This window comes from Sedimentitalea arenosa (genome assembly GCF_016428585.1).
Lineage (GTDB): Bacteria > Pseudomonadota > Alphaproteobacteria > Rhodobacterales > Rhodobacteraceae > Sedimentitalea > Sedimentitalea arenosa.
Genome location: NZ_JAELVR010000010.1, coordinates 167810 through 219871, shown reverse-complemented (window position 1 = coordinate 219871; position 52062 = coordinate 167810). Strand labels below are relative to the sequence as shown.

The 52062-nt window shown below is 64.5% G+C and carries 53 protein-coding genes and 1 pseudogene (1 of these 54 running past the window's edge); 27 read left to right on the top strand and 27 right to left on the bottom strand.

Features of this window, described 5'->3' with window-relative positions:
• The 7 genes and pseudogenes from JF290_RS15415 to JF290_RS15385 all read right to left on the bottom strand — a co-directional run.
• Positions 1 to 253: pseudogene (locus tag JF290_RS15415) on the bottom strand (transposase); the annotation flags it as partial.
• Between the two features lie 281 nt (positions 254 to 534).
• Positions 535 to 1287, bottom strand: a complete 753-nt coding sequence (locus tag JF290_RS15410) for an ABC transporter ATP-binding protein (protein ID WP_199025780.1) — start codon at positions 1285 to 1287, stop codon at positions 535 to 537.
• Entirely contained in the window at positions 1284 to 2147 is an 864-nt protein-coding gene (locus tag JF290_RS15405) for an ABC transporter ATP-binding protein (protein ID WP_199025779.1), read from the bottom strand. The genes JF290_RS15410 and JF290_RS15405 overlap by 4 nt, the downstream gene beginning before the upstream one ends.
• Complete coding sequence (locus JF290_RS15400) at positions 2144 to 3058, bottom strand: ABC transporter permease (protein WP_199025778.1); 915 nt, start codon at positions 3056 to 3058, stop codon at positions 2144 to 2146. The genes JF290_RS15405 and JF290_RS15400 overlap by 4 nt, the downstream gene beginning before the upstream one ends.
• Positions 3055 to 4113: an ABC transporter permease gene (locus JF290_RS15395; protein ID WP_199025777.1), complete on the bottom strand. Its 1059-nt coding sequence runs from the start codon at positions 4111 to 4113 to the stop codon at positions 3055 to 3057. The genes JF290_RS15400 and JF290_RS15395 overlap by 4 nt, the downstream gene beginning before the upstream one ends.
• On the bottom strand, positions 4114 to 5715 hold the full coding sequence (locus tag JF290_RS15390) for an ABC transporter substrate-binding protein (RefSeq protein WP_199025776.1): 1602 nt from the start codon (positions 5713 to 5715) through the stop codon (positions 4114 to 4116). It abuts the gene before it with no gap.
• A 26-nt stretch (positions 5716 to 5741) separates the two neighbouring features.
• Entirely contained in the window at positions 5742 to 6791 is a 1050-nt protein-coding gene (locus JF290_RS15385; protein ID WP_199025775.1) for a dipeptidase, read from the bottom strand.
• A 221-nt stretch (positions 6792 to 7012) separates the two neighbouring features.
• Between JF290_RS15385 and JF290_RS15380 the strand changes: the two genes are divergently transcribed.
• The 5 genes from JF290_RS15380 to JF290_RS15360 all read left to right on the top strand — a co-directional run bounded on the left by JF290_RS15380 (position 7013) and on the right by JF290_RS15360 (position 10788).
• Positions 7013 to 7444, top strand: a complete 432-nt coding sequence (locus JF290_RS15380) for a hypothetical protein (RefSeq protein ID WP_199025774.1) — start codon at positions 7013 to 7015, stop codon at positions 7442 to 7444.
• 6 nt (positions 7445 to 7450) lie between these two features.
• Positions 7451 to 8173: an ABC transporter ATP-binding protein gene (locus JF290_RS15375; RefSeq protein WP_199025773.1), complete on the top strand. Its 723-nt coding sequence runs from the start codon at positions 7451 to 7453 to the stop codon at positions 8171 to 8173.
• On the top strand, positions 8170 to 8964 hold the full coding sequence (locus JF290_RS15370; protein ID WP_199025772.1) for an ABC transporter permease: 795 nt from the start codon (positions 8170 to 8172) through the stop codon (positions 8962 to 8964). The genes JF290_RS15375 and JF290_RS15370 overlap by 4 nt, the downstream gene beginning before the upstream one ends.
• On the top strand, positions 8961 to 9593 hold the full coding sequence (locus tag JF290_RS15365) for a ribonuclease HII (RefSeq protein WP_199025771.1): 633 nt from the start codon (positions 8961 to 8963) through the stop codon (positions 9591 to 9593). The genes JF290_RS15370 and JF290_RS15365 overlap by 4 nt, the downstream gene beginning before the upstream one ends.
• Positions 9594 to 9684: 91 nt before the next feature.
• On the top strand, positions 9685 to 10788 hold the full coding sequence (locus JF290_RS15360; RefSeq protein ID WP_199025770.1) for a site-specific DNA-methyltransferase: 1104 nt from the start codon (positions 9685 to 9687) through the stop codon (positions 10786 to 10788).
• Between the two features lie 240 nt (positions 10789 to 11028).
• Here the strand turns inward: JF290_RS15360 and JF290_RS15355 are convergent, their stop codons facing one another.
• Complete coding sequence (locus JF290_RS15355) at positions 11029 to 12186, bottom strand: alkane 1-monooxygenase (RefSeq protein ID WP_199025769.1); 1158 nt, start codon at positions 12184 to 12186, stop codon at positions 11029 to 11031.
• Entirely contained in the window at positions 12183 to 13259 is a 1077-nt protein-coding gene (gene mutY, locus JF290_RS15350) for an A/G-specific adenine glycosylase (RefSeq protein ID WP_199025768.1), read from the bottom strand. The genes JF290_RS15355 and mutY overlap by 4 nt, the downstream gene beginning before the upstream one ends.
• Before the next feature lie 82 nt (positions 13260 to 13341).
• Here mutY and JF290_RS15345 point away from each other — a divergent pair, with 82 nt between their 5' ends.
• The 3 genes from JF290_RS15345 to JF290_RS15335 are packed head-to-tail and all read left to right on the top strand — an operon-like array spanning position 13342 to position 15608.
• The gene (locus tag JF290_RS15345) at positions 13342 to 13848 is read left to right on the top strand and encodes a DUF721 domain-containing protein (RefSeq protein WP_199025767.1); all 507 of its coding nucleotides are present in this window, start codon (positions 13342 to 13344) and stop codon (positions 13846 to 13848) included.
• A 15-nt stretch (positions 13849 to 13863) separates the two neighbouring features.
• The gene (locus tag JF290_RS15340; protein ID WP_199025766.1) at positions 13864 to 14493 is read left to right on the top strand and encodes a DsbA family protein; all 630 of its coding nucleotides are present in this window, start codon (positions 13864 to 13866) and stop codon (positions 14491 to 14493) included.
• Positions 14493 to 15608 (top strand): CaiB/BaiF CoA transferase family protein, encoded by a 1116-nt coding sequence (locus JF290_RS15335; protein ID WP_199025765.1) that lies wholly within the window; start codon positions 14493 to 14495, stop codon positions 15606 to 15608. The genes JF290_RS15340 and JF290_RS15335 overlap by 1 nt, the downstream gene beginning before the upstream one ends.
• A gap of 65 nt (positions 15609 to 15673) precedes the next feature.
• On the opposite strand, the gene lpxK is transcribed toward JF290_RS15335, so the two are convergent.
• The 5 genes from lpxK to JF290_RS15310 all read right to left on the bottom strand — a co-directional run bounded on the left by lpxK (position 15674) and on the right by JF290_RS15310 (position 21798).
• Positions 15674 to 16672, bottom strand: a complete 999-nt coding sequence (lpxK, locus tag JF290_RS15330; protein ID WP_199025764.1) for a tetraacyldisaccharide 4'-kinase — start codon at positions 16670 to 16672, stop codon at positions 15674 to 15676.
• Positions 16659 to 17900, bottom strand: a complete 1242-nt coding sequence (locus tag JF290_RS15325; protein WP_199025763.1) for a 3-deoxy-D-manno-octulosonic acid transferase — start codon at positions 17898 to 17900, stop codon at positions 16659 to 16661. The genes lpxK and JF290_RS15325 overlap by 14 nt, the downstream gene beginning before the upstream one ends.
• A gap of 159 nt (positions 17901 to 18059) precedes the next feature.
• On the bottom strand, positions 18060 to 18839 hold the full coding sequence (locus tag JF290_RS15320; RefSeq protein ID WP_199025762.1) for a 3'(2'),5'-bisphosphate nucleotidase CysQ: 780 nt from the start codon (positions 18837 to 18839) through the stop codon (positions 18060 to 18062).
• Positions 18826 to 20172, bottom strand: a complete 1347-nt coding sequence (locus JF290_RS15315; RefSeq protein ID WP_199025761.1) for a TldD/PmbA family protein — start codon at positions 20170 to 20172, stop codon at positions 18826 to 18828. Before JF290_RS15315 ends, JF290_RS15320 begins: the two co-directional genes overlap by 14 nt.
• Positions 20173 to 20271: 99 nt before the next feature.
• Positions 20272 to 21798 carry a DUF2125 domain-containing protein gene (locus JF290_RS15310; protein WP_199025760.1) on the bottom strand — a complete coding sequence of 509 codons (1527 nt, stop codon included), beginning with the start codon at positions 21796 to 21798 and terminating at the stop codon, positions 20272 to 20274.
• A gap of 123 nt (positions 21799 to 21921) precedes the next feature.
• Between JF290_RS15310 and JF290_RS15305 the strand changes: the two genes are divergently transcribed.
• Positions 21922 to 22671: an SDR family oxidoreductase gene (locus JF290_RS15305; protein WP_199025759.1), complete on the top strand. Its 750-nt coding sequence runs from the start codon at positions 21922 to 21924 to the stop codon at positions 22669 to 22671.
• Positions 22668 to 23279: an enoyl-CoA hydratase/isomerase family protein gene (locus JF290_RS15300; protein ID WP_199025758.1), complete on the top strand. Its 612-nt coding sequence runs from the start codon at positions 22668 to 22670 to the stop codon at positions 23277 to 23279. The genes JF290_RS15305 and JF290_RS15300 overlap by 4 nt, the downstream gene beginning before the upstream one ends.
• Before the next feature lie 57 nt (positions 23280 to 23336).
• Here JF290_RS15300 and JF290_RS15295 read toward each other — a convergent pair whose 3' ends face one another.
• Complete coding sequence (locus JF290_RS15295; RefSeq protein WP_199025757.1) at positions 23337 to 23639, bottom strand: HNH endonuclease family protein; 303 nt, start codon at positions 23637 to 23639, stop codon at positions 23337 to 23339.
• A 48-nt stretch (positions 23640 to 23687) separates the two neighbouring features.
• Here JF290_RS15295 and JF290_RS15290 point away from each other — a divergent pair, with 48 nt between their 5' ends.
• Positions 23688 to 24950, top strand: a complete 1263-nt coding sequence (locus tag JF290_RS15290) for a TIGR03862 family flavoprotein (RefSeq protein ID WP_199025756.1) — start codon at positions 23688 to 23690, stop codon at positions 24948 to 24950.
• Here the strand turns inward: JF290_RS15290 and JF290_RS15285 are convergent.
• The 5 genes from JF290_RS15285 to JF290_RS15265 all read right to left on the bottom strand — a co-directional run bounded on the left by JF290_RS15285 (position 24887) and on the right by JF290_RS15265 (position 30236).
• Positions 24887 to 25480, bottom strand: a complete 594-nt coding sequence (locus tag JF290_RS15285; protein WP_199025793.1) for a glutathione S-transferase family protein — start codon at positions 25478 to 25480, stop codon at positions 24887 to 24889. The genes JF290_RS15290 and JF290_RS15285 overlap by 64 nt on opposite strands.
• A gap of 66 nt (positions 25481 to 25546) precedes the next feature.
• Positions 25547 to 26575, bottom strand: a complete 1029-nt coding sequence (gene holA, locus JF290_RS15280) for a DNA polymerase III subunit delta (RefSeq protein WP_199025755.1) — start codon at positions 26573 to 26575, stop codon at positions 25547 to 25549.
• Positions 26572 to 27057 (bottom strand): LPS assembly lipoprotein LptE, encoded by a 486-nt coding sequence (lptE, locus tag JF290_RS15275; protein ID WP_199025754.1) that lies wholly within the window; start codon positions 27055 to 27057, stop codon positions 26572 to 26574. The genes holA and lptE overlap by 4 nt, the downstream gene beginning before the upstream one ends.
• A complete protein-coding gene (leuS, locus tag JF290_RS15270; RefSeq protein ID WP_199025753.1) occupies positions 27044 to 29659 on the bottom strand; it encodes a leucine--tRNA ligase in 2616 nt (871 codons plus the stop codon). The genes lptE and leuS overlap by 14 nt, the downstream gene beginning before the upstream one ends.
• A gap of 70 nt (positions 29660 to 29729) precedes the next feature.
• Entirely contained in the window at positions 29730 to 30236 is a 507-nt protein-coding gene (locus JF290_RS15265) for a DUF3576 domain-containing protein (RefSeq protein WP_199025752.1), read from the bottom strand.
• 261 nt (positions 30237 to 30497) lie between these two features.
• Here JF290_RS15265 and JF290_RS15260 point away from each other — a divergent pair, with 261 nt between their 5' ends.
• Both JF290_RS15260 and JF290_RS15255 read left to right on the top strand, forming a co-directional pair.
• Complete coding sequence (locus JF290_RS15260) at positions 30498 to 31661, top strand: porin (protein ID WP_199025751.1); 1164 nt, start codon at positions 30498 to 30500, stop codon at positions 31659 to 31661.
• 103 nt (positions 31662 to 31764) lie between these two features.
• Complete coding sequence (locus JF290_RS15255; RefSeq protein WP_199025792.1) at positions 31765 to 32418, top strand: YggS family pyridoxal phosphate-dependent enzyme; 654 nt, start codon at positions 31765 to 31767, stop codon at positions 32416 to 32418.
• A gap of 19 nt (positions 32419 to 32437) precedes the next feature.
• Here JF290_RS15255 and JF290_RS15250 read toward each other — a convergent pair whose 3' ends face one another.
• Positions 32438 to 32950, bottom strand: coding sequence for a L,D-transpeptidase family protein (locus tag JF290_RS15250; RefSeq protein ID WP_199025750.1), 513 nt, complete (start codon positions 32948 to 32950; stop codon positions 32438 to 32440).
• Positions 32947 to 34038, bottom strand: a complete 1092-nt coding sequence (gene ribA, locus JF290_RS15245) for a GTP cyclohydrolase II (RefSeq protein WP_199025749.1) — start codon at positions 34036 to 34038, stop codon at positions 32947 to 32949. The genes JF290_RS15250 and ribA overlap by 4 nt, the downstream gene beginning before the upstream one ends.
• A 160-nt stretch (positions 34039 to 34198) precedes the next feature.
• On the opposite strand from ribA, the gene JF290_RS15240 reads away from it, so the two are divergent.
• The 5 genes from JF290_RS15240 (at position 34199) to JF290_RS15220 (ending at position 37782) form a co-directional block, all read left to right on the top strand.
• Entirely contained in the window at positions 34199 to 34885 is a 687-nt protein-coding gene (locus JF290_RS15240) for a response regulator transcription factor (protein ID WP_199025748.1), read from the top strand.
• 241 nt (positions 34886 to 35126) lie between these two features.
• A complete protein-coding gene (locus tag JF290_RS15235) occupies positions 35127 to 35915 on the top strand; it encodes an exodeoxyribonuclease III (protein WP_199025747.1) in 789 nt (262 codons plus the stop codon).
• Between the two features lie 101 nt (positions 35916 to 36016).
• Complete coding sequence (trxA, locus tag JF290_RS15230; RefSeq protein ID WP_199025746.1) at positions 36017 to 36931, top strand: thioredoxin; 915 nt, start codon at positions 36017 to 36019, stop codon at positions 36929 to 36931.
• 27 nt (positions 36932 to 36958) lie between these two features.
• Positions 36959 to 37600, top strand: a complete 642-nt coding sequence (locus JF290_RS15225) for an LON peptidase substrate-binding domain-containing protein (protein ID WP_199025745.1) — start codon at positions 36959 to 36961, stop codon at positions 37598 to 37600.
• Positions 37597 to 37782 (top strand): Trm112 family protein, encoded by a 186-nt coding sequence (locus JF290_RS15220; RefSeq protein WP_328701268.1) that lies wholly within the window; start codon positions 37597 to 37599, stop codon positions 37780 to 37782. The genes JF290_RS15225 and JF290_RS15220 overlap by 4 nt, the downstream gene beginning before the upstream one ends.
• Positions 37783 to 37784: 2 nt before the next feature.
• On the opposite strand, the gene JF290_RS15215 is transcribed toward JF290_RS15220, so the two are convergent.
• Positions 37785 to 39011 carry an FAD-dependent monooxygenase gene (locus JF290_RS15215; RefSeq protein ID WP_199025744.1) on the bottom strand — a complete coding sequence of 409 codons (1227 nt, stop codon included), beginning with the start codon at positions 39009 to 39011 and terminating at the stop codon, positions 37785 to 37787.
• Between the two features lie 84 nt (positions 39012 to 39095).
• Between JF290_RS15215 and JF290_RS15210 the strand changes: the two genes are divergently transcribed.
• From JF290_RS15210 to JF290_RS15195, 4 genes are all read left to right on the top strand, one after another.
• The gene (locus JF290_RS15210) at positions 39096 to 40424 is read left to right on the top strand and encodes an amidase (RefSeq protein ID WP_199025743.1); all 1329 of its coding nucleotides are present in this window, start codon (positions 39096 to 39098) and stop codon (positions 40422 to 40424) included.
• A 107-nt stretch (positions 40425 to 40531) separates the two neighbouring features.
• Positions 40532 to 41713 (top strand): aminotransferase class I/II-fold pyridoxal phosphate-dependent enzyme, encoded by a 1182-nt coding sequence (locus tag JF290_RS15205; protein ID WP_199025742.1) that lies wholly within the window; start codon positions 40532 to 40534, stop codon positions 41711 to 41713.
• A gap of 12 nt (positions 41714 to 41725) precedes the next feature.
• Positions 41726 to 44584 (top strand): DNA translocase FtsK, encoded by a 2859-nt coding sequence (locus JF290_RS15200; protein ID WP_199025741.1) that lies wholly within the window; start codon positions 41726 to 41728, stop codon positions 44582 to 44584.
• A 41-nt stretch (positions 44585 to 44625) separates the two neighbouring features.
• Positions 44626 to 45225 carry a LolA family protein gene (locus JF290_RS15195; protein ID WP_199025740.1) on the top strand — a complete coding sequence of 200 codons (600 nt, stop codon included), beginning with the start codon at positions 44626 to 44628 and terminating at the stop codon, positions 45223 to 45225.
• A gap of 6 nt (positions 45226 to 45231) precedes the next feature.
• On the opposite strand, the gene JF290_RS15190 is transcribed toward JF290_RS15195, so the two are convergent.
• Complete coding sequence (locus JF290_RS15190) at positions 45232 to 45816, bottom strand: transglycosylase SLT domain-containing protein (RefSeq protein ID WP_199025739.1); 585 nt, start codon at positions 45814 to 45816, stop codon at positions 45232 to 45234.
• A 213-nt stretch (positions 45817 to 46029) separates the two neighbouring features.
• Here JF290_RS15190 and hspQ point away from each other — a divergent pair, with 213 nt between their 5' ends.
• Positions 46030 to 46356: a heat shock protein HspQ gene (gene hspQ / locus JF290_RS15185; protein WP_199025738.1), complete on the top strand. Its 327-nt coding sequence runs from the start codon at positions 46030 to 46032 to the stop codon at positions 46354 to 46356.
• Positions 46357 to 46390: 34 nt separating this feature from the next.
• Here hspQ and JF290_RS15180 read toward each other — a convergent pair whose 3' ends face one another.
• The 3 genes from JF290_RS15180 to JF290_RS15170 all read right to left on the bottom strand — a co-directional run bounded on the left by JF290_RS15180 (position 46391) and on the right by JF290_RS15170 (position 49253).
• On the bottom strand, positions 46391 to 47968 hold the full coding sequence (locus tag JF290_RS15180; RefSeq protein ID WP_199025737.1) for a gamma-glutamyltransferase family protein: 1578 nt from the start codon (positions 47966 to 47968) through the stop codon (positions 46391 to 46393).
• 458 nt (positions 47969 to 48426) lie between these two features.
• Positions 48427 to 48873 (bottom strand): ATP-binding protein, encoded by a 447-nt coding sequence (locus JF290_RS15175; protein ID WP_328701267.1) that lies wholly within the window; start codon positions 48871 to 48873, stop codon positions 48427 to 48429.
• Between the two features lie 41 nt (positions 48874 to 48914).
• On the bottom strand, positions 48915 to 49253 hold the full coding sequence (locus JF290_RS15170; RefSeq protein WP_199025736.1) for an STAS domain-containing protein: 339 nt from the start codon (positions 49251 to 49253) through the stop codon (positions 48915 to 48917).
• A gap of 94 nt (positions 49254 to 49347) precedes the next feature.
• Here JF290_RS15170 and JF290_RS15165 point away from each other — a divergent pair, with 94 nt between their 5' ends.
• The 4 genes from JF290_RS15165 to JF290_RS15150 all read left to right on the top strand — a co-directional run.
• Positions 49348 to 50520, top strand: coding sequence for a thiolase family protein (locus JF290_RS15165; protein WP_199025735.1), 1173 nt, complete (start codon positions 49348 to 49350; stop codon positions 50518 to 50520).
• Positions 50521 to 50617: 97 nt separating this feature from the next.
• On the top strand, positions 50618 to 51190 hold the full coding sequence (locus JF290_RS15160; RefSeq protein ID WP_199025734.1) for a helix-turn-helix domain-containing protein: 573 nt from the start codon (positions 50618 to 50620) through the stop codon (positions 51188 to 51190).
• Between the two features lie 4 nt (positions 51191 to 51194).
• Entirely contained in the window at positions 51195 to 51818 is a 624-nt protein-coding gene (locus tag JF290_RS15155) for a LysE family translocator (RefSeq protein ID WP_199025733.1), read from the top strand.
• Positions 51818 to 52062, top strand: partial view of a GFA family protein gene (locus JF290_RS15150; protein ID WP_199025732.1) — the 5' portion only. It continues 133 nt past the right edge of the window; the window shows 245 of its 378 coding nt (coding positions 1-245); its start codon is at positions 51818 to 51820; its stop codon lies beyond the right edge, outside the window. The genes JF290_RS15155 and JF290_RS15150 overlap by 1 nt, the downstream gene beginning before the upstream one ends.

Below are 52062 nucleotides of genomic sequence, written 5' to 3'. Positions count from 1 at the left end.
AGTACGCCGTTGCTTTTTTTAGGATGTCACGCTCCTCAATGACACGGGCCAGCACCCACTTCAGCCGACGGTTCTCGGCCTCGTGATCGACGCCCGTCTTAGGAACTGGGTCCGCGAAAAGCTCCATCCATTCATACAGAGAATGCGTGCTCACGCCCAAGCGCCGGGAAACCTCCCCCACCGGATACCCGCGCAAAGTGATCTGACGCACCGCATCGCGCTTGAACTAGTCGCTGTAGTTGCTTGTTCCAATGGTCGCCTCCTCGGCTCAAAGCAAGGGGGCAACGCGTCTATGAAAATAGGGCCAACTCATCATCCTCCACCCGATCCACCAAATGCCGGGACTGAACACCTAGTTTTAGAGTCGAATGAGTTATCTGACGAATCGGACTGAATTACCATCGATACATGCTCGGCGGGTTCCAAGTTTGCACAGCCAAAATCGTGGTCCAAATCCATGGCGTTGAAAATGGCAGGACGTTCCCTCGTGGAGGCCCAGAACCCGCGCGCGATACCAGGCGAACTATCAAGCGATCAGCGGACCGAGTTGATCGAGCTGTCCAGAAGGTGTTTCGTGTAGGCTTCCTTTGCCTCCAGCCGGCGCATCTGTTCGACCCCCAGCGTCTCGACAAAGCGTCCGTCGCGCATGACGGCGATGCGGCCGCAGAGATGGCCCACGACGCCCAGGTCGTGCGAGACCATCAGGTAGGTCAGCTTGTGTTCGGCCCGAAGGTCGACCAGCAGGTTCAGGATCTCGGCCTGCACCGACACGTCGAGCGCCGAGGTCGGCTCGTCCAGAAGCAGGATCGACGGCTCTGGCGCCAACGCACGGGCGATCGCGACGCGCTGGCGCTGGCCGCCCGACATCTGGTGCGGATAGCGGAACCGGAAGCCGGGACCAAGCCCGACGTCATTCAGCAGCTTGACGATCCGCTCGTCGACATTGTCGCCGCCATGCAGCTTCATCGCTTCGGACAACACCTGATCGACGGTATGGCGCGGATGCAGTGAGGCATAGGGGTCCTGAAACACCATCTGCACCTTGCGGTAGAATGCCTTGCTTCTGGTCTTGCCCAGTGGTTCGCCCGCGACGGTCATCTGCCCCGACCAGGTCGGAATCAGCCCGGCAATGGCGCGCAGAATGGTGGACTTGCCCGAGCCGCTTTCTCCGACCAGACCAAAACTCTCGCCGGGGTCGACCTCGAAACTGACATCGCGCACTGCGTAGGAGCGATCTCCCTTTGTGCCGAACCAGACATTCAGGCCTTCTATCGAGATATCGCTCATACCCGTGCACTCACCGATGGAGCGTCCGTCCATGTCGGATCGCGCTGCAGCACGTCAAGCCGCTCCCGCGGGTTCTCGAGATCGGGAACAGAGTTCAGCAAACCGACCGTGTAGGGGTGGCTGGCGTTCTTCAGCTCGCTGGCGTTGCAGGTTTCGACGATGCGCCCGGCATACATGATGACGATCCGGTCGCAGAACTTCGCCACCAGGTTGAGGTCGTGGCTGATGAAGATCAGTCCCATCCCGCGATCGCGCACCAGCTTGTTCATGATCTCCAGAACCTGCAGTTGGACCGATACGTCCAGTGCAGATGTGGGTTCGTCGGCGATCAGGATTTCAGGATTGGGCAGCACCATCATCGCGATCATGATGCGCTGGCCCATGCCGCCCGACACCTCGTGCGGATACAGTCCGTAAACTCGTTCCGGATCGCGGATCGCAACCTCGTCGAGCATCGCGATAGCACGTTCGCGGGCTTCGGATTTGGAGACCTTCTCATGCGCGCGCAGTGCTTCGACCATCTGCTGGCCCACGGTCATCACCGGGTTCAGGGAGAACTTCGGATCCTGCATGATCATCGACACGCGCCCGCCGCGCAGCCGTCGCATCCGGTCTTCCGGGGCGTGCAGGATGTCTTCGCCGTGCATCTCCATCTTGTCGGCTTCGATCTGCCCGGGGGGACGGATCAGCCGCAGGATGGCGCGCCCGGTCATCGATTTGCCCGAGCCGGACTCTCCCACGATCCCCAGCCGCTCGCGCCCCAGCGTGAACGAGATGCCGCGCACCGCGTCGACGATGCCGGTGCGCGTGTGGAACTTGACCCACAGGTTCTCGACGTCCAGCAGGGGTTCATCCGTCACGAATTGCTCTCCTTGGGGTCCAGAACGTCGCGCAGGCCGTCACCCAGGAGGTTGAAGGCCAGCGAGATCGCGAAGATGGCGATGCCCGGAATCGTGGCAACCCACCAGTAATCGAGGATGTACTTGCGCCCTTCCGAGATCATCGCGCCCCATTCCGGGCTGGGCGGCTGCGCTCCGAGGCCCAGAAAGCCCAACCCCGCCGCTGTCAGGATGATGCCGGCCATGTCCAGCGTCACCCGGATCACCAGCGATGAAATGCAGAGCGGCCAGATATGCCGCGTCACGATCCGCACGGGCCCGGCACCCTGTAGGCGGATCGCGTGAATGAAGTCCGAATTGCGGATGGTCAAGGTCTCGGCGCGGGCGATCCGCGCATAAGGCGGCCAGGCGGTGAGCGATATGGCCAGCACCGCGTTCTCGATCCCGGCCCCCAGCGCCGCCACGAAGGCAAGCGCCAGGATCAGGCGCGGGAAGGCCAGGAAGATGTCGGTTATCCGCATCAGGATCACGTCGATCCAGCCCCCCGCATAGCCGGCGACCGTTCCCATGATCAGCCCGACCACGGGCGCCACCATCACGACAAGCAGGACGATGTAGATAGAGATGCGCGCGCCGTAGAGGATGCGCGAATAGATGTCCCGACCCAGGCTGTCAGTGCCGAAGAAATGTCCCTGTTCTCCCGGTGCGAGCAGGCGGTTGCCGAGATCCTGCGCGAAGGGATCATGCGTCGCCAGGATGGGCGCGAAGATCGCGGCGAGGATCAGGAACAGAAGAACCCCCAGCCCGAGCATCGCCAGCGTGTTCGAGCGGAAGGTCAGCCAGCCCTTGTACCAGGACGACAGCCGCGCTTGCCGGCGCGAAGCCGGTTCGTCGGTCAGCAGCCAGTCGCGCCATCCCGCCGTCCCGTTCATTTCGCCCTCGGGTCGAAGAAACGGTACAGAATGTCCGAGAAGATGTTGATGCCCACGAAGATCACTCCGATCACGATGGTGCCGCCAAGAACCGAGTTCATGTCGTTGGCCAGAAGCGAGGTCGTGATGTAGCTGCCGATGCCGGGCCAGGCAAAGATGATCTCGGTCAGGACCGACCCCTCCAGCAGGTTGGCGTAGGCCAGCGCGATCACGGTGACCAGTTGAATACGAATGTTTCGGAAGGCATGGCCCCAGACCACCTGCCATTCCGACAGGCCCTTGACGCGGGCAGTCGTGACATATTCCGAGCCCAGTTGTTCAAGCATGAAGGACCGTGTCATGCGGCTAATATAGGCCATGGAGTAATATCCCAGCAGCGACGCGGGCAGGATGATATGAGAAAAGGCGTTGCGGAAGACAGCCCATTCGCCGCGCAGCGCACTGTCGACCAGCAGCATTCCGGTGATAGGCTCGACGATGCCCTGATAGAAGATGCCGACGCGCCCCGGTCCCGACACCCAGCCGAGAATGCCGTAGAACACGAGCAGCCCGACGAGGCCGAGCCAGAAGATCGGCATGGAATAGCCGATCAGGCCGACGAAGCGGGCGACCTGGTCGATCCAGCTGCCGCGCCGCACGGCGGCAATGACGCCCAGCGGGACGCCGAGGATGACGCCGATCAGGGTGCCGAGCGTTGCCAGTTCCAGGGTGGCCGGGAACACGCGGCCGATATCGGTGGCCACTTCCTGCCCGGTACGGATCGACTTGCCGAAATCGCCCAGAAGCACGTCACCGACATAGATGCCAAACTGCACCATGAGTGGCTTGTCGAGCCCGAGCTCGCGGAAGGTCTCGTCATATTGCGCCTGCGTCGCGCGTTCGCCGATCACTGCAAGAACCGGGTCGATCGGCATCACGCGACCGATCATGAAGGTCACGAAGAGCAGGCCGAGGATCGTCGCCGCCACTGTCGCAAGTGTCGCGAGCAACCTCTTGAACCAAGGAGGGAGGGACAGCGTCTGCCGCCCCTCCCCGTGTGTCTGGCTCTGTGCCATTTACTTGGTGATGACCCAGTAGGACACCGCCGTGGTCGCGCCACCGGCCACGAAGTTTTCGACATTCGAGCGCATTCCGTTCTGCTCGATCTGCTGGAACATGACGCCGAAGGGGCTGGTCTGCTGATGCTCGGCCTGGATGTCGCGATACATCTGGGCGCGGGCCTCGGTGTCGTTCTCGACCACCGCAGCGAGGGTTTTCTCGCTCATCTCCGGAATGTCCCAGGCGTTGCGCCACGCCAGATAGCCGGTGTTGCCGGCCTCGTCGGCGTTGTCCGGGTTCTGCGCAAAGGTCGCGGCGTTGGTGTTCGGGTCGGGATAGTCGGGGCCCCAGGCGCCCATGTAGATGTCATGCTCACGCGCGCGATAACGGTCGAGTGTCTGCGCACCGGTTCCAACGATCAGTTCGACCTCGCAGCCCAGCTGGCCCCAAGTGTTCTGCAGCGATTGGCTGATGTCCAGCCGCTCCTGTGCTTCGCGCACCGAGATCTTGATCGGGCCGCAGTCGGGGTGGTTCGACTCCGCCAGCGCCGCCTTTGCCTTCTCCATGTCAAAGGAATAGGGCTTGTCCTCCAGCGCGCCGAGGAAGGTCAGCGGCAGGAAGGCTTGGTGCACGGTGTATTGTCCCTTCAGGAACGATCCCGACATGCCGTCGTAATCGACGGCCCATTTCAAAGCTTCCAGAACCTTGGGATCGGACAGCATCTCGTTCTTCTGGTTCGCCGCCCAGTACATCAGGCGCCCTCGAAGTTCGTCCACGACCTTGACGCCGTCGACTCCGTCCAGACCTGCCACGTCCTCGGGCGAGAGGTTGCGCGCGACGTCGATATCGCCGCGTTCCAACTGCAGACGCTGGGTGGCACTTTCCTGGATGTGCTGAACGATAACCCGCTCCATCGCCGGGGCGTCGCCGTGATAGTTCGGATTCAGGTCCATCAAAACGCTTTCGCTGGGCTTCCAGTCAACGACCTTGTAGGGGCCCGATCCCGCGGTGTTGGTGCGCAGCCATTCGTTGCCCATGTCGCCGTCCACCTCGTTCTCCATCGCCGCCTTCATGTCGACGATGCCGCCGATGGTGGCGGTGAGGCAGTTCAGCACGAACGAGACCGCGTAGGGCTTGTCCAGCGTCAACACCAGCGTCTTGTCATCGGTGGCGACGATGGTCTCTTCCACGTTCTCGGGGGTGAAACCGAACTGGGTCAGGATGAAGGACGGGGTCTTGTTCAGAAGCACCGCGCGGCGCAACGAGAACTCGGCATCCTTTGCCGTTACGGGGTTGCCGGTCGAAAATACGTGACCCTCGGCCATGGTGAAGGTGACGGTTTTTCCGTCCTCCGAGATGTCCCAGCTTTCCGCAAGCTGGGGCTGATAGCCGGCGTCGAGGTCCAGCGGATCGAAATTGACCAGCTTCTCATAGACGTTGCGACTGACATCGGCACCTGCGAACTCGAAGCTTTCCGCCGGGTCAAAGGTCTTGATGTCGTCGATCCGGTTGGCGATCACCAGCATGTTCGGCGGTGTTTCGGCAAAGGCCGGCGCCATGTCGCTGGCCATGATCAGTGCTGCGGCGGCCGCGGCTGCGAAACTCAATCGGTTCGTCATGTGAACACTCCCTGTTCGTTTGTTGTTTAGTCGCCCCACGTCAAGCGCAGGACACGCAACCAGTTACCATGCGTTACCTTTTTCAAAAGCGCGTCGTCAGCCCCATGGGTGCGCAGGGCCGCGACCAGATTGGGCAGACCTGCACAATCGGTGATCGGTTTAGGAACCAGCGCGCCGTCGAAATCCGACCCGATCCCCACCCGGTCTTCTCCCAGTCTTTCGACCAAATGGTCAAAATGTCTTAGGACTATGTCAAGACCGAAATCGTCGTTCATCTGGCCGTCCGGCCGCAGGAAGGCACTGGCGAAGTTGATTCCCACCATGCCGCCGCTGTCGCGGATCGCGTCCAGTTGCCGGTCGGTCAGATTGCGTGAATGCGGCGTCACTGCCCAGGCGTTTGAATGGGTCGCGACCAGCGGCGCGTCACTGATCCGCGCCACGTCGTCGAACCCCTTGGCGTTCAGGTGCGACAGGTCGATCAGGATGCGCAGCCGGTTGCATTCGCGCACCAGCGCCTTGCCCGCGTCGGTCAGCCCGGGGCCGATATCGGGGTCGGACGGAAAGCGAAACGGCACACCGTGGCCCCAGATCGTCTCGCGGCTCCAGACCGGCCCGAGCGAGCGCAACCCGCGTGCGTGATAGGCGTGAAGCCGTGCAAAGTCGCGGTCGATGGCTTCCGCGCCCTCGATATGGACGACGGCGGCCATTTCCGCCGCGCCGAGGGTCGCGGAAATCTCGTCCACTGTCCGACATATCCGCACCGCGCCGACGCGTTCCAGATCGTCCAGCGCGTCAAAGCCGCGTTCGGTCCAGCCGACCGCGAAATCCTCATCAAGAGGGTCGGGCAGGGGAAGGTCGTAGGAGGGCTTCTGCATCTCGTCTTCGCGCGCGGCGGCGTCGCGCGGGCTTGGGACATAGATCGCGAACATGCCGCCGGCGAACCCGCCCTTCACGGCCCGGGGCTTGTCGATATGGCCATCGTTCAGGCCGTTGGCCACGCCCTCTGCGGTCGCGTCGCCTTTGAGGAGCCTGAGCACGAGATCGTTATGGCCGTCGAAAACCGGGAACGCCGTCATGGCCTGGGCCGCGATATTCCGTGGCCGAGACTTCTCGGCCGTTGGGTCTTTTCATACGTCATGCCGCGGAGTGTCATGGAACCGGTGCGTTTCCGCAATGGCAAAAACGATGGTCCACGGGGGACGAGTCTCTGCGCCTTTGGTGTTGCTTGACGTCCGCGTCTCACGTGAAATGCTCACGCGAGTTGAAATCCAACGAAATGCAGGGAGCCTCTTCAACAATGAAAACCGCAATCTACGCCGGCCTTGCCGCAACATTCTTCGCCGCGCCCCTGGCAGCCCACGACTTGGGCTTCGCGGGACTCCTGTCCAGTTCCAACAAGGAAGATCTGCCGGAACTGACCCTCTCGGTCGGCAAGCCTATTGCCGAAGCGCCTTTGATGCTGAAATCCGGCACCGCCTATGAGATCGAGATCGAATCCGACGGTACCGGTGAACTGGCGCTGGAAGGCGCTGGCTTCTTCCGTGCCATCTGGATCAACGAGATCGTCATCAACGGTCTTGAAATCCGCCCGCTGGGCATCGACAGCGTCGAATTCGACGAGGCCGGCACGATGGAAATCGAGTTCATCGCGATCAAGCCCGGCCGTTATGAATTGAAGCAACCGGGATCGACCGGCGAGAGCCAGCGGGTCGAAATCATCATCGAGTAGTCGCGCATGACCATGCTTGAGGTCCATGATGTGACCTATCAGTATGGCGCCAAGCGGGCGTTGGATGACGTTTCGTTCGCGCTCGACGCGGGGCGCTTCTGCGCCTTGCTCGGCCCGAACGGCGCTGGCAAATCGACGCTGTTTTCCCTGATGACCCGGCTTCTGGTGACACGTCACGGAACGATCACCGTGGCCGGGCATGACATCGCCAGCGACCCGCGCGGCGCGCTGGCCAGCATCGGGGTGGTGTTCCAGCAACAGACGCTCGACCTCGACATGACCGTGTTGCAGAACCTGCGCTATTTCGCGGCACTGCAGGGTTTGTCGGGGAAGGCCGCGCAAAAGAACATCGACGCAGCGCTGGACCGGCTCGACATGCGCGAACGCGCCCGCGAGAAGGCCCGCGCGTTGAACGGCGGCCACCGACGCCGGATGGAGATTGCCCGCGCGCTGATTCATGACCCCAAGGTTCTGCTGCTGGACGAACCCACCGTGGGACTGGACACCGCCAGCCGTCAGGCGATCACCGCCCATGTTCACGACCTTGCCGACACCGGCCTGCTGGTCTTCTGGGCCACCCATCTGGTCGACGAGATCCGCGAGACGGACGAGGTCGTGGTGCTGCATCAGGGCAAGGTGCGCGCACAGGGCACGGCGGCCAGCATCGCCGGCACAGGCAGCCTGACAGATGCCTTCATGGCCATGACCGCGCGCGAGCAGGCCGCATGATCGCCTATCTCGTTGCGCTGCGCGCCATCGTGCTGCGCGAAGCCATGCGCTTCATGAACCAGCGCAGTCGCTTCCTCGCCGCCCTCGTGCGGCCATTGGTCTGGTTGGTCGTCTTCGCCGCGGGCTTTCGTGCCGCTTTGGGCTTGTCGATCATTCCGCCCTACCAGACCTACATCACCTACGAGGTCTATATCGTCCCCGGCCTCTGCGGCATGATCCAGCTTTTCAATGGGATGCAGTCCTCGCTCTCGCTGGTGTATGACCGCGAGATGGGCTCGATGCGCCTGCTGCTGACCAGCCGTTTGCCGCGCTGGTGGCTGTTGTTCTGCAAGCTGATGGCGGGCGTCGCGGTGTCGATCCTGCAGGTTTACGTGTTCCTGGCGATCTCGGCGGCGTTCGGGATCACCATGCCGCTGATGGGCTATGTCTACCTGTTCCCCGTGTTGATCCTGACAGGGCTGATGCTGGGCGCGCTTGGCCTGCTGATCTCGTCGACGATCAAGCAGCTCGAGAATTTTGCGGGCGTGATGAACTTTGTGATCTTCCCGATGTTCTTCCTGTCGAGCGCGCTCTACCCGTTGTGGAAGATGGCCGAAAGCTCGACCCTTCTGCGCGACATCTGCGCCTTCAACCCGTTCACCCACGCGGTCGAACTGATCCGTTTCGCTCTCTATGAAAGCTTCAACGGCATGGCGCTCTTGTGGGTGGTGCTGGCGTTCGCAGTGTTCATGGCGGGCAGCCTGATCGGCTATGACCCGGCCCGCGGCATGGTGCGCAAGGCGCGCGGATGAATGTGCCGGATGATAGTCTCGAACGCGCTGCGCGGGGGCGCGGCTTTCCCCGCGTCGCAGGCGTCGACGAGGTCGGACGCGGCCCGCTTGCCGGTCCGGTCACGGCGGCGGCAGTGATCCTCGACCCGGCGCAAATTCCCGAAGGGCTCAATGATTCAAAGAAGCTGACGGCAAAGGCGCGCGCGCGGATCGCAGTGCTGATCCACGAGCAGGCTGAGGTATCGATCGCCCATGCCAGCGTCGAGGAGATCGACCGCCTCAACATCCTGCGCGCCAGCCACCTCGCGATGGAACGTGCGGTGGCCGCGCTGTCCCCGCCGCCCGACTTCGTGCTGATCGACGGCAGCATGATCCCACGCGGCCTTGCGCTTCCTTCGGCGGCGGTGGTTCGGGGGGACGGGCGCTCGGTGTCGATCGCGGCGGCCTCGATCGTGGCCAAGATCGCGCGGGATCGGATCATGGTGGATTTGGCGCAACAGCATCCCGGCTACGGCTGGGAGACCAACGCGGGCTATCCATCAAAAAGTCACAGGTTGGCGCTTCAAAATCTTGGTGTGACCCCACACCATAGACGTTCCTTCAAACCCGTGCACAATATATTGTATCAAGATAAAACTATAAGTGACTGATTCAAAAAAGAATTTGACGGAGATTCGGCTTTGACTCATTGTTTTCCACAACCACGAGAGCGCACGAAGCGGTCCGGGACAGAGGCAGACAATGACAAAGACCAAGACACAGGGCGCGGCTGCGCTCCCGCTCAACACGATTCTGGATGGCGACTGCATCAAGCGGATGAACAGTCTTCCCGAGGCATCCATCGACCTGATCTTTGCCGATCCGCCCTATAACCTGCAGCTCAAGGGAGAGCTGCACCGGCCCGACAACAGCCAGGTCGATGCGGTCGACGATCACTGGGATCAGTTCTCGTCTTTCGCCGCTTATGACACGTTCACCCGCGAATGGCTGAAGGCCGCGCGGCGCCTGCTGAAACCCGATGGCGCGATCTGGGTGATCGGCAGCTATCACAACATTTTCCGCGTCGGTGCGGCTCTTCAGGACGCGGGTTACTGGATCCTCAACGACGTCGTCTGGCGCAAGTCCAATCCGATGCCGAACTTCCGCGGCAAGCGCTTCACCAACGCGCATGAGACAATGATCTGGGCCAGCAAGTCCGAGGGCGGGAAATACACCTTCAACTACGAAGCGCTGAAGGCGCTGAACGAAGGCATCCAGATGCGCAGCGATTGGGTTCTGCCGATCTGCACCGGTCATGAGCGGCTCAAGGACGACAAGGGCGACAAGGCGCATCCGACCCAGAAACCGGAAAGCCTGCTGCACCGGGTTCTGGTCGGTTCGACCAATCCGGGCGACGTGGTGCTCGACCCGTTTTTCGGCACCGGTACCACCGGTGCGGTGGCCAAGATGCTGGGCCGCGACTTCATCGGTATCGAACGCGAGCCCGCCTATCGCGCGGTCGCCGAGAAACGGATCGCCAAGGTTCGCAAGTTCGACCGCGAGGCCTTGCAGGTCAGCGCCTCCAAGCGCGCGGAACCGCGGGTGCCGTTCGGCCAGTTGGTCGAACGCGGGATGCTGCGTCCGGGCGAAGAACTCTACTCGATGAACAAGCGCTTCAAGGCCAAGGTGCGCGCTGATGGCACGCTGATCGGCAGCGACGTCAAGGGCTCGATCCACCAGGTCGGCGCCGCGCTCGAAGGCGCACCGAGTTGCAACGGCTGGACCTACTGGTGTTTCAAGCGCGACGGCAAGACCGTGCCGATCGACGTGCTGCGCCAGCAGATCCGCTCCGAGATGCAGGGCTGATCCAGGCATTCACGAAAACCGCCGGTGCCTGTGGCCTGTCATGTGGCACCACACCTGCCCCGCCGTCATGGCGGGGCTTTTTTCGTTTCCCGTTTTGACGAAGGTTCTCAAAGACTTAAAAAACTTGACGTATGTCGCGTGCGATACAACTCGCTCCAACCCGAAGGTTTTCAACGTACGGGTCAATGCGAAGCACCCCGACGTTGACCCTGAAGCCCGCGCCGGCGACACGTGTTCGGTTCAGCGCGGCACTGGCAACGTGCGCTTGGTGTAGGGCGTCCAGTCGGTGATCTCGGGGTAATACATCGCGCGCCAGCGCCGTACCCGCGGGTTCATCACCCGCCGCCACAGCGGAGGGATCATCGCCGCGATGGTCATCACTGGATAGCCATAGGGCAGTTGCGGGGCGTCCGAGGCCGCATGAGTCTGCAATAGAGGAAAACGCCGATCGGGCTTGTAGTGATGGTCGGAATGGCGCTGCAGGTTGATCAGCAGCCAGTTGGACACCCGGTGCGCCGCGTTCCATGAATGATGCGGGCGCACATGTTCGTACTTGCCGTTGCCAAGGTGCTTGCGGGTCAAACCGTAATGCTCGACGTAGTTGACCAGTTCCAGTTGCCAGATCGCGACTCCGGCCTGCATCAGGAACAGCCCGACTCCGGCCCAGCCGCCCAACACGAAGGCCAGTGCCAGCATGCCGCCCTGCAGAATCCAGTAGCGCCAGAACGGATTGGACGCGTCGGTCCATGGCCGGTTCTTGCGCGCCAGCTTGGCCTTTTCCGCCGCGAAGGCCGACAGCAGGCTTTGCCTCAGTACCCTTGGATAGAAGCGATAGAAACTCTCGCCATAGCGCGCCGTCACCGGGTCGCGCGGGGTGCCGACATAGCGGTGATGCACCAGCAGGTGTTCGCTACGGAAATGCGAGTAGAGCACCATCGCCAGCAGCAGATCCGCCAATGCCCGTTCGAACCGGTTCTTCTGGTGCATCAGTTCGTGGCTGTAGTTGATCCCCACCGTGCCCGAAATGACCCCGACACCGAAGAACACCGCCAGCTTTTCAAGTGTCGAAAGATGTTCGGCCGGCGCGACATACCAGATCAGGGCGAAGACGGTGACGAACTGCACCGGCGACCAGAGCAGCGTGAGCAGCCGATACCAGAACAGGTCGGCTTCGGGCGTCTGGGGGTCGGCATTGGCGAGGTTCAGACCGCCGATCCAGTCGAGTGCGGAGAACAGGTACCACGTCACCAGCGGCAGCAGAAGAACAGTCCAGCCGCCCTGCGTGGCGCTGACCCAAGCCAGCGGCACCAGCAGGAAGGACATCCAGAACGGCAAAGCCGCCTGCCAACCGCCAAGGCGGGCAGTGGCGGAAATCGTGGAGTCGGTCGCGAGGCTCATGCCCGATCCTTTATCGCATCGCGCGCCAGATCAAATGCCTTTCGCATCACCGTTGGCAGGTCGCTGCGGCGGAACGCGTGTTTGTCGACGAAAAAACCGCGTTCGGGTGCGCAATCCAAGGGCAGGGGCGCGATGTGCACCGATAGCACCAGGTGGAAATGGGTGAAGGTGTGGCGCACCTCGCCGGGCAGGACGGTCCAGTCGGCGGCGACAGGCGGCGCGTCAACGGCGGCTTCGCCCCAGTCCGAGCCGGGCCAGCCCAGCATCCCGCCCAACAGTCCCTTGTCCGGACGGCGCTCCATCAGCCAGGCGCCGTCCCCCCGCTGCCCGAGGTAGATCGTGCCGTGCCGCGTTGGTTTGGGCTTCTTGGCTGTCTTCTTGGGCAATTCTGCTGCGGTGCCGGCCCGGCGCGCGGCGCAGGGATCGCGCAGGGGGCAGATGCCGCAGGCGGGAGATTTCGGCGTGCAGATCGTCGCGCCAAGATCCATCACCGCCTGAGCGTGATCGCCGGGACGCCGCCGGGGCGTCAGTGTTTCGGCGCGGGTCATCAGCTCGGGTTTGGCGGTGGGCAATGGCGTGTGGATGTCAAAGAGCCGCGCCATCACGCGCTCTACATTGCCGTCGAGCACGGTTTCCGGCTCATCGAAGGCGATAGCGGCGATCGCTGCAGCGGTATAGGGGCCGATGCCGGGCAGCGCGATCAGCCCCTCCCGCGTTTGCGGAAACGCACCGCCAAGCTCGTTCGATACCATGCGGGCACATTTCAGCAGGTTGCGAGCGCGGGCATAGTAACCCAATCCCGCCCATTCGCCCATCACCGACTCATCCGGTGCGGCGGCGAGGTCATCCACCGTGGGCCAGAGCATCGTGAACCGCTCGAAATACGCCTTCACGGCGGCCACCGTGGTTTGCTGCAGCATCACCTCGGACAGCCAGACGCGGTAGGGGTCGGGCCGCTGTCCGGCGGCGCTCTCGGCCGGACCGATGCGCCAGGGGAGGACCCTCGCGTGGCGATCGTACCAGCCCAGCAGCGCGCGCGAGAGGTCGATTTCGGTCATCTCACCGTCACGCATTCTTTATGGTCCGTTGTTCCGGTTTCGCTGGTGCCTGTTTGCATGGCAATTACAATAGCGGCGCATGGGATGGAAACCACCAATGGCGCGACGACAGACAACGACACGCGGGTTCAAGCGCACCGCAACGGTGCTGAACGACCAAATCCGACGCGCCGGTGAAAGCCGTGGCTTCGCCGTGTCGCGCTTGCTGACCCATTGGGCCGAGATCGCCGGCCCCGAGATCGCGACCATCGCGCGCCCCGTCAACGTGACCTATGGCCGGGGCGGCATGGGCGCGACGCTCACGGTGCTGACGACCGGCGCCCAGGCGCCGGTGCTCGAAATGCAGAAGGAAAAACTGCGCGAAAAGGTCAACGCGGTTTATGGCTACAATGCGATCAGCCGGGTCCGCATCACCCAGACCGCCCCGACAGGCTTTGCCGAAGGACAGGCGATGTTTGCGCCGCCCGAACCGGTCGCGCCGCCGCCGCTCGACCCGCAGAAACTGGCCCGTGCCGCCGAGGCGGCACGGCCGATCCAGAACGAGGATTTGCGTGCAGCCCTTGAACGTCTGGGCCGCAACGTTCTAAGCAAGTCGCAACACTGAGAGAGGCACAATCCAATGAACCGAAGAGACTTCCTGCTGAGCGGTGTCGCAGCCCTTGCCCTTGGCGGCCTGCTGGCAACAGGCGAACTTCAGGCGCAGGACGCCGATATCGACACCTCGGGTGTCATCGAGATGGCGCAGGGGGATCCAGACGCGCCGGTCACGATCATCGAGTATGCCTCCTACACCTGCCCGCATTGCGCGACCTTTCACAAGGGCGTCTATCAGCAGATCAAGGAAAACTACATCGACACCGGCAAGGTCCGGATGATCTACCGCGAGGTCTATTTCGACCGCTACGGACTCTGGGCGTCGATGGTCGCGCGTTGCGGCGGACCCGAGAAGTTCTTCGGCATCACCGATCTGATCTATCAATCCCAGAGCGAATGGACCAGTGCGGGTGACGCCAACGCCATCGTCGGCGAGCTGCGCAAGATCGGCAAGCTGGCAGGCCTCGAAGACGCCCAGCTCGACGCCTGTTTCCAGGACGGCGAAAAGGCGCAGACCCTCGTCGCGTGGTTCCAGGAGAATTCCGAGGCTGACAACGTGACCGGCACGCCGTCTTTCGTGGTCAACGGCAAGAAGGTCGAGAACATGTCCTATGAGGAATTCGCCGCGCTGATCGACGCAGAACTGGATAAGTGATGGCGGCTCCGCTGGCCGGACTGAAGGTCGTCGAACTCGCCCGTATCCTGGCTGGCCCCTGGGCTGGCCAGACCCTGTCGGACCTGGGCGCCGAGGTGATCAAGGTGGAATCGCCCAAGGGCGACGACACCCGTGCCTGGGGCCCGCCCTTCGTGCAGCGGGACGACGATGAATCCGCCGCCTATTTCCACTCGACCAACCGGGGCAAGGCCTCGGTCACGGTGGATTTCGCGACCCCGGAGGGGCAGGCGCGCATTCGTGAACTGGTCAAGGATGCGGATGTCTTCATCGAGAACTTCAAGGTCGGGGGTCTTGCGAAATACGGGCTGGATTACGACAGCCTGTCGGCGCTGAATCCGCGACTGATCTATTGCTCGATCACCGGGTTCGGTCAAACCGGCCCCTATGCCCATCGGGCAGGCTACGATTTCATCATCCAGGGTATGTCGGGCCTGATGTCGATCACCGGAGAACCCGACGGACAGCCGCAGAAGTCCGGCGTCGCGATCACGGATATCTTCACCGGGGTTTACGGTGTCGCCGGTATCCTTGCGGCGCTGCACCAGCGCCACACAACCGGCAAGGGCCAGCACATCGACATGGCGCTGCTGGACGTGGCGGTGTCCGTGACCGCCAACCAGGCGCTGAACTACCTGACGACCGGAGTGCCACCGCAGCGCATGGGTAATGGGCATGTGAACCTGACGCCCTACCAGGCCTTCGACTGCGCCGACGGGCATATCATCATCGCCACTGGCAACGATGCGCAATACCAGCGTCTCTGCAGGTTGCTTGGCCTTGACGACATGGTCGAGGCGCCGGATTTCGCCCGCAACAAGGACCGGTTGGCCAATCGCCGGGTGATGATCGCCCGGCTGAACGGCGCGACTGCGGGTTGGACCAAGGCGGATCTGCTGGCCGGCTGCGAGGCCGAGGGCATCCCGGCCGGGCCGATCAACGACCTTGCCGAGGTGATGGCCGACCCGCAGGTGGTGGCGCGCGGCATGCAAATCGAACTGGACGGTGTGCCGGGAATCCGCGCCCCGTTCCGGTTCTCCGATGCCGAGCTTGCGTTGCACCGTCCCGCCCCCAAGCTGGGCGAGGACAACGGCTAGCCGAACGCCACGATCAGCGGCCTCCATCGGGCAGGTAGCCCGACCACCCCTCGAGAGCGGTCACGTCATGGCCGGGGTGCGACCGCCAGCATCATTTCACGCACGCGATCTGCTTCGGCGATTTTCAGGCGAACCGGCAGGGTGATGACCTTGCTGCGGAAAGTTGCGGGCAGGCGTACCGCGTCCTTCTCGGTCGTGACCATCTGCGCGCCAAGCGCCCGCGCCTCGGTTTCCAGTCGAGCCATCAACGCGGTGGTCAGTGGCTGGTGATCGTCCAGCGCCTCGCAGCGGCGCAGATCTGCGCCGAGCGTGCGCAACGTGTCAAAGAACTTCTGCGGCTGCCCGATACCCGCGAAGGCCAACACTGGCGTGGCCGTCCAGTCCATCCCGGTTTGCAGCGGTATCATCTCTCCGGTGACATGCGGCAGCACGATCTGTTCACCCCAGGACCGGGCGAACGCCTCCTGCGCGGGCGGAGGGCCGAGCGACAGCAGCAGGTCCGCCCGCGCGAGACCGACATCGACCGGTTCGCGCAAGGGGCCCGCGGGCAGGCAACGCCCATTGCCAAAGCCGTGCGCCGCATCGACCACGACGATCGACAACTGCTTGTGCAGCGCCGGGTTCTGAAACCCGTCATCCAGAACGATGACGCTCGCGCCAGCCGCAGCGGCTGCGCGCGCACCTTCGGCGCGGTCTTCTGAGACCCAGACACGCGCGAAGGCGGCCAGAAGCAGCGGTTCGTCACCGGTCTGACCGGCACGGTGGCGCGATGGGTCGACCTCCACCGGGCCTTTCAGTTCGCCACCATAACCGCGGGTGACGACATGCGGCTCGTGCCCGGCGTCGCGCAGTTGTTCCAGCACCCAGATCACCGTCGGGGTCTTGCCGGTACCACCCGCATGCAGGTTGCCGACGCAGATCACCGGAACGCCCGGATCGACAGCGCCGGGCCGCGCCAGCCGCCGCGCCGTCGCGGCGGCATAGACCCGACCCAGGGGCGCAAGCAGACGGGCCCGCCAGTCGGGCCGGTCTGGCGGCGTGTTCCAGAAATCAGGAGCGCGCATCTTGGGCCTCTCGCAGGTCAAGAAAGTCGAGGATCAGATCGATCAGGCGGTCGGTCAAATGTGCATCCTCGGTCACAACTTCCCATCCCGCCAGCGCCATCGCGGCAGCATGGTCCGGTGCGACGAGCTGGATGACCGCGCTGCCGAGGCTCTCGCCGTCGCGCACGTTGCGCGCGGCACCTGCCGCCGCCAAACGAGCATAGGATTCCACGTGCGCGCCTACGTGGGGACCATACAGCACCGCCGACCCCAGGGCTGCGGCTTCGAGCGGGCTTCGCCCCGAGGCATCCGCGTCCAGCGACCGGCCCAGGAAGGTCAGAGGCGCGACCCGATACCAGAGGCCGAGATTGTCGAGATCGCGCGACACCACGGCCTGGGTGTTCTCCTCTATCACGTCGCCGGTATCCCAGTCGATGCTGCGCAGACCGGCCTCGGCCATCTGCTCCTTGAGCAGGTCGGCATCGCTGGCGCGATCGGTGACGGCGATGAGTAGCAGGCGATGAACAAGCCTGAGCGCAGTCCGGTGCGCGGCGAGCACGGCACCGAACTCCTCGGCGCGCAGATGCGCCGCCAGCCAGACCGGCCGACCGGCGATGTCACGTGTCACCTCGGCAAGTTCCTCGTCCGAGCAGGACGGTGGCGCGGCGCTGTTGCGCAAACGGGCCGAAACGGACAGCTTCGGTCCGAAGACTCCGATCCGGTTCAGCGTCGCCATCGCTTCCTCGCTGTTGGCAAGGATCACGTCAAAACGGTTCAGCGTGCTGCGCAGACCGTCGGGTAACCAGCTGCGCCGCCGGGCCGGGAACTCGGTTTCCGAGATGTCCAGCAGGATCAGCGGCACGCCCGCCTCCGAGGTCGCTTCGATCAGCGCCGGCATCAGGTCGCCGCCGGTCCAGAGGCAGATGTCTGGCTGCCAATGGGCGAGAAAGGCGCGCGCCGCAGCCGGGCTGTCGGCGTCAAGCGAAACGATGAGGTCGCACCCCTCCAGCGGTTCGGGCTTGGGGTCGATATGCGTCCGCGCGACGCTGATCAGCATCCGCAAGTCGGACCGCAGCGCCCGCAAGCGCAGGCCGAGGCTGCAAAGGGCCGAATATCGTGCGGTGCTCGTCGCATGGGCCCAGAGCACCTCGCCTTTCGGGCGCGGTTCGGCGCCGTCGAGGTCGTGCTGGTTGGTTTCGCGCCGTGCAAGCGTGCGAAAGGCCGACAGTCCGAGCGTGCCCCGGCTCACCGGCGGGGCCCGGGCTCCGCTGCGGAGCGGCGGTGGTGAGGACCGGCAGGGAGACGTGCAATCATGTCGGGCGTCCTGTCGTGATGGCGTCGGGCTGGCTGCAACCTACGCCATGGGGCGAAAGCGTCAAGTTGAGCGCGGGAAGGGGGACGTTGGCTGTCAGCTATCGCGCAGGGCGTCGCGGATCAGGCCGTGCACCACCGGACCGGCGGCGATCACGCCGTTGACGGTTGGGTGCGGGTTGTTGAAATGCAGCGGTGCGCCGGTCTTGTCGGTACAGGCCGCGCCGGCCTCGCGCAGGATCAGATCACCAGCGGCGATGTCCCATTCCCAGCAGGGCCTGAGCGTCAGCATCCCGTCGAACCGCCCCTCGGCCACCAATGCCATGCGATACGCCAGCGACGGGCGATGCGAGCGATTGAAATCGGGCACCTGGCCGGGGTTCCAGTGCACCGCCTCCATGTTGGGCTTGGTCGCGAGGATCTCGGCAGCGGTCAGCGTGTCGCGACGGCTCGGCGTCATGCGCGAACCATTCACGAAGGCGCCCATACCGGCGGCAGCGGTGTACATCAGGCCGCGCATCGGCAGGAACACGACCCCGGCGGTGACGACTCCGTGTTCCGCCACCGCGATCGCGTGGGCCCAGGTGCGCGAGCCGTCGGCGAAGCTGCGGGTGCCGTCGATCGGATCGACGATGAAGACGCGGTCGCGCGACAGCCGCGCGGCGCTGTCCTCGGTCTCTTCGGACAGCCAGCCGTAGTCGGGGCGCGCACCGCAGAGGGTGGTCTGGAGCAGGTCGTTCACCGCCAAATCCGCTTCTGTCACGGGACCTGCGCCACCCGGCTTGTCCCAGCGCGGCGTCGGCCCCGTGTAGCGCATCGCGATCCGGCCTGCCGCACGAGCGGCGTCGATCAGCAGATCGAGATCACGTGCCGGCAAGGGTCATTCCTTCGATCAGCAGCGAGGGCACGACCCGCGACAGGTAGGGGCGCGCGTCATTGGCCGGAACGATCCGGCGCAGCATGTCGCGAAGATTGCCCGCGATGGTGCATTCGTTCACCGGATAGGCGATCTCGCCGTTTTCGACCCAGAAGCCGGAAGCCCCACGAGAATAATCGCCGGTATTCGGGTTGATCGTGCTGCCGATCATCGACGTGATCAGAAGGCCGGTGCCCATGTCGGCGATCAACTCCGCGCGGCTGTGTTCGCCCTGTGTCAGGCTCAGGTTCCAGTTCGCCGGCGCGGGCGGAGAGGACGCGCCGCGCGCGGCATTTCCGGTGGTCTCCATGCCCAGCTTGCGGGCGCTGGCCAGGTCCAGTGTCCAGCCGGTCAGCACACCGTTCTCGACCACGGCGCGGCGTCGGGTCGGGATGCCCTCGGCGTCGAACGGGCGCGAACCCGAGACGCGTGGACGGTGCGGTTCCTCGATCAGCGACAGCGCATCGGGCAACACTGGCTGTCCTAAAGCGTCCTTCAGCCAGGACGATCCGCGCGCAATCGCAGCGCCATTCGCAGCCGACAGCAGATGGCCGATCAGCGAGGCCGCGATGCGCTCGTCAAACAGCACCGGATAGGTGCCGGTTGCCGGCTGGCGCGCATTCAACCGTTCGACCGCGCGTTCCCCGGCGGTGCGGCCGATGTCTTCTGGTGCGCGCAGGTCACCTTGGAAGGTACGGGAATCGCCGTCATAGTCGCGTTCCATCCCGCTGCCGGTGCCCGCGATGGCAACGCAGGACGTTGAGCGGCTGGTGCGTTCATAGCCGCCCGAAAACCCGTTGGTCGCGGCAAGAAACACCGCGTGTGCGCCGTAGGAGGCATGCGCCCCCTGCACCTGTGACACGCCCTTGACCGAACGTCCGGCTGCCTCGGCCGCCAACGCGTCCTGTTGCAGCGTTTCGGGAGAGGGTTCGGGCGCGGGATCGGCCAGTTCCAGCGCAGCGCTGTCCCGGTCCCGCGCCAGAAGCGCCGGGTCGGCCAGCCCGATATGGGGATCCTCGGGGGCTTCGCGGGCCATGGTCACGGCGCGCTCGGCCATCGTGGCGAGCGTTTCCGCCCGGATATCGGAAGCGGATACGATGGCCTGCCGCTTGCCCAGCAGCACCCGCAAGCCCAGATCGGTCGCCTCGGCGCGATCGGCCTGCTCCAGAGCAGCGGCGCGCACGTCGATCGACAGCGACGTGCCGCGCACGACCATCACATCCGCCGCCTCGGCACCGGCGCGTTGGGCGGCGGTCAAGAGGGCGTCGGCGATCTGGTCGAGGGACTGTGTCATGCGGGCTCTTTCCGGGATGGTGTATCGGCACCGGCAGGAGGTAGCCCTGCCGGTGTAGCTCTGCAAGGGGTGGCGCGGGTTGGCCGACGAACCGGCGGGTTAGCGGAAGCGCTGTCCGTTCGCCAGAACATGGCCCTGCTCGGTGATCTCGATCTTCGAGTTCATCGTGTCCGGCGCGGCACCGGGCTGCGCAAGCACCGCCATCATGCCGCGCGCCGTCATTGCTTCGGCTTCACCGATGAAGCCGAGGGCCAGCAGGTTGTCCAGCAGGGCATTGCCTCCGACCAGTTGCAGATCGATTGCTCCGGTAGGGCGCGGAATGCCCTCGAAAGTGGTCAGGTCGCTGTTGTCGAAGCTGAAGGCGCCGGTGCCCGAAAGGCTGGCCCCGACCAGCGAGACCAGCAGCTTGTTCAGGGTGACCTGCTCGAGCTCGACCGGGGTCTCGCCGGTTTCGTCGAGCCGCTCGGCCACCTCGGGATCGAGAAAGTCCAACAGCACGCGCGCCTTGCCGGACAGGTCCAGCGCCAGCGTTGCGGGATCGCGCGGCAGGGCGGCGGCGGGGTCGAAGATCGACCACAGCGCTTCGGACATGACGAAATCGGTCAGGGTCACGCCCAAAGCGAAATCCTGCGGCTCCTCGGATGTACCCACCGGAATCGCGATGCTGGCACCGGTCTGCGCGGCCTGCATCTCGATCGGAAAGGGCAGTTCGCCCCCCACGAAGCCGAGCGCCGTGTCGGTCTGCTTGAGGTCATAGGCAATCTGGTCGGCATCCATCCGGACGCCGACGCTGCCGCCCTGCGAGGCGCTCGTGAAGGCGAAGGCCTGTCCCTCGCCGACGCCTTCGATGCGCGACGCCCCGGATGCGTAGGTGAAACTGCCGTCCACCTCGAACCCATCCTCCAGCATCTGGTTGATGTCGTCCGGGCTCATCTGACGTGGGATGGCGCCGGTGCCGTCGAACCCGATGCGCTCCAGGCGCCCGCTGAAGGTGCCGTTGTCGTCGGACTCCGGGTCCTCAAAGGCGAAGTCGTATTCGAGGCTGTCGGCCGTCATGCTCTGCGCGTAGGCGCGTATGCTGCCCAGCGTCATCCGGGTGCTGCTGACGATGTTGGTGAGCGCAAAGGACATCTGCGCGTCCTCGGTCGCCACCGGCTTGCCATCGACGTCGAGCGAAGAGAGGTCGAGCGCGGCGGTCTCGGCGGTGTAGCTGTAGAGCAGGTTTTCCGGATCACCCGATGCGACCAGGGCGTGGCCGGTTTGTGAATAGGTGAGGACGCCGGTGACGGGTCCTTCGGAATCAGCCTCGCCGCGGAAGGTCATCGGAACACGCGCAGGCATGGTGATCGACACCGATCCGTCGCCGGTCTCGGTAAAGCTCAGCCCGTCTAGATCGATGGAAAGCGTGCCGTCGGTGTCGGGTGCCTGCATCGTGACCGACAGGTTTTCGATCGTCAGGACATCGCCCGCCATGCGTTCGTCGCCATCGACCGCATAGCCGGCGGAGGACAGGTACTCCTTCCAATCCGACCAGACATCTTGAGCGGTCAGATCGGCGCTGGCGGTCCCGCCGATGGCTGCAAATGCAAACGCGGCACCAAGGCCGCGCGTGAGTGAGGTGGTCATAATCAACCCTTCCTGGCAAACGTTCGGCGCATGGTCGTGCTTCGCCTGTCGGGCGTCAAGGGGTGGACCTGTTCAATTCACAGCATTACGACCATGCTTCAGGATGGCAGCGGAGGACAGCTGATGGACATGACAGGAAAGACCGTGCTGATCACCGGCGCGAGTCGCGGAATCGGGGCCGAAGCGGCGCGTGTTTTCGCGATGGCGGGCGCGAATGTGGGATTATTGGCGCGCAGCGCCAACAAGGTCGAGGCATTGGCGAACGATCTTGGCGTGCACGCCTTCGGCAAGGCCTGCGATGTGGCCGACTACGCACAGATGGCAGACGCGGTGCAGACCTGTATCGACCGGTTCGGCGGTCTGGACGTGCTGATCAACAATGCCGGCGTGATCGAGCCGATCTCGCACATGGCCAAGGCCGACCCGGCCGACTGGGGCAAGGCGATCGACATCAACCTCAAGGGCGTATTCCACGGGATGCGCGCGGCGCTTCCGGTGATGGCCGGCGCGGGCGGTGGAACCATCATCACGGTCAGTTCGGGCGCTGCGCATCACCCGATCGAGGCCTGGAGCCATTATTGTGCGTCCAAGGCCGGCGCGGCGATGCTGACCGCTTGCCTGCATGGTGAGACGAGGATGAAAGGTATCCGCGCAATGGGCTTATCGCCCGGTACCGTGGCGACCCAGATGCAGCGCGAGATCAAATCGAGCGGCATCAACCCGGTCAGCCAGCTGGCGTGGGAGGATCACATTCCCGCCGACTGGCCCGCGCGCGCGCTGCTGTGGATGTGTTCGCCCGATGCGGATGAGTTCGTCGGAACCGAGATCTCGCTGCGTGAGCCGGAAATCCGCACGCGGATCGGCCTCGAATGATCGAGCTCGACAAGGCGGACGGGCTCTGGACCGTCACGATCAACCGGCCCGACAAGGCCAATTCCCTGACCGGCGCGATGCTGGGCGACCTCGTCGAGATCGCCGAGAGCGCCGAGGAGGCGCGGGCGCTGATCCTGTCCGGTGCGGGCAAGGTGTTCAGTGCTGGCGCCGATCTTGACGAGGCGCGGGCGGGGCTTGCGGTATCGCCGCTCTGGGAACGGCTGTCGGGTGCGATTGCGCGGATGCCCTGCCTGACCGTCGCGGCCTTGAACGGGACGCTTGCCGGGGGTGCGATGGGCATGGCGTTGGCCTGCGATCTGCGGATCGCGGTGCCGGGTGCGAAGTTCTTCTATCCGGTGATGAAGCATGGGTTCCTGCCGCAGCCGTCCGATCCCGCCCGGCTGATGGCCCTCGTGGGACCCGCGCGGGCCAAGCTGATCCTGATGGCCGGGCAGAAACTGACGGCCGAGGAGGCGCTGGGTTTCGGCTTGATCGACCGGATCGTGCCGGTTGAGGGTCTGCGCGACGAGGCGCGCGCCCTGACGGCGGATTCGCTTGCGGCCAAGCCGGAGATCGCCAGCGGAATCGCCGCCTTTTTCAAGGCGTAAGGCATCGGGCGATCGGCTGCGGCCGGGATGCTAAGCGGGTGTCTTGGCGGCGCGTCTTCAGCGTTTCCGACGCTTGCCCGGGATCTTCGACTGGAAGTCGGTTGGGCGCTTGGCCACCCAGTCGACGAACCTCGCGAGCCTCGGATGGGCGCGCAGCGCGGCAATCGTGTGATAGTTTCGCGCCAACTCGGCCTCGGTCAGGGTGGCGTGAATCTCGCGGTGGCAGATGTGATGCAGCAGAACGGTCGGCCCGCCCTTGCCGCCTTTGAGTTTCGGGACCAGATGATGCAGGCTTTGGGGAACGCCCGGCGGGATCGGGCGCAGGCAGAGCGGGCAGATCGGAGCCGGAGCGTCGGTCATGCCTTTGGGCCGAAACAGTCGAGATCGCGCATGGAGTACGTATAGCCGATGAAAACCGAGCGGAAAGCCCCGCAAGCGTTCGTCATCGGCGGCGGACCGGCGGGATTGATGGCGGCCGAAGAGCTGGTCCGCGCGGGGTGCGCTGTGACATTGGCCGAAGCCAAACCGTCGCCGGGACGCAAGTTCCTGATGGCGGGAAAATCGGGGCTGAACCTGACCAAGGATGAGCCGCCCGAAACCTTTCTGGCCGCCTATGAAGACGCGGCGTCCTGGCTGGCCCCGATGCTGTCCGCGTTCGGTGCGGCAGAGGTGCAGGATTGGGCGCGCGACCTGGGGCAAGAGCTGTTCACTGGCAGCACCGGGCGCGTCTTTCCGACCGCGATGAAGGCGTCACCGTTGCTTCGGGCCTGGCTCGCACGGCTGGATGATCTGGGTGTCACGCGGCAGACCCGATGGCGCTGGGTCGGCTGGGACGAGGACGGCGGTCTTCGCTTTTCAACCCCAGAGGGGAATGTCACGCGGGTTGCGGACGTCACCGTGCTTGCCCTCGGTGGGGCGAGCTGGACGCGGCTCGGCTCTGACGGGGCATGGGCGGCCCTGTTGGCCGAAAGGGGCGTCGCCCTCGCCCCGTTTGCTGCCGCCAATGCCGGGATACGGATCGATTGGTCGGATCACATGGCGCCGATGCTCGGCACGCCGCTCAAGGGGATCGCGCTGATGGCTGGGGCATCGCGGTCGCGCGGCGAGGCGGTGATATCGGCCCGAGGGCTGGAGGGCGGCGGGGTCTATGCGATCAGCAAGGCGGTGCGGCAGGGGGCGGAGTTGTCCATCGACTTGTTGCCAGATCTTGCCCCCGAAGAGCTCTTGCGCCGGCTGTCGCGGCCGCGCGGGAAGGCGAGTTGGTCGAACCACCTGCGCCGGCAGTTGCGCCTTTCTCCGGCGCAAATGGCGTTGCTGCAGGAGTTCGGACGGCCCCTGCCCTCGGACCCGATCCCGCTTGCGGCAATGATCAAGGCACTGCCGATCCGCCACAACGGATTGCGCCCGATCGACGAGGCGATTTCGACCGCGGGTGGTGTCCGGCAGGAGGCCCTGGACGACGGTCTGATGTTGCGCACGATGCCGGGTGTCTACTGCGCGGGCGAGTTGCTCGACTGGGAGGCACCGACCGGCGGTTATCTTTTGACCGCCTGTTTCGCCACGGGGCGGTGGGCGGGGCAGGCTGCAGCCCGCCGCGCCCTGTCGGATCAGTCTCCGTCGAGCGCCCGTACGCGTTTGAACGCGTCGCGCGCACGCATCGACTTGGCGTAATCCGACAGTTTCTCGTTCTCGACGGGGAATTTCGCGCCAATCGCCCAGTTCAGGCAATGAGTGGCGATGATATCGGCGATCGTCATCTGTTCGCCCTGCAGAAACGGGCCCACCATGCGATCGGCCAGACGGTCGAGATTGCGTGCGAATTCCCACATCAAGCTGGGCTTCACCGCGGGAACGCGCTGTTCCTCGGGCAGGATGAAGCCGTGCCGCGCCGCGGTCCAGAGGACGGCGTCAAGCTCGTCCAGCACCGCGTGGGTCAGCGCGTCCTGCTGTGCACGTGCGACACTGCCGGCGGGATAGGTGAACTTGCCGTGCTTGTCGGCGAGATAGGTCATTATCGCGGTCGAATCGGGAATGATATCGTCGCCGACCTGCAGCACCGGGATCTTGCCCGACGGGTTCAGCGCGGTGACGGCATCGCTGCGTGGTCCTGCCTTGATGAACTCGTACGGTTCGCCCAACTCCTCCAGCAACCAGAGAACGCGGAACGCACGGCTGGTGACGCTGCCATAGACCTTGTACATGAAGTGCTCCTGCATGGGATGTGTCGTCGCCAAGGTGACCGTCCGGGCCGTGCCGTCAACCCCGGATCAGCGGGAATCGCGCAGGCGGGCGAGGCGAATAAGCGTGCGTTCGATCATCGCCATTGCCGGAGCGGTCTGCCCGCCCGACCGGAGGTGCAGGTCGGTATCGGTCAGCAGGGTCAGCGCCACTTGCAGCTTGTCCGCCCCCCAGGCCTGCGCCTGGCGAACCACTTGATCGCGGCGCGCGCCAAAGAGCGGGGGACGCAGCCGGCCTGCACCGGCCGCCGCGCCACCGGGATCGGAAGCAACCGCGTAGAGCGTGCGGAAGTGGCGGGTCGCGCCGATGCAGAGCGACACTGCGGTGGTGCCTTGCGACTGCAACCGGCGGATCAGCGGTCCGATCCGGCCGCTCTGGGCGTCGGCCACTGCGTTCAGGACGTCGTCGAGCGCGGCCTCGGTCGATTGCGGTGCACAGGCGGCGATATCCTCGGGCGACAGAGGCGTGGTGTCGCCGCGCTTGTACAGCGCCAGCTTTTCGAGCGTCTGAGCGAAGTCACCGGGGCCGATCGCGCTGGCCAGTTCAGTCAGCGCCGCCATGCTGTCGGACGGGATGTCCCGCATCCCGGCCTCGGCCAGAGCGCGCTCGATCTCGGCGCGACCGGGCGGGTCGTCATACAGCCCAACCGCCAGTGCATTACGATGGCTCTCGAACAACTTGCGCAGTTTCGACGTTTTCTTGAGAGCGCCTGCGGTCACGACGATCTGCGCATCCCCGGTGCGCCAATCCTCGAGCGCTCTCTGCGCCGCCTCGGCGATACCGTCGCCCGCCTCCTCGACGAAAACGGCGCGCGGGCCGGGAAAGAAGCCGACGGCCTTGACCGCATCCAGAAGCTGGGCCGGGTCGCTGCGCAACTCGGCGCCCTGCATCCGGGTCAGGCGCATTTCCTCTTCGGCAGCGGGCCCCAGAAGTGCGGCCAGCATCTGCTGGCGCTTCATCGCCACGCGCATCGCGTCAGCGCCATAGATCAGAACACCGCCGCGTTCGGGATCGGGCTTGGCGAAATAGGCCTGGGCGTCGCGGGTCGAGAGCTTCATGTTGCGAGCTTCGGATCCACGTAGAGTGCCCGCGCCACCTGGTCGGCCAGGATGACCATCAGCCGTTCCCGCGCGTTGCGTTGGGCTGCGAGCGTTTCGACCGTGTCGCCGGTTGCCGAATAGCCCGCGAAATTGTCGACCTGACCGGTGGTCAAGACGCGGTCCGAAGCGATGTCGCGCAATTCATAGTCGATCCGGCCGACGATGCTGAAGAAAGTGATGTCGCCCTCGGCGGTGATCGCCTGGCCCTGAATCGACGTCGCCAGAACCATCGATAGCCGGTAGGTCGGGTCGCCGGAGCGACCCAGCTGTTCTTCGAGCCGTCGCACCAGCAGGTAGGTGTTGATGCCGTCAGGGGCATCCACGCGGACCTTGCCATAGAGCGCGCCCGCCGTTCCGCCCGGTCCATAGACCGGCTGGAAGCCACAGGCGGCCAGCGCCAAGGGCATCAGTAGAACGGCGCGCCGGTCAAATGACGACATTGACGATTCGTCCGGGCACCACGATCACCTTCTTGGGCGTCGCTCCGTCCAGCGCCTTTTGCACGGCTGCAACGGCCAGCACCTGCTGTTCCACCTCGCTCTTGGGCATATCTTGCGGCACGCTGATTTCCGCGCGGCGCTTTCCATTGATCTGGATCGGCAGGGTGACGGTGTCGTCCTGCAGCATCGCCGGGTCGGCAACCGGCCACGTCTCGCGCACGACCAGCTCGGGACCGCCGAGGATCGCCCAGATTTCCTCCGACAAGTGCGGGGTCATCGGCGACATCAGCTGCGCCAGGGTGCGCATCGCCGTCCAGCGCGTACGCGCCGAGGCCTGCGACTTGGCGATGGTGTTCACGAAGCCATAGAGCTTGGCGATGGCGGCGTTAAAGCCGAAGCTTTCGATACCCTTGGTGACATCGTCGACCGCGCGGTGCGTGGCGCGCACCAGTTCGTCGTCCAGCGGGTTCACCCCCAGCTGGTAATCGTCCATCAGGTCCTGCAGCGTGCGGTCGATCTCGCCCAGACCTGCATCGCGCTGATCGGCCAACTCGCGCGCCATGCGCCAGACCCGGCTGAGGAACTTGTGCGCTGCCTCCGCACCCGCCGCGGTCCATTCCACGTCACGTTCGGGCGGGCTGTCGGACAGTACGAACCAACGCGCCGTATCCGCCCCGAAGGCGTCGATGATATTGACCGGGTCGACGACGTTCTTCTTGGATTTGGACATCTTGGCGGACGGGATCACCTCGACGGGTTCCCCAGTCGCGCCCAGCTTGGCACCGCTTTCTGTCCACTCGATATCCTCGGGCAGGTGGTACACCGGGCGGTCGCGTTCGTCTCGGGTGACGTAGATTTCGTGCGTCACCATACCTTGCGTGAACAAGGCGTCGAAGGGTTCGATCGCCTTTTTCGGCAGGTGGCCAGTCAGGTGCATCGCCCGCGCGAAGAACCGCGAATACAAGAGGTGCAGGATCGCGTGCTCGATGCCGCCGATGTATTGATCGACATTCATCCAGTAGTCGGCATCTTCCGCCCGTGTCGGCGTATCGGCATCGGGTGCGGTGAAGCGGGCGAAATACCAGGAGCTGTCGACGAAAGTGTCCATCGTATCGGTTTCGCGCTTCGCCTGTGCGCCGCAGGCCGGGCAGGCGCAGTCACGCCAGGTCGGGTGGTGATCGAGAGGGTTGCCCGGCTTGGCAAAGCTTGGGTCATCCGGCAGGCGCACCGGCAGGTTCTCTTTCTTCTCGGGCACGACACCGCAGGCGTCGCAATGCACCACCGGGATCGGCGCGCCCCAGAACCGCTGGCGCGACAGGCCCCAGTCGCGCAGGCGAAACTTTGTCACGCCCTTGCCCCATCCGGCCTGTTCGGCGAAGGCGATGGTGGCGTCGATGGCTTCGTCGCCCGTGGCCTTGTCGAGCCCGGCAAAATGGTCGATCCACTGCACCATTTCGGTTTTCGGCGGCACGAAGGCTTCATCCGTCACCGGCTGCGGGTCGTCCAGAGCGAGGAAGGTGTCGATCACCGGCAGGTCGTATTTGCGGCAGAAATCGAGGTCGCGCTGGTCATGCGCCGGGCAGGCAAAGATCGCGCCGGTGCCGTAGTCCATCAGGATGAAATTGGCGACCCAGACCGGCAGTTCCCAGTCGGGGTTCAGCGGATGGCGCACACGCAACCCGGTGTCGAACCCCAGCTTTTCGGCCTTCTCGATCGCCTCTTCCGATGTGCCGGTCTTGCGCACCTGGGCGTTGAAGGCCGCAAGCTCGGGATTGTCCGCTTCCAACTCCTTTGACAATGGGTGATCGGCAGAGATGCCGACGAAGGAGGCGCCCATCAGCGTGTCGGGCCGCGTCGTGTAGACCTCGATCCGCTCATGGCCCGCCGCCGGTGCGGTGAGATCAAAGCCGAATTGCAGACCGCGCGACTTGCCGATCCAGTTGGCCTGCATCAGCTTGACCTTGGCCGGCCAGTCATCCAACCCGTCCAGCGCCGCCAGAAGCTCATCGGCCATGTCGGAGATCTTGAAGAACCACTGGGTCAGTTCGCGCCGTTCCACCGGCGCGTCCGAGCGCCAGCCCTTGCCGTCGATCACCTGTTCGTTGGCCAGCACGGTCATGTCGACCGGATCCCAGTTGACCATGGCATTCTTGCGATAGATCAGCCCGGCTTCGAGCATGTCGAGGAACAGCGCCTGCTGTTGGCCGTAATACTCGGGATCGCAGGTGGCGAATTCGCGGGACCAGTCGATCGACAGACCCAGCGGCTTCATCTGGTCGCGCATCACGGCGATGTTCTGATAGGTCCAGTCGCGTGGATTGGCGCCGATGGCCATGGCGGCGTTCTCGGCCGGCATCCCGAAAGCGTCCCAGCCCATCGGGTGCAGCACGCTGTGGCCGGTGGCGATCTTGTAGCGCGCGATCACGTCTCCCATCGTGTAGTTGCGCACATGCCCCATGTGGATACGGCCGGAGGGATAGGGAAACATTTCAAGCACATAGTACTTGGGCTTGGCCGCGTCGCGCTTGGCGGTGAAGACCGATGCCTTGTCCCAGGCCTGCTGCCATTTCTGTTCGATTTCTGCGGCGGAGTATCGCGACATGAAAGCGGTCCTTTGACTGAAAACGCCGGGATGAACCCGGCGCTGTAATAGAGGGAATGGTGGCTGGGCGCTAGATGCGGCTGTCCTGCACGCGCAACTGGCGGGCCCGCGACAGGATCGCGTCCTCGACCGCGCGGGTGGTGGCCGCGCTGACCGGGCCGCCACGCGTCTGCAACGCCAGCTTGAGCGAGCGCGCATCCAGCGCCGGATCCTTGATGTGGACCGTGGCGCGATACGACCGCCCGCCACCGGGCGGGGTGCCATAGTCGGTGATGATGACGCCGGTGAAGGGATCGACCGTGGTGACCGGCAGGAAACTCAGCACCTCGAGCGAGGCGGCCCAGAGGTAGCGGTTGACGTTGACAGTCTGGTCGATCGTGCTGGGCCCGAAGATGTCCCAGATGGTCGAGCCGCCCGCGCTGGTGAAACCGGCGGTATCCCGGTTCTGGCTTTCAAAGCTCGACGCCGGCGGGCTATCGACACCCGCACCCGTGGTGGAGCGCCCGCTTCCGCAGGCGGTCAGGGCCAGGCAGGTGGCGGCGGCCAGTGTCACCCTGAGGGCCATGTGCAGCGTCATTGTCCAATCCCGAAAATGGTCTGTTTCGTTTCCTATCCAAGCATACAAGGCGGAGCAAGGCTTTAGTCCGGAAACCCGGTGCGTCGCCTCCTGCCCGGGTGACGTCGCGGGCACTGTGGCAAAGCTGCACCAATTCGGACGACTTTGCCGGCGGTTGACTTCGAACGCTTGCCAAAACGACCCCTAAAGAGCGAAACCCCTGACATACCCACGCCGGATTCCCCGGTTTGGGCGTATGTTTCGAAAACCGAGGGAAAAACTATGAAAAAGGTTCTCTTCGCAACGACTGCGCTGGTCGCTCTTGGCAGCATGGCAGCAGCAGACGTTCGCCTGAGCGGCTATGGCCGTTTCGGCTTGGACTACAACGACCTGAACTCCACCGACGTGAACGACCCCAACTACAACGGTGTGTCGGACATGACCATCACGTCGCGTCTGCGTCTGCAGGTTGACATGTCGACCGAAACCGACGGTGGTGTTGGCTTCAACGCTCGCGTTCGCATGCAGGCCGAAAGCCGTGACAACTCGCCCCAGAGCAATGGCGGCGCCGTTCTTCTCCGCGACGCAGCTGGTGACCTGGTTCTGCAGCAGAACCCGGCGAACCCCGGCGGCCCCGGCCTGCCGATCGTGACCCGTCCGAATGACAACGGCTTCAACGGCGCACGTTTCGGCGTGACCTTCGGTGGCCTGGCTGTCAACGTCGGCAACATCATCGGCGCGGTTGAAAACGCACCCGGTCTCTACACCACCGGCACTCGCTCGGCTGGCACCGGTATCGACGGCATGGGCTTCAACAGCCTCGTGCTGAAGAACGTCGGTTGGGACGCGTACAGCTCCGACGGTCAGGGCGTGAACGGCGTCGAAGCCATCTACACCGTTGGCGGCTTCACCGGTCACATCTCCTACAGCGAAGACAATGACGATCTGGCCAGCTTTGACCCGGTTGTTGGCGTTACCGTTCCCGGCGAATCCCGCCTGGGCCTGATGGCGACCTACAGCTTCGGTGACTACTATGTGACCGGTGCATATCAGGACTCCAGCGACGGCATCGTCGTCGGTGGCGATGACCTGAACGACCTGTACTTCCTGGCAGCTGGCGCTGACTTCGGCCAGTTCGGTGCAAAGATCGCTTACGGTGAAAGCACCCAGACCAAAGCCTGGTCGCTGGAAGGCAACATGGACATCGGCGCAGCCAGCAACCTGCTGATCTGGGTGACCGATGCGTCTTCCAACAAGACCGTCACCGTTGGTGGCAACCCGGTCGATCTGGGTTCGGACGGCACTTCCTGGGGCATCAACTACGAGTATGACCTGGGCGGCGGCGCAACCTTCGTTGCTGGTTATGTCGACTCCGAAAACAACCTGGCCGCAGCAAGCCGTCAGGACCAGAAGCAGTTCCAGGCTGGTGTGTACTTCAGCTTCTAAGCTGAACCACCTGACCTGAAATTCGGGCGGGCCTTTCGGGCCCGCCCTTTTCTTTTGCCGCCAACTGGTGTTCTTCTGCCCCCGGATGAAACGGGAGGCGGACATGGCGCTGGACGATATCAAGACCCGCATCGCGAAAGCCGAGGCAGAGGCCGGGCGGTCCGCCGGAGGCGTGCACCTCATCGCGGTGTCCAAGGTGCAGCCGAACGAGCGTGTCGAGGCCGTTCTGGAGCAGGGGCATCGCTGCTTCGGCGAGAACCGGGTGCAGGAAGCGGCGGGCAAATGGCCCGAGTTCCGCGAGCGGTTCGACGGCATCGAACTGCACCTGATCGGCCCGCTCCAGACAAACAAGGCGCGTCAGGCAGTGGAGTTGTGCGACGCGATCCACACGCTCGACCGCCCGAAACTGGCCAAAACCCTGGCGCGGCTGGCGCAGGAACGGGGCGCCTGTCCCGATCTTTTCATTCAGGTCAATACTGGCGAAGAGCCGCAGAAGGCGGGAGTTCTGCCAACCGACGCCGACGCTTTCGTGGCCGAGTGCCGCGCGCTGGACCTGCCGGTGCGCGGATTGATGTGCATCCCGCCGATCGAAGAGGAACCCGCGTTGCATTTCGCGCTGCTGGGCAAAATCGCCGCGCGCAACGGGCTTACGGGCCTGTCGATGGGAATGAGTGGGGATTTCGAGACCGCCATCGCGCTCGGCGCGACCCATGTGCGGGTCGGCTCGGCAATCTTCGGTGAACGGGTCACGGGCTGATCCGCCGAGACCCGGGCAATCAGGACCAGAACGGCGCGGCAGGCACGATCAGGCGGGTGCCGGGAGCGATTGCGGTCGCGATCCGTCGGATGTCTGCGCGCGCGAAGGCGATGCATCCTTCCGTGGGGGCGCCGGGCCGGCGCCACTGGTGCAGGAAGATCGCCGATCCGTGACCCGGACGGGCCGGTTCCGTGTTCCAGTCGGTCAGCAGCACGAGGTCGTAGAGCGGATCGGCACGGCGCAGGGATTCGTGGTTGTATCCGTGCGGGGCGCGAACCTGCCTGTTGTAGGCCGGATCTTCGGGATCGTCGGACCAGAGATCGCGCGGCCCGATCGCGCGCGCCCAGGGCGCGGGCCGGGGCATTCTGTCGGCTCGGTAGAGCAGGCCGGTGACCCGGTGCGTTCCGGCCGGAGTCGCGCCGTCGCCTTCGCGTTTGTGTAGAGCGATGCCGCCGCGACCGATCGTGCAGGGAAGGATTTGCCCGCGCCAGCGCAGGCCGCGGCGGGTCAGCACCAGATCCTGCGGATTCACAGGAGATGACCGGATTTTGCGGCCTTGGTGGCGAGATAGCCGGTGTTGTGCGCGGTCTCGCCGACCCGCAGCGGAACCCGTTCGGCGACGCGGATGCCGGTCTGTTCCATCATCGCGATCTTTGCGGGATTGTTGGTCAGCAGCCGGACGGCGGAAAACCCGAGTGTTTTCAGCAGGTCCGAGCCGATGCGAAAGTCGCGTTCGTCATCCTCGAAGCCCAGCCGGTGGTTCGCCTCGACCGTATCGAAACCCTGATCCTGCAGGCTGTAGGCACGCATCTTGTTGGCAAGGCCGATCCCGCGCCCTTCCTGATTGAGATAGAGCAGAACGCCCGCGCCCTCGGCTCCCATCTGGGCAAGGGCGGCGCGGAGCTGCGGGCCGCAATCGCATTTCAGGCTGCCCATCAGGTCGCCGGTGAAACAGGCGGAATGCAACCGGGCGAGGACGGGTGCCGCCCGGTTGGGCCTGCCGATCTCGATTGCGTAGTGCTCCTCGCCGCCGTCTTCGGGGCGGAAAACGTGCAGACGTCCGGCCTCCGAGACCTCCATCGGCAAGCGGGCACTGACGACCTCGTGCAGGGGGCTGTTTCGGCCAAGGATTTCGCTCACCGCGTCCTGGTCGATGGCGGTCAGGCCATTTGCGGCGACGAAGGCGGAGGGGTCGGCCAAGGGGACGGCTACGGCGGCGGGCAGAAGGTGCGCAGCCTTGACGAGCGCCAACGCGGTACGATGCAGGTCGGCCGTTCCATCGCGTTGCGTGGTCATCGGCCCCTTCATCGGTGCGCGCAAATCGTCCGCAGGGTCCGCGACCGAGCGCAGCCAGCCGGGGGTGGCATCCGATGGCATGACGATCCGCGCGAGGTCTCCGTCGTAGGCGCGGGCCTTCAGCGTCTGGGCCCGCCGCGCGGTGATCGTCACGACCGGTGTTTCGTCCAAGGCGCGCAGATCGCGCAGCCGATCCTCGGTCACCGTTTCGGCGGCACAGGTAATTATCGCGCGCTCGCCCGCGCGGATCACCACTGGCAGACCCATGCGCAGGTCTGCCCGGGCGCGGGCGATCAGTTCGGAGATATCGGGCGCGAGGCTCATGGCGGAGGGTCCTGTCAAATGTCGCCCATTACCTAAGCGCAGATCGCCGGAATGTGAAACAATTCCCCCTTGGCGGACACGACAGCGTGAACCGGTGCAGCATTTCTTGCCGCGGCGCGTGTCGGCGCACATTTCGATATCGAAAGACAGGAGGTTCGGCATGGCTCAATTGAAGAAACTGCTACTGGTGGACGATGACGAGGACCTGCGCGAGGCGCTCAGCGAGCAACTGCTGATGACCGAGGATTTCGACGTGTTCGAAGCCGGCGACGGGCAGGGCGCGATGGAGCGCGCGAAAGAGGCGCTCTACGATCTCATCATTCTGGACGTGGGCCTGCCTGACACGGACGGACGCGAGCTTTGCCGTCTGATGCGCAAGCAGGGGGTCAAGGCACCGATCCTGATGCTGACCGGCCATGACAGCGATGCCGATACGATCCTGGGTCTGGATGCCGGGGCCAATGACTATGTGACCAAGCCGTTCAAGTTCCCGGTACTTCTGGCGCGAATCCGTGCCCAACTGCGCCAGCATGAACAGTCCGAGGATGCCGTCTTTACGCTCGGGCCCTACACTTTCAAGCCGTCGATGAAGATGTTGATCACCGAGGATGACCGCAAGATCCGACTCACCGAGAAGGAAACCAACATCCTCAAGTTCCTCTACCGCTCGACCGACGGCGTGGTGGCGCGCGACGTGCTGCTGCACGAGGTTTGGGGCTACAATGCAGGTGTTACGACCCACACGCTTGAAACCCACATCTATCGCCTGCGCCAGAAGATCGAACCGGACCCGTCGAACGCGCGCTTGCTGGTGACGGAATCAGGCGGATATCGGCTGGTGGCGTAAGTCGGTCATTTACATGTTAAGTCGCACACGTTACGGTTGAAAAAGTTGATTCAGATCAAAGCGCCATTCTCGATGCGTCTTTAGACATAACTCAACCCGCGTATGTCCGGGTCATGACATACACCTCCCTGTTGGACTGGACCGGGCCATTGTGCCCGGTCTTTTTTTGTATGAGCGTCGGGTTGAGGCCGCGCCGGGGCGCAGATAGGTTTGTGCGATCTCAAATCGGAGCCATACGCGCATGACCTTTTCCCTTGCCACCTGGAACATCAATTCCGTGCGGCTGCGCGAACCCATCGTGCTGAAACTGTTGCAGGAAGAGGCGCCGGACGTGCTCTGCCTGCAGGAGTGCAAGTCGCCGGTCGAGAAGATTCCGACCGAAGGATTCGCCGCGCTTGGCTACCGGCATATGATCGCGCGCGGGCAGAAGGGCTACAATGGCGTCGCGATACTGTCGCGGCTGCCGATCACCGAGGTCGGATCGGAGGATTTCGCCGGGCTCGGCCATGCGCGCCACATCGCCGGGCAGCTCGAGAATGGAGTCACCATTCACAATTTCTACGTTCCGGCGGGCGGCGATGTGCCCGACCGCGAGGCGAACGAGAAATTTGGCCAGAAGCTCGACTATCTCACTGCGATGCGCGACCGGTTCCATGGTGAGCGGCCGGAAAAGGCGATTCTGGTGGGCGACCTGAACATCGCGCCGCGAGAAGATGACGTTTGGAGTCACAAGCAACTCCTGAAGGTGGTGAGCCACACGCCCATCGAGGTCGAGCACCTCGCCGAAACGCAGGACGCGGGCGGCTGGGTCGATGTCACCCGGCAGGACATCCCCGAGGGACCGCTTTACAGCTGGTGGTCCTACCGGGCACGTGATTGGTCGGCGGCTGACAAGGGCCGCCGACTGGATCATGTCTGGGCGACACCCGACATCTCGGGCGCGGCGCATTCCAGCCGGGTATTGCGCGACGCGCGCGGCTGGGAAAAACCCAGCGACCACGCCCCTGTGCTGGCCACGTTCGATCTGTGAGCCGCAGTTGCGGAACGAATATCGGGCGCAGGTTTCCTGCCCCCTTGGTTTCTCGGGCCACAGCTTTCATATAGAAGGCCAAGCTCGAAGGAGAGATGAAAATGATTGAACTGTCGACCGGCGCCGAGACACCCGCGGACCTGATCAAGGACACAACCGAAGCAACGTTCATGGCCGATGTGGTCGAGGCGTCCCAGGCGACCCCGATCATCGTCGATTTCTGGGCGCCCTGGTGCGGTCCCTGCAAGACTCTGGGCCCGATGCTGGAGCAGGCCGTGACGGCGGCAAAGGGTGCGGTCAAGATGGTCAAGGTCAACGTGGACCAGGCCCAGACGATTGCAGGCCAGTTGCAGATCCAGTCGATTCCGACGGTCTATGCCTTCCACAAGGGCCAACCCATTGACGGCTTTCAGGGCGCGCTGCCCGCTTCCGAGGTCAAGGCGTTCATCGATCGGGTGATCGCTGCCGCCGGTGGCGAATCGCCGACCGACACGTTGAATGACGCCGTCGCGGCGGCCGAAGAGATGCTGACGGACGGTGCCGCTGTCGATGCGGCCCAGACCTTCGCAGCGATCCTCGCCGAAGACCCCAACCATGCCGGCGCCTATGGCGGTCTGGTGCGGGCCCATATCGCGATGGATGATCTCGACCAGGCCGAAGCGATCCTCAATGGTGCCCCGGCCGAGATTTCCAGTAGCGCCGAACTGGAAGCGGCGCATGCGCAGCTGGAACTGGCGCGACAGGCGGCTGACGCTGGCCCGGTGGCCGACCTGATGGCCGCTGTCGAGGCCGACCCCTCCGATCTTCAGGCCCGGTTCGATCTCGCGCTGGCGCTGCATGCTTCGGGAAAGGTGCAGGAGGCTGTCGACCAGTTGCTGGAGATTTTCAGCCGCGACCGCGAATGGAATGACGGCGCCGCCAAGGCGCAGCTGTTCACCATTTTCGATGCTCTCAAGCCCAACGATCCGGTGGTTCTGAACGGACGGCGAAAACTGTCTTCGATGATATTTGCCTAACGCGATATCAGGGCTAGACTTAGTCCAATGATAAAAGCCGCCGACCTGCCCGACACGATCGCCGTGTTTCCGTTGCCTGGGGCACTGTTGCTGCCACGGTCCCGGTTGCCCTTGCACCTGTTTGAACCGCGATACCTGCAGATGCTGGAGGATGCGCTCAAGACCCCGCAGCGGGTGATTGGGATGGTCCAGCCCAACCCCTATCCGGGGCGAGAGACGGCACTGCATACGATCGGGTGCGCTGGTCGCGTCACCCAGTTCTCGGAAACCGAAGACGGGCGCTACATGATCACGCTGGCTGGCATATCGCGGTTTCGCATCTTGAAAGAGGTCGAGGGTTTTACCCCCTATCGTCGCTGCGAAGTCAGCTGGGAGGGGTTCTCGCGTGACTTGGGTCGGACCGAGCGGGATCCCCAATTCGACCGTGACTCCTTCCTGAACCTGCTCGACCGGTTCTTCTCGGCCCGCGACCTGTCGACCGATTGGGATTCGATCAAGGATGCCGATGACGAGCTTCTGATCAATTCGCTGTCGATGCTTCTGGACTTCGATCCCGAGGACAAGCAGGCGCTACTCGAAGCGCCCTCGCTGACGACGCGTCGCGAGACCCTTGTCACCCTGATCGAGTTCGCGCTGCGCGGCGGGGCCAGCGAGGAAATTCTGCAGTGAATACCGACACACCCGAGTTCGACCGCCGCATGCTCGAGGCGCTGGTCTGCCCGCAAACCCAGCGGACGCTGGAATACGATGCGGACAAACAGGAATTGATCTCGCGGTCGGCAAACCTCGCCTTTCCGATCCGCGATGGCATCCCGGTGATGTTGATCGACGAGGCGCGCGTGCTCGAGTGATCTCAGATCTGGCGGCCCTGCATCAATCGGGGCAGATCGCCGGTCAGGCCCGCGGCTTCGCGGATGAAGCCGCGCCGCGCACCCGGCCACGCGTTGACGAGGCCCAACCCCAGATCACGCCCCGCGCGCAAGAGTGGATTGTCGTTGGAAAACAGCCGATTGAACGCATCTGTCGCCAGTGCCAGCGTGGTGGTGTCGAACCGGCGCCATTGCTGATACCGCTCCAGAACCTGGATGGCTCCGATATCTTCGCCTCGCCGCGATGCGAGCGTCAGCACTTCGGCCAGAGCGGCCACGTCGCGCAAGCCGGCATTCAGCCCCTGCCCCGCGATCGGATGAACGCCATGCGCCGCGTCACCGACCAACGCCAGCCGGGGCGCGATGAAGCTGTTGGCGATCGTCAGATTCAACGGATAGACAAAACGCTGGCCTGCCAATGTCAGCCTGCCGAGGAAATCGCCGAAACGCGGATGCAGTTCAGCCATGTAACCCGCGTCATCCAGCGCGTTGATTCGTTTCGCCTCGGCGCTGCGTTCGCTCCAGACGATCGAACTGCGGTTCCCGGTCAGTGGCAGGATCGCCAGTGGACCGGCTGGCATGAAGAACTGGTGCGCGATGCCGTGATGCGGTTTCTCGTGCTCGAGCGCGCAGACCAGCGCGGTCTGGTCATAGCCCCATCCGGTGCGCTTGATTCCGGCGCGCGTCGCGGTGCCGCTCTGCCTGCCGTCAGAGCCCACCAGAAGGCGGCCCGACACTTCCCGCCCATCGGCGAGCGTGACCGACGCGACCCCGGCCCCGGTTTCCTGTGCGACGACACGCTGCCCGTCGACAAGGGTGATCCTGGGGTTCTCTGCCATGGCGTTCAGGAAGGCGCGGCGCAGGTGCCGGTCCTCGACCATGTAGCCCATCGGGCCTTCCTCGATCTCGGCGTGATCGAAATGCAGGAAGAACGGTGAGGGACCGCGCCCGGCATGACCGTCTGTCACCTTGATCTCCAGCATCGGTTGGGCGTGATCTTCGACCGCCTCCCAAAGGCCGACCGCTGCCAGCAGCCGTTGCGAGGCCAGCGCCAGCGCGTATGCGCGACCGTCGAAGCCGGCGTCAGCGCGGGTCTCGGAGGGCAGGGCATCGATCACGGTAACGGGCTGGCCGGTCTGGGCCAGGGCAAGGGCCAGCGCTGGCCCGTTCAGCCCGCCGCCCACGATCAGGATATCGCTTGGTGTCGTCATGACCTGCACTATGGGGCGCGGCGCGGGATTGTCCATGCGCGGTGCTGTCGCTAGGCTCGCGCCGAACGCAATTCGGGGGGCGACATGCAGGATTGGCTGAACAGCACGGCGAGCGATCTGGGACGGGGAATCGCCGAGGGCGAGATCGACCCCGTCGCCCTGACCGAAACCTATCTCTCCGCGATCGATTCCCATCCCCTGCGGGACCGGATCTATGCCCGCATCACTGCGGACCGCGCCCTCGCCGAGGCGCAGGCCGCGCGGGCGCGGGCGCAGGCCGGGCGCCGCTTGTCGCTGCTCGACGGGGTCCCGATCAGCTGGAAGGATCTGTTCGACAGCGCCGGTGTCGCCACCGAAGCGGGCTCGAAATTGCTCAAGGACCGGGTACCCGGCCGCGATGCCAAGGTTCTGCGCAATGCCACCGCGATGGGAGCGGTCTGTCTGGGCAAGACGCATATGAGCGAACTGGCGTTCTCGGGCCTCGGCCTGAACCCCTCGACCGCGACGCCGCCCTGCATAAACGATGCAGAGGCGGTTCCGGGAGGTTCGTCGTCGGGCGCGGCCGCCTCGGTTGCCTTCGGGCTGGCCGCTTGCGGCATCGGCTCGGACACCGGTGGGTCGGTGCGAATTCCTGCTGCGTGGAACGACCTTGTCGGCCTGAAGACGACCGCCGGGCGCGTCAGCCTCGATGGGGTGGTGCCGTTGTGCCTTGAGTTCGACACCATCGGCCCGCTCACCCGCTCGGTCGGGGATGCGGCGCAGATGTTGGCGATGCTGGAAGGCGGGCGCGCGCCTGATCTGCGCGGCACGGCACTCGCGGGTCGTCGCTTCGCCGTTCTGCGCACCGTTGCGCACGACAATGTGCGCGATGCCCCCGGCGCGGCGTTCGAGGCCGCCGTTGCGCGATTGGCGGATGCGGGTGCCGTGATCGAACCGCTAGACGTCCCGGAACTGGCCGAGGTCATGCCCCTGAGCGGCGTGCTCTACACCGCCGAGGCCTATGGTCTCTGGCGCGATGTGATCGAGGCCAATCCCGACCTGATGTATGCGCAGGTCCGCGAGCGGTTTCGGCAGGGTGCGCAATTCTCTGGCCCGGATTATGTCGCCGCATGGGCGCGACTGCGCGCCGCGCGCAAGGCCTGGGCGCGGGCCACCGCGGGCTTTGACGCTGTGCTTTGCCCGACCGCGCCGAACCTGCCGCCCAATGTCGAACGGCTGGCGAGCGACAGCGAGTACTACGTGACGGAGAACCTGCTGACGCTGCGCAACACGCGAATCGGCAACCTCATGGGTCTTTGCGCGTTGACCCTGCCCACCGGAACGCCAAGCTGTGGCATCTGCCTGATGGGCGCGCCCTTTTCCGAGGAGGCGCTTCTGCGCGTCGGAGCCGCCGCCGAAGCCGCATTGGCCTGAAAGCCACAAGTGCCGGGCGTTAACCCTCAAACTCTGGACGGGTGCGCCTGGCATCTGTAACCTGCTGTCAAACGGGGCGAAAACGACCCCGACCTTGAGGCAGCACAATGAATTTACCCGAGCGGTTTTCGAACCTACCGGAATACGCGTTTCCGCGCCTGCGGGCGCTGCTGGACGTTCACGCGCCCGGCGGTGATATCGTGCACATGACCATCGGCGAACCGAAACACGAGTTTCCCCAATGGGTTACGGACGTGATCGTCGAGAACGCGGCAGGCTTCAATTCCTATCCGCAGAACGAAGGCACGGACGCCCTGCGCGGGGCCATCGCCGACTGGGTCCGTCGCCGCTATGGCGTCGCGCTGGATCCGGCGACACAGGTCATGGCGCTGAACGGGACGCGCGAGGGACTGTACAACGCCGCGATGGCGCTCTGCCCCGAGCGGAAATCCGGCGGACAGCCGGTGATCCTGACGCCCAATCCGTTCTACCAGGTCTACATGGTCGCGGCGCTGTCGGTCGGGGCCGAACCGATCTTCGTGCCGGCGACGGCGTCCACAGGGCATCTGCCCGACTATGCCAGCGTCGGTCCCGAGGTCCTGAACCGAACTGCCATCGTCTATGTCTGCTCGCCCGCGAACCCGCAGGGCGCAGTGGCCGATCGCGACTATTGGGCCGGCCTGATTTCGCTGGCCGAGCAGTATGATTTCCGCATCTTCGCGGATGAGTGCTACTCCGAGATCTACCGCGACACCCCGCCAACGGGCGCGCTGGAAGTGGCGCGCGACATGGGCGCCGACCCGGAGCGGGTGACGATCTTTCACTCGCTCTCCAAGCGGTCCAACCTGCCGGGCCTGCGCTCGGGCTTCGTGGCGGGCGGGCCGGTCACGATTCGAGAACTCAGGCAGCTGCGCAACTATTCCGGCGCACCGTTGCCGGGTCCGTTGCAGGCCGCCGCCGCCGCCGTCTGGGCAGACGAGGCGCATGTCGAGCAGAACCGCGCGCTCTATCGCGAGAAATACGCCATCGCGGACGAGGTGTTCGAAGCGGTGCAAGGCTATCAGCCGCCGGAAGCGGGGTTCTTCCTCTGGCTGCCGGTGGATGACGGTGAGGCGGCAACGTTGAAACTGTGGCAGGAGACCGGTGTGCGGGTCCTGCCGGGCGCCTATTTGGCGCAGGGCAAAGCTGGGCAGAACCCCGGCGAAGGATACATACGGGCCGCCATGGTGGCCCCAAAGGCAGAGATGCAGGGCGGGCTGATCAAGCTGCGCGACTGCTTGTACAGGTAGGCGAGGACGGGCATGGCATATCATTCACGCAGCCGGGATCCATTTCTGGACAGCAACATGCAGGCGGCGATCGAACGGCGCGGCAAGGAACTGATCGGGATCGTGCTGATCTGCCTGGGGCTCGCCGCTGCGGCGATGATCGGCTCCTACACGCCGGATGATCCAAACTGGATGGTCTCGACCGACGCGCCGGTACAGAATTGGATGGGTCGCATCGGGGCGTCGCTGGCCGCGCCGCTGTTCATGATCGTCGGCTGGGGCAGCTGGGGCATCGCTCTGGTGCTGGTCGCCTGGGGTTTGCGGTTCGCGCTGCATCGGGGCGAGGACCGTGCGCTGGGTCGGCTGATCTTCGCCCCGATCGCCATCGCCATCGCCTCGATCTATGCCGCGTCGCTGGTGCCGGGAGCGGAATGGAAGGCGACGCACAGCTTCGGTCTTGGCGGGCTGTTCGGCGACACGGTGATGGGCGCGTTGCTGACCGTTCTGCCGATTGGCTCGCACGTTGCGCTCAAGCTGCTTTCGCTGCTGGCTGCGCTCTTGATGCTTGCGTCTGCCGCTTATGTTCTGGGCTTCACCAAGGCCGAGCTTGCGCGCGGTGCGCGGCTGCTGATGATCGGCGTGGTGATGAGCTATGATGCCCTGATGTCACTTCTGGGGCGCGGCGCGAGTTCGGCCTTCGCCGCAGCGCGCGCGCGGAAGGAACAGATGTCCGAGCGTCGCGCCGCGACGCGCTTGGCGCGCGAAGAAACCGGTTGCGATGACGAGGTGGTCTATCAGGAGGCCGCCGTTTCGCACCCGGAGGAGTATGGCGCGTCCGACCGCTTCGCGCCCGATGAGGTTGAGCCGCGCGGAAGCTTCCTGTCGCGAATGCCCTCCCTGATCCGCCGGGCCGAACCGATGCCCCAGCCTGAATTGATCGACCCGGACGATGTCGAGGGCTATGACGACATGCCCGGAGACGACCGGATTCGCGCCCGGATCGCTGACGCCGTCCGCGCACGCCTGCGCCCGGACGACCCCGTGCCGGACCCCAGCCGTCCGCTGACCAAGGGGCGCGGACGCGGACCCGATCCGCTGGTTCTGGACACGTCCGGCCTGCGTCGCGAACCGCCGCTGACGGCGGCACATGCAGATCACACCGATTTCTCCGATCCTTTCGACCATGTCGGGATGGATGAGGACGACGATGCGCCGCTCGACGAAGCGCTGCCGTTGGAGGCGCCCGAGTCCGAGGCGATGAGCGTGCCCATCGCCGAGCCGCGCAAGGTGGTTCAGAACGCACCGCGCAAGGCACCCGCGCCGTCGCGCCGCGCCGCTGCCGAGGAGCAGCCCGCCCTGGCGTTCGAGGACACCGGCACCGCGTTCGAGCTTCCGCCGCTCAGCCTGCTGACCAGCCCCTCGACCGTGCAGCGCCACCACCTGAGCGACGAGGCCCTGGAAGAGAACGCGCGGATGCTGGAAAACGTGCTGGACGACTACGGCATCAAGGGCGAGATCGTCTCGGTCCGTCCCGGCCCCGTTGTCACCATGTATGAACTGGAACCCGCGCCGGGTCTCAAGGCGAGCCGGGTGATCGGCCTTGCCGACGATATCGCGCGCTCGATGATGGCCCTGTCGGCACGCGTCTCGACCGTTCCTGGGCGCTCGGTGATCGGCATCGAACTGCCGAACGAGAATCGCGAGAAGGTGGTTTTGCGAGAGATCCTCGCCAGCCGTGATTTCGGCGACACCAACCAGAGCCTGCCGCTGGCGCTTGGCAAGAATATCGGCGGGGACAGCATCGTCGCCAACCTCGCCAAGATGCCCCACCTGCTGATCGCGGGAACCACCGGTTCGGGCAAATCGGTCGCCATCAACACCATGATCCTGAGCCTGCTCTACAAGCTGACGCCCGAGGAATGCCGCCTGATCATGATCGACCCCAAGATGCTGGAACTGTCGGTCTATGACGGCATTCCGCATCTGCTGTCCCCTGTCGTGACCGACCCGAAAAAGGCGGTCGTCGCGCTGAAATGGGTCGTGGGTGAAATGGAGGATCGCTATCGCAAGATGTCCAAGATGGGCGTGCGCAACATCGAAGGCTACAACGGCCGTGTGCGCGAGGCGCTGTCCAAGGGCGAGATGTTCAGCCGCACGGTGCAGACCGGGTTTGACGACGAAACCGGCGATCCGATCTTCGAGACCGAGGAATTCGCGCCCGAGGCGATGCCCTTCATCGTGGTGATCGTCGACGAGATGGCCGACCTGATGATGGTCGCCGGCAAGGAGATCGAGGCCTGCATCCAGCGACTCGCGCAAATGGCGCGGGCCTCGGGCATCCACCTCATCATGGCGACGCAACGTCCGTCGGTCGATGTCATCACCGGCACGATCAAGGCCAACTTCCCGACCCGGATCAGCTTCCAGGTCACGTCCAAGATCGACAGTCGCACGATCCTGGGCGAAATGGGGGCCGAACAGCTTCTGGGCATGGGCGACATGCTCTACATGGCTGGCGGCGCAAAAATCACCCGCTGCCACGGGCCGTTCGTGTCGGATGAAGAGGTCGAAGAGGTGGTGAACCACCTCAAGGCATTCGGGCCGCCCGAATACATGAGCGGCGTGGTCGAAGGTCCCGACGAGGACAAGGAAAGCAATATCGACCTGGTTCTGGGGCTCGGCGGCAACACCGACGGCGAGGATGCGCTCTACGACACGGCGGTGCAGATCGTCATCAAGGACCGCAAGTGCTCAACCAGCTATATCCAGCGCAAGCTGGCCATCGGCTACAACAAGGCCGCGCGGCTCGTCGAACAAATGGAGGAGGAAGGGTTGGTCTCTCCCGCCAACCATGTCGGCAAGCGCGAGATCCTGGTGCCTGAACCGCAATGACGGCGGCTTCCATTCGCCGCCGGATCGCGTATCTAAAGGGCATGAAACACGCTCTGCTCGCCCTTGTCCTGTCGCTGGCGGCCACCATGGCCGCAGCGCAATCCAAACAGCCGCTCTCGGCGATCTCGGCCTATCTGAACGGGCTGACCACCGTCACCGCACCCTTCACCCAGTTCAACGATGACGGTTCGCGCTCGACCGGCACGCTCTATGTGCATCGTCCCGGGAGGATGCGGTTCCAGTATGACGGGCCGGACGCGCCCGTGGTGATCGCGGGTAACGGCGCCGTGGTGATCGAGGACCCGAAATCCAACCAGCCGCCGGAAAGCTATCCACTGAGCCGTACGCCGCTGTCCATCCTGCTGGCCCGTCGCGTCGATCTGGGCCGCGCCAACATGGTGGTCGGACACGACGCACGTGGTGGAATGACCGTGGTCACGGCACAGGACCCCGAGCGACCCGAACAGGGCCGGATCGACCTCATGTTCGGTGGGTCGCCGCTGGCCTTGCGCGAATGGATCGTTCACGACGAGACCGGCGGTCAGACCCGCGTGGTGCTGGGCGACCTGACGACCGGCGGCGCGCTCGCAAACTCGCTGTTCCGGCCGCCCAACACGTCAGGCAACCTCAACGAGCGCTGAAACGGGTCAGCGCGCGGCGCGGCAACTCGACAGCTGCGCCGCGTAGAGATTGGAGCGCGACTGCACGTCATCCGCGACCCGGACCAGCCAACTCTTGCTGTTGTAGGTGCCGCGGGCATAGCCCGTGTTGCCCTCGTGATAGGCCAGGTACTGATTGCGCGCGTCCGTCAGGGGGATGCCGTTCTTCTCGCGGCTCTTGTTCATGTACCAGCCCATGAAATCGGTCGCGTCGCGGATCCGGTCGCGTTTGGCGCTCCGGCGTCCGGTTTCGGCGCGGTAATCGTCCCAGGTCCCGTCCAGCGCCTGGCTGTACCCATAGGCGCTGCTTTGCCGGCCCATCGGGATCACGCCGAGCGCAAACCGATAGGGCGTACGCGCATCGCCGCGGAACCGGCTTTCCTGATAAATCGTGGCCATTTGCACATGCACCGGCACGCCCCAGCGGCGTTCGGTTGCCTTGAAGGCCTTCATGTATTTCGGGCGCTGTTCCGCGATGCTGCAAGCATCGTTCAGGTTGCGTGGCGGGCTGGAATAGCCGCCACAGGATGCCACGAACAGCACCAGGAACATTGCGCGAAGCTTTCTGCTCATCTGCCTCATGCCTTTTTTTGAAAAGACTATCGCATTCGGGCGCGGGATGGAATGACATTCGCGCGACCCCCACGGCAGGCGGCGCGGCCCTGTGGGGGTGTGTGACGCACTGTCACACCGGCGTTCACAAACTGTTTCCACGATTTCCCGGCGCAATCGTTGGACATCCGATCCCGGAAACGGTTAATATCTTGCGCTAGGGGCTTAACCATTATGCTGAAAACGCGCGCAAAATACCATCTCGGACAGGTTGTCCGTCATCGCAAGCATCCGTTTCGCGGTGTGATTTTCGACGTGGACCCGGAATTCGCCAACACCGAGGAATGGTATCAGGCGATTCCGGAAGACAGCCGCCCTGCGCGTGAACAGCCCTACTATCATCTGCTGGCGGAAAACGATCAGTCCTATTACGTGGCTTACGTGTCCGAGCAGAACCTTGTCGCGGACTATTCGGGCGAACCGGTCGACCATCCCGACATCCCCGACATGTTCGGCCCGTTCCAGGACGGTGCCTATCCGCTGCATTTCCAGCTGAACTGACGCGGGCCGGAGCCCGCGCCATCCTGGTACCCTCTCAATAGCCCAGGGCGCAGCCGTCCTTGCGCGGGTCGCTCGCGCCGATCAGGATGCCCGACTCGTCGATCCGGATCGCCTGGGCGCCGCCGATGGCGGTGTCGGGGATCGATACGGCATGTCCCATGTCCGCCAGCTCTTGACGCACGTCGTCGCTGTATCCGCGTTCGACCTTCATGTCGCCCGCGTCCGAGAAGGAGCGCGGCGCGTCCAGTGCTGTCTGCCCGTCCATCCCGAAATCGGTCAGGTTGCTGACCACGCGCGCATGTCCGTTGGGCTGATAGGCCCCGCCCATCACTCCGAACGGCATGGTGACGCGGCCATTCTCGCGCAGCATCCCCGGAATGATCGTGTGCATCGGGCGCTTGCCGCCGCCCAGCTCGTTGGGGTGACCCTCGGCTATGGTGAAGCCTGCGCCGCGGGATTGGAACAGGATGCCGAACTTGTCTGTCGCGATGCCGGAGCCGAAGCCGTGGAACACCGAATAGATCAGCGATACGGCCATCCGGTCCTTGTCGACCACGGTGATATAGATCGTGTCCTTGTGCACCGACTCGGTCAGGGGCGCGGCGGCGGCCATCGCCTTCCTCGGGTCGATCAGGGCGGCGAGTTTCGCCGCCGTTTCGGGGGCGAGCATGTAGTCTGCGCGCGTCGTGTGATCGGCATCGGCGATGAAGCGGTTGCGTGCATCATAGGCCAGCTTGGCGGCCTCGGCCTCGATATGCGCGCGCTGCGCACCCAGCGGGTCCATGTCGGCAATGTCGAAATGCGACAGGATGTTGAGCATCAGGATCGCGGTCGCGCCCTGCCCGTTGGGCGGATGTTCGACCAGTTCGACCCCCTTGTAGCTGCCGCTGATCGGGGTCGTCGCCTCGCACGCCGTGTTGGCGAAATCCTCGAGAGTGTGGACGCCGCCGAGCCGGGTCAGCGTGTTCACCATGTCCTCGGCGACTTCGCCGGTATAGAAGGCGTCGCGGCCATGTTTGGCCACGCGGCGCAGGACTTCGGCCTGGCCGGGCACGCGGAAGATCTGCCCCGTGGCCGGCACCTTGCCGTTGACGAGGTAGACATCGCGCGCGCGGCTGTTGAGAACCGGGGCATCTTTTCCCCAATCGAACGCGACACGCGGTGCGACCGGAACGCCCTCCTCCGCATAGTGGATCGCGGGCGCCAGAAGGTCATCGATGCCCAGATTCCCGACGGTTTCCGACAGGGTGCAGAACGCATCCATCGCGCCGGGGATCGTCACCGCCGAGGGGCTGTCCTGGGCGATCGCCGTCAGGCCCCCGGCCCGCAAGGTGGCGGCGTCCGATGCGGCGGGGGCACGCCCCGAGCCGTTCATCGCGCGGACATCGTTGCTGCCCGCGGGTGAATAGAGCACGAAGCAATCGCCGCCGATTCCTGTCATCTGCGGTTCGCAGATGCCAAGCAGGACCGCGCCGGCGATGGCGGCGTCCATCGCGTTTCCTCCGCGCTTCAGAATGTCTATGGCGGTTTGTGCCGCAAGCGGGTGGGACGTGGCGCACATTCCGTTGGTGCTCAGAACCGCCGACCGTCCCGGGTGTTGAAAATCGCGCATCAGCTGTCTCCTCTTCAGTCGGGCGCACACTAGGCCGCGCTGCGGCCGTTGCCCAGAGGTGGAATTCAGGAAATCCGAGCGGGTCGGCTTGCCGATTGTTTTCGGTCGGCCGGACTATTGTTGCGGAGATGCGCGCCATCCCCTTGATGGCTCCGACCGGGTCGCGCGACAGTCAGGCAATGGGAAGTCCTCGGCGTCGCGCACTGGGTGGGGGCAAATTCGCGCGACGCCGAGGGAAGCTTGATGCAGCTACAATTCCTTTTTGCCGGGTCTTTCCGGCAGCAGTTTGAAGTGATTGAGGCTCTTTTGCGACGGGTGTCCCGTGGTGCAGGTCTATCCCGGAGTATGATGTGCCGCACGACCACCTTCTGAATGCACTGTCGTCGCACCTCCACTCGCAGCCCGCCAACTCCATTCCTGCTTCATCCAAACCGGCGCATGAAGAGGGCTCACCTTGGCTACGAACCTGGCGGTATCAGGTCGAAGGTCAGGCACAACCGGTTGCAACCCTCGGTGCGGGCATAGCTGATGTCGCGTGACAGGGTCCGGATCATGAACCAGCCAAAGCCACCCTCGGGCAGATCGTCCATCGGACCGGTGAGATCGGCCGGCTGGCCCTCGGGCAGCTCGCCGTCGGGCAGCGCCCGGCCCCAATCCTCGATCTGCAGAAGGAGATGCGGACCCTCGAACCGGGCGTTCAGGCGGATTTCTCCGGGCTCCATCCCGGCATAGGCGTGTTCAACGATATTGTTCACGGCCTCGGCCAGCACGATCTCGGCACCGCCCATCTGGTCCTCGGCCAGTCCCATGGCCACCAGGCGGTTCATGATCGTGCAGAGCGCCTCGCGCGCCGCAAATTCCTCTGCGACAAATACGTGCTCGAAGCTCTTGGGATTGTCGCTCACATCACCATGTCCTGCGCGGGGCCGAAGCCCCGATGCTTGGGTCAGCCGGCGTCGGCCGCCATGGCCTCGTCCAGCGAGGGGAACAGCTTGAACACACTGTCCATGCGCGTCAGGCGGAACACCTTGTCCACCGTTGGCGTCAGCCCGGCGAGATCCAGCCGACGGCCGGCCCCCAGCTGTTTCATCGCCGCGACGATCGCGCCGAGACCGCTGGAATCGATGAACTCGACACCGGACAGGTCGAGGATAACCCGGCCCGACCCATCGACCGTGTGTTCGCGCATCGCCTCCTTGAACTGGATCGCGATGGCGGCATCGATGCGGGGGCTGGTCACGGTCACGATCTGGCCACTGTCCATCGCCGTGGTTGTCAATGTCACCGGTCTGCTCCTTCTGCGGTGAATTTCAGCATCCGAAGCTAGACGGCAATCCTTACCATTCGGTATGCAGGCGCCAGACAAGGGAGAATGAACCATGAAACAGGTTGTCATAGCAGGCGCGTCCCGTACCCCGATGGGCGGGTTCCAGGGCGCGTTCGACGGGGTCGAGGCCGCAGATCTGGGCGGTCAGGCGATCAAGGCCGCGATGAAGGCGGCTGGTGTATCCACCGTCGACGAACTGCTGATGGGCTGCGTTCTGCCCGCAGGGCAGGGCCAGGCGCCGGCGCGGCAGGCGGGCTTTGCCGCCGGGCTGGGCGAAGAGGTGCCGGCAACGACGCTCAACAAGATGTGTGGCTCGGGCATGAAGGCGGCTATGATCGGCTATGATCAGATCGCGCTCGGCCAGACCGACGTCATGGCGGTTGGTGGCATGGAAAGCATGTCGCGTGCGCCATACCTGCTGCCCAAGATGCGCGGCGGGGCGCGAATCGGTCATGCGCAGGTGGTCGATCACATGTTCCTGGACGGGCTTGAGGATGCCTATGACAAGGGCCGCCTGATGGGCACCTTCGCCGAGGATTGCGCCGAGGCGTTCCAGTTCACGCGCGAGGCGCAGGATCAATACGCGCTGGCCTCGCTGTCGAACGCGCTCGACGCCGAACGCAGCGGTGCTTTCGCGGACGAGATCACGCCCGTCACAGTGCACGGGCGGTCGGGAGAGGCGCTCATCACCACTGATGAACAGCCGGGCAAGGCCCGGCCCGAGAAGATCCCGCTGCTGAAACCCGCGTTCCGCAAGGATGGCACCGTCACGGCCGCCAACTCCTCGTCTATTTCGGACGGGGCGGCGGCACTGATCCTCGCGTCGGCTGACGCTGCCGAACGTGACGGCCTGACCGTGCGCGCCCGCATTCTGGGCCACGCGAGCCACGCGCAGGCCCCGGCGCAGTTTCCGACGGCCCCTGTGCCGGCCGCGCGCAAGCTGCTGGACAAGCTCGGCTGGGACAAGGACGAAGTCGACCTGTGGGAGGTCAACGAGGCTTTCGCCGTGGTGCCGATGGCGTTCATGCACGAACTCGGCCTGCCGCGCGATATCGTCAACGTCAATGGCGGTGCCTGCGCATTGGGGCATCCGATCGGGGCGTCGGGGGCGCGCATCATGGTGACGCTGCTCAACGCACTGGAAAAGCGCGGGCTGAAGCGGGGCATCGCCGCGATCTGCATCGGCGGCGGCGAAGGTACCGCCATCGCCATCGAAAGGGACTGACACATCGAGGCGTGCAAAAGGGGTCGGTGAAATTTCTCTTGGATTTTTCACCGACTCGCCCCATCGTGAAATTCACAGGAAAAATTTCACGGACGCCATGTTGCAATCCGATCCGACCCAATGCGCCTCGCTGGGGGCCGATCTCAGGGCCCTGCGCAAGGCGCGGGGTCTGACCCTGATAGGCCTTGCCGAGGCGCTGGGACGGTCGGTCGGCTGGCTGAGCCAAGTCGAGCGTGACCTGTCCGAACCCTCGGTGACCGACCTTCGCCATATCGCCGCAGCTCTCGGTGTGCCGGTATCGATGTTGTTCAGCTCGCACGCCGTGCCCGCGGCGGAGGCGGGGTACATCGTCCGCCGGGGTGCGCGCCGCGCGATTGGAACCACCGCCGCCGGGCTGGTCGAGGAATTGCTGTCACCGGACCTGACCGACGATTTCGAGATGGTGCATTCGACCTTTGCGCCGCACAGCGCGATCGGGGAGACCGTGAGCCGCCCGACCCAGGAGGTTGGTGTGCTGATCTCGGGCACGCTCGACCTTGCCATCGGCGCGCGCGAATTCACCATCCACCCGGGCGACAGTTTCCGCATCCGGGGCGAGCCGTTCCGCTGGTCGAACCCCTATGACACCGAGGCTCTCGCGATCTGGGTGATCGCGCCCCCGGTCTATTGACGCGATGAGCTTTCAGGCCTGGACCATATTCGCGCTGTTCTGGGTGGTGTTCGTAACCACGCCGGGCCCAAACGCGGTCAATTGTATCAGCAATGGGATGAATCTGCCGTTTCCGCGCGCGATGATCGGCGTCCTCGCCATCCTGACTCAAGCAACCCTGTTCCTGTTGCTTTCGGCGGCAGGGGTCACGGCGCTGATCGCGGCCTCCCCGGCGGCGTTCCTCTGGCTCAAGCTTGCGGGGGCGGGGGTGTTGATCTGGCTCGGCATCCGGGGTTGGCGTCGCGCGGCCTTGCCGGTCAAGGTCGATGCGCGCCCGGCCCGCCACATCTATCTGCACGCTCTGGCCATTGCCACGATCAACCCGAAAAGCGTCGCTGGCTACCTTGCCGCCTTTTCGCAATTCGTGCAGCCGGACGTGCCGATCTCGGCGCAGATCTCTTTGATCCTGCCCACAGCGCTCACAATCACCGCGCTCAGCTACACCGGCTATACCCTATTGGGCGCGCTGATCGGAAAAGCCGCGCTCGGAGCCGTGTTCAACATCTGGGTGCGCCGCGGGATGGCCGCCTGTTTCATCGTCTACGGAATTCTGCTGGGAATCAGCAGCACACCCCAGGGGAGGGTCTGATGCTCAAGGGCAGTTGCAATTGCGGCGCGGTGCGCTTCACGGTCAAGGACGGGGGTCACAGCGTCACGGCCTGCCACTGCGGTCAATGCCGCAAGCAGTCCGGTCACCACTGGGCCTCGGGCTATGCGCCGGAACGCAACTTTCACATCGAAGGCAACCCGCGTTGGTATCACGCCAGCCCAACCGCCAAGCGCGGCTTCTGCGCCGTTTGCGGCAGTTTCCTGTTCTGGAAGGCGCATGACGA

Bases quoted from the DNA above. Each gene is read 5' to 3' on its own strand.
- JF290_RS15410 (WP_199025780.1), bottom strand. From the start codon at position 1,287: ATGAGCGATATCTCGATAGAAGGCCTGAATGTCTGGTTCGGCACAAAG.
- JF290_RS15400 (WP_199025778.1), bottom strand. From the start codon at position 3,058: ATGAACGGGACGGCGGGATGGCGCGACTGGCTGCTGACCGACGAACCG.
- JF290_RS15395 (WP_199025777.1), bottom strand. From the start codon at position 4,113: ATGGCACAGAGCCAGACACACGGGGAGGGGCGGCAGACGCTGTCCCTC.
- JF290_RS15390 (WP_199025776.1), bottom strand. From the start codon at position 5,715: ATGACGAACCGATTGAGTTTCGCAGCCGCGGCCGCCGCAGCACTGATC.
- JF290_RS15385 (WP_199025775.1), bottom strand. From the start codon at position 6,791: ATGACGGCGTTCCCGGTTTTCGACGGCCATAACGATCTCGTGCTCAGG.
- JF290_RS15380 (WP_199025774.1), top strand. From the start codon at position 7,013: ATGAAAACCGCAATCTACGCCGGCCTTGCCGCAACATTCTTCGCCGCG.
- JF290_RS15375 (WP_199025773.1), top strand. From the start codon at position 7,451: ATGACCATGCTTGAGGTCCATGATGTGACCTATCAGTATGGCGCCAAG.
- JF290_RS15370 (WP_199025772.1), top strand. From the start codon at position 8,170: ATGATCGCCTATCTCGTTGCGCTGCGCGCCATCGTGCTGCGCGAAGCC.
- JF290_RS15365 (WP_199025771.1), top strand. From the start codon at position 8,961: ATGAATGTGCCGGATGATAGTCTCGAACGCGCTGCGCGGGGGCGCGGC.
- JF290_RS15360 (WP_199025770.1), top strand. From the start codon at position 9,685: ATGACAAAGACCAAGACACAGGGCGCGGCTGCGCTCCCGCTCAACACG.
- JF290_RS15355 (WP_199025769.1), bottom strand. From the start codon at position 12,186: ATGAGCCTCGCGACCGACTCCACGATTTCCGCCACTGCCCGCCTTGGC.
- mutY (WP_199025768.1), bottom strand. From the start codon at position 13,259: ATGCGTGACGGTGAGATGACCGAAATCGACCTCTCGCGCGCGCTGCTG.
- JF290_RS15345 (WP_199025767.1), top strand. From the start codon at position 13,342: ATGGCGCGACGACAGACAACGACACGCGGGTTCAAGCGCACCGCAACG.
- JF290_RS15340 (WP_199025766.1), top strand. From the start codon at position 13,864: ATGAACCGAAGAGACTTCCTGCTGAGCGGTGTCGCAGCCCTTGCCCTT.
- JF290_RS15335 (WP_199025765.1), top strand. From the start codon at position 14,493: ATGGCGGCTCCGCTGGCCGGACTGAAGGTCGTCGAACTCGCCCGTATC.
- lpxK (WP_199025764.1), bottom strand. From the start codon at position 16,672: ATGCGCGCTCCTGATTTCTGGAACACGCCGCCAGACCGGCCCGACTGG.
- JF290_RS15315 (WP_199025761.1), bottom strand. From the start codon at position 20,172: ATGACACAGTCCCTCGACCAGATCGCCGACGCCCTCTTGACCGCCGCC.
- JF290_RS15310 (WP_199025760.1), bottom strand. From the start codon at position 21,798: ATGACCACCTCACTCACGCGCGGCCTTGGTGCCGCGTTTGCATTTGCA.
- JF290_RS15305 (WP_199025759.1), top strand. From the start codon at position 21,922: ATGGACATGACAGGAAAGACCGTGCTGATCACCGGCGCGAGTCGCGGA.
- JF290_RS15300 (WP_199025758.1), top strand. From the start codon at position 22,668: ATGATCGAGCTCGACAAGGCGGACGGGCTCTGGACCGTCACGATCAAC.
- JF290_RS15295 (WP_199025757.1), bottom strand. From the start codon at position 23,639: ATGACCGACGCTCCGGCTCCGATCTGCCCGCTCTGCCTGCGCCCGATC.
- JF290_RS15290 (WP_199025756.1), top strand. From the start codon at position 23,688: ATGAAAACCGAGCGGAAAGCCCCGCAAGCGTTCGTCATCGGCGGCGGA.
- JF290_RS15285 (WP_199025793.1), bottom strand. From the start codon at position 25,480: ATGTACAAGGTCTATGGCAGCGTCACCAGCCGTGCGTTCCGCGTTCTC.
- holA (WP_199025755.1), bottom strand. From the start codon at position 26,575: ATGAAGCTCTCGACCCGCGACGCCCAGGCCTATTTCGCCAAGCCCGAT.
- lptE (WP_199025754.1), bottom strand. From the start codon at position 27,057: ATGTCGTCATTTGACCGGCGCGCCGTTCTACTGATGCCCTTGGCGCTG.
- leuS (WP_199025753.1), bottom strand. From the start codon at position 29,659: ATGTCGCGATACTCCGCCGCAGAAATCGAACAGAAATGGCAGCAGGCC.
- JF290_RS15265 (WP_199025752.1), bottom strand. From the start codon at position 30,236: ATGACGCTGCACATGGCCCTCAGGGTGACACTGGCCGCCGCCACCTGC.
- JF290_RS15260 (WP_199025751.1), top strand. From the start codon at position 30,498: ATGAAAAAGGTTCTCTTCGCAACGACTGCGCTGGTCGCTCTTGGCAGC.
- JF290_RS15255 (WP_199025792.1), top strand. From the start codon at position 31,765: ATGGCGCTGGACGATATCAAGACCCGCATCGCGAAAGCCGAGGCAGAG.
- ribA (WP_199025749.1), bottom strand. From the start codon at position 34,038: ATGAGCCTCGCGCCCGATATCTCCGAACTGATCGCCCGCGCCCGGGCA.
- JF290_RS15240 (WP_199025748.1), top strand. From the start codon at position 34,199: ATGGCTCAATTGAAGAAACTGCTACTGGTGGACGATGACGAGGACCTG.
- JF290_RS15235 (WP_199025747.1), top strand. From the start codon at position 35,127: ATGACCTTTTCCCTTGCCACCTGGAACATCAATTCCGTGCGGCTGCGC.
- trxA (WP_199025746.1), top strand. From the start codon at position 36,017: ATGATTGAACTGTCGACCGGCGCCGAGACACCCGCGGACCTGATCAAG.
- JF290_RS15225 (WP_199025745.1), top strand. From the start codon at position 36,959: ATGATAAAAGCCGCCGACCTGCCCGACACGATCGCCGTGTTTCCGTTG.
- JF290_RS15215 (WP_199025744.1), bottom strand. From the start codon at position 39,011: ATGACGACACCAAGCGATATCCTGATCGTGGGCGGCGGGCTGAACGGG.
- JF290_RS15210 (WP_199025743.1), top strand. From the start codon at position 39,096: ATGCAGGATTGGCTGAACAGCACGGCGAGCGATCTGGGACGGGGAATC.
- JF290_RS15205 (WP_199025742.1), top strand. From the start codon at position 40,532: ATGAATTTACCCGAGCGGTTTTCGAACCTACCGGAATACGCGTTTCCG.
- JF290_RS15200 (WP_199025741.1), top strand. From the start codon at position 41,726: ATGGCATATCATTCACGCAGCCGGGATCCATTTCTGGACAGCAACATG.
- JF290_RS15195 (WP_199025740.1), top strand. From the start codon at position 44,626: ATGAAACACGCTCTGCTCGCCCTTGTCCTGTCGCTGGCGGCCACCATG.
- JF290_RS15190 (WP_199025739.1), bottom strand. From the start codon at position 45,816: ATGAGCAGAAAGCTTCGCGCAATGTTCCTGGTGCTGTTCGTGGCATCC.
- hspQ (WP_199025738.1), top strand. From the start codon at position 46,030: ATGCTGAAAACGCGCGCAAAATACCATCTCGGACAGGTTGTCCGTCAT.
- JF290_RS15180 (WP_199025737.1), bottom strand. From the start codon at position 47,968: ATGCGCGATTTTCAACACCCGGGACGGTCGGCGGTTCTGAGCACCAAC.
- JF290_RS15165 (WP_199025735.1), top strand. From the start codon at position 49,348: ATGAAACAGGTTGTCATAGCAGGCGCGTCCCGTACCCCGATGGGCGGG.
- JF290_RS15160 (WP_199025734.1), top strand. From the start codon at position 50,618: ATGTTGCAATCCGATCCGACCCAATGCGCCTCGCTGGGGGCCGATCTC.
- JF290_RS15155 (WP_199025733.1), top strand. From the start codon at position 51,195: ATGAGCTTTCAGGCCTGGACCATATTCGCGCTGTTCTGGGTGGTGTTC.